Here is a 56,505-nt window from a genome sequence, read left to right as displayed (position 1 = left end):
AGCGGATGGAGGCCGCCTACGAGTTCTTCGCCCACTCCGTCGGCGCCGAGGACGGGCGTTTCGAACGGCGCTGAGGAAGCCTGGAAGGCGTCGGCCCCCGCCGGGGCGAACCCGGCGGGGGCCGACGTCGTCGTTGCGAGGCACTCAGAGGCGCGTCATCCGCAGTTGGCCGGCGGGGCGCTGGCGCTGTCCGCCGAGTTGCCACCGCTGATGCTCACGCACTTGCCCTTCGCGGGCAGGATCACCGGGCCCGCGTAGTACTTGAACTCCCCGCGCTCGGTCTTGCTCCCGCCGTCCTTCACCTGAAGGGTGGCCCAGACGGAGGTCGCCTTCCCGATGTCGGTGGTCTTCATGGTGACCACGCAGTTCGAGCCGGTCGAGGAGTTGTAGAGCTGGTAGACGGCTCCGCCGGTGAAGGGCACGGACCGCTGCACGTAGTAGCCCGCCCCGCAGGCCTGCTGCGGCGTGTAGGGGTTGGTCTGCGGCCGGGACTCCTCGGCCGGGGGCTTGGCCGTCGAGGGCTCGGCGGTCGGTTGGAGCGGCGGCCTGACGTTGCCGGGCTCGATGGGCTTCTCCGAAGGACGCTCCGTCTCGGGCTTCGTCTCGGGCTTCGCGGTCCTGGTCGGAGTCGACCGTACGGTCTTGGTCTCCTCGGGGGTGCGCGCCGTCCGGGTCGGCGTCGGCGTCGGCCTCGCGGCGTGGGTCGGCTGTGCGCTCGCGCTCGCCGCGGGCGTCGGGGTGGCCGTCGGCGCCGGTGAGGGGGAGGCCGTCTGGCTCGGCTCGGGGCTGCCGTTCGGCGACGGGGACGCCGTGGAGGTCCCGCTGGGAGAGGCCGTGGGAGCCCCGCTGGGGGACGCGGTCGCGGGCCCGCTGGGCGGGACGGTGGGAGTCACGGTCACGGTGACGGTCGGCGTCGGCGTGTGGGCCTGCGTCGGCTCGGCCGTCTGGCTCGGCTTGCCCGTCGGCTTCGCCGAGGTTTCCGCGGTCGGCGCCGTGCTCGGGGGCGCGGGGACGTTGGTCGGCGGAATCGGGGGCGTGGTCGGTACGGCGGGCGGCGGGGTGGTGAACGAGGTCAGCGTCGGCACCGGGGGCTCACCCGTCGGCTCCTCCGTGGTCAGCTGGAGCGGGGCGACGTCCGGGACGTTCGGGTCAGGCGTCGTGCCCCACGGCACGGTCACCCGGTCCGAGGGGTCGTCGGTGCCCTGCTGTCCCTGACCCCCCGTGCCGTTCGTCGGGTACGGCTGCCGCCCCTTGCCCTGGTCGACCAGTTCGAGGGGGTTCGCGACCTTCCCGTCGGCGGAGGCGCGCTCGACGTTGTTGAGCGAGGTGTAGTTCCCCGCGGCCCAGATGCCCGCTCCGGCCAGCACGGCGACCGTGCCGACGCAGGCGGCCAGCAGAAGTCCGCCGGGCTTCTTGCTCCCCGTGGTCGAGGCCGCGACCTGCAGCACGATGGGCGGCTGCGTCGAGGCCGAGGTGTCCTTGGGCAGCGGCGGCGCGCTCCATCCCGCGGACGCCGCAGGCTGCGAGGCGGCGGCGTCCTGCTGCTGGGGCACGGCCGGTGCGACGGCGTCCCCGGTGACTGCGCTCCCCGTGACGGCGCCTCCGGTGACGGCGCCCCCCGTGACGGCCGTGCCGGTGAGGGCGGGCCGGTCGCCGAGCAGTTGCAGCATGGCGGCCTTGGTGTCGGGACGCTGCTGCGGCTGCTTGTCGAGGCAGGAGATCAGGAGGGCGGTCAGCGCGGGCGCGAGCCCGGTGAGGTCGGGGGAGCCGTTGAGCACGGCCTGCGGGTCCCCGCCGAAGGGGGCGCGGCCGGTCGCGGCGTAGGCGATGGTCGCGGCCCAGGCGAACAGGTCCGCGGGCCTGCCGGGCGCCGGTGCCGGACCGCCGGTGAGGTTGGCGTGGACCAGCTCGGGGGCGTGGTAGTCGGGCTCGGGCCCGGTGACGCCGAGGGCGGTGTCGCGCACCCGCGGACCCTCCGCGCTCAGCACCACGGTGTCGGGGTTCAGCCCGCCGTGGGCGAGGCCCGCCAGGTGGATGGCGGTCAGGGCGGCGAGGGTGCCGGAGGCCAGCCGCTCCAGGGCGTCGGGGTCGAGCGGTCCGTCCGCGGTGACCGTCTCGCGCAGGGAGCGGCCCTCGACGTGCTCGTGGACGACGTAGGGGGAGTCGTCGAACCAGCCGACCTCGACAAGCTTGGCGGTGTGCGCGCCGGAGATCCGCTTGGCGGCGTGCAGCCGGTTGGTGATCCGCTCCCGCGTCTGGGGGTCGGCACCGGGAAGCGCGGGCAGCAGGCGGATGACCCGGGTGGTCTCCTGATCGGGAAGACGCCCCAGGTAGACGGTCTGACCGGAGGCGTCGCCGAGACGTCCGGTGAGGAGGTAGACACCAATCCGTTCCGGATCTTCAGGTGTCAATGGGTTGAAATCCCCCATCGGCCATCCTTCCAACTCAACTATCGATAAAGACTGCTATAGGTATATCTAGGGCTATCAAAGCAAATCTGATCAGTGAAGTTCACATGTTTCACAGCTCTTTCATGTCTGTTCTCCCGGATGCCCTGGCTGCCATCCCCGGCGCCGGCCTCGCGGCACGGCGAACCTGAACACCACGGCCAGCAGGACTCCCGCGAGACAGAGCAGGGCGACCCACAACGTGATCGAGACGCTCAGGGCGTCCTCGGGAGGCGTGCGCCGGATCGCGTCGGCGGGCAGCGGGGCGGGCTCCTGCGGCGCCAGGGCCACCTCGTCCGAGGCCATGATCGTCGAGACGGCCAGCAGCGGGTTGACCATCCCGGCGCCGCTGCCCGTCCCCGAGGCGCCGTCGGCGGTCCGCGCGATGCGCCAGCGCACCTGGTCCTTGTTCAGCTCCGGGTAGCGGGAGCGCACCAGAGCCGCGACACCCGACACGTAGGCCGCCGCGAAACTGGTGCCGTTCTCCTTCTCGACGTAGGACCGCCCCGGCCAGGTGCTGGTGATGTCACTGCCGGGCGCCAGCACGGTGACGGGGGTCATGGAGTTCGAGTAGTCGGCGACGCTCCCGTCGGAGTTGGCCGCGCCGACCGAGATGACCCCGGGATAGGCGGCCGGATAGGCGGGGGCCGGAGTGCCGTCCTCCTTGTTCACGTTGCCCGCCGCGGCGACCACGACCGCGTCCTTGGCCAGCGCGTACGCGACCGCGTTGCGCAGGTCGGGCTGGTCGCTCGCCTGGATGGAGACGTTGATCACGTCGGCGCCGAGCTGGGCCGCCTTGACGATGCCCAGGGCCAGCCTGCCCAGGTCGCCCTCGTCGCCCAGGGGCTGCTTGATGGAGATCAGCCTGGCCTCGGGCGCGACCCCCGCGAAGGGCACCCCCTTGAGCCTGGCCCCGCCGATGATGCCCGCGACCGCGGTGCCGTGACCGACGCAGTCGGCCTTGCCGGTTTCTGTGAGGTCGAACGCGGTCACCCGGGTCAGCTGGGGATGCGTGACGTCCACGCCGCTGTCGACGATCGCCACGGTCACCTTGGCGCCCCTGGACAGCCGCCACGCCTGCGGCAGGTTGAGCCGCCGCTGCCCCCACGGCTCCGCGATGCTCGTCGTGCCGCGCTTCGGCGCGCACCTGGTGGGCGCGGCCACGGCGGGAGCGGCGGTTACGGCCCCCGCGGTCACGATCGCGATGGCCGCGGCCGTCAGCCTTCGCGTGAATCCGTTCACCTTCTGTCCCCCAAGACCGGTGATACCGGGCAGAACCCTACTGAACCCGATCAAGCGCCGTCACGGTGTCCGGCGGTCCTAAGCTGACTGCCGTGACCGGACGAGGCGGGCGGGTGCCCGGGGTTCGGTGAGAGGGCGGGGAGCGGACATGGGAGAACACACGGCTGGGACCGCGGCCGGATACGCGTGGGGCGAGGCGACGGCGACGGGCGTCGGGTCGCACCCGGGGCAGGACCACGAGGAGGCGATCAGGGTCGTCTTCGGGGAGCTTTCCGCTCTGCCGTACCTCCCCGAGCTGCCCGGACGAGGCGTCGGCGCCGACATGATCGGGCGGTCCGCCTCGCTGCTGGTCGAGCTGGCCGTCGAGGTCCAGCCCTCGGGATGGCGCTTCGCCGACCGGCCGGGACGCGACGCCAGGCGGGCCCGTGACCACCTGCTGCGCGACCTCGACGCCCTTGAGGAGGCGGCCCAGGGGTACCGGGGGCCGTTCAAGATCCAGGTGGCCGGGCCGTGGACGCTGGCGGCGACCGTCGAGCTGCGCCACGGCGACAGGACGCTCGCCGACCCGGGGGCGGTGCGCGACCTGGCCGCCTCCTTCGCCGAGGGGCTCGCCGCGCACGTCGCCGACGTGCGCAAGAGGGTGCCGGGCGTCACGGAGATCGTGCTGCAGCTCGACGAGCCCGGCCTGCCGGGAGTGCTGGCGGGTACGGTCCCGACCGCGTCCGGCTTCGGGCGGCTGCCCGCCGTCGAGGCCCACGACGCCACCGAGCTGCTCGGCTCCGTGCTGCCCGGGGGAGTCTTCCCGATCGCCCACTGCTGCGCGCCCAGGGTGCCCTTCGGCGTCCTGCGCGAGGCGGGCCTTCGCGGCCTCTCGCTGGACGCCTCCCTGCTCAGGCGACGCGACGAGGACGCGATCGGCGAGACGATCGAGGCGGGGACCGCGCTCTTCCTCGGCGTCGTGCCCGGCACGGACGCGCCGCTGCCCGACATCGGGGTGATCGCCAGGCCCGCCGCGGAGCTGTGGAGCAGGCTCGGCTTCCCCGCCTCGACGCTGGCCTCGCAGGTCGTGCTCACCCCCGCGTGCGGGCTGGCCGGGGCCTCACCCGCCTACGCCAGGACCGCCCTGGCCACCTGCGCGCGGGCGGCCCGCGTGCTGCGGGAGGACCCGGGCGAGTGACCTCCCCGGCCGCGGGGCCGTACGGCGGTCGCGTGACCAGGGCGGGCTCGTCCGCGGAGCTTGTCCATGGGCGGGTAACGGCGCCGCGCACTGTCGGTGGTCGGCGATAGCGTTCTCCTCGTTTCCGGTTGACGAGGGGAGAGCCTGCGATGGGCGCTGAGGTCGAGGGTGTGCCGGTTGCGGCGCTTGAACGGCACGCGGAGCTGGCCGAGCTGGCCGACGAGGCCAACTGGCGTTACTACGTGCTCGACTCACCGACCGCGAGCGACGCCCAGTACGACGCGTGGATGCGCGAGCTGCGCGCCCTTGAGGAGGAGCATCCGGCCCTGCGCACGCCGGACTCCCCGACGCAGAAGGTCGGCGCGCCGATCTCCAGCGACTTCACGGCGGTCGCCCACCTGCAGCGGATGGAGAGCCTGGACAACGCCTTCAACGCCGACGACCTGCTCTCCTGGCAGGTCAGGGCGGAACGGCTCGCCGAGCGCGAGACCGCGCCCTACCTGTGCGAGCTGAAGATCGACGGCCTGGCCATCGCGCTGGTCTACGAGAAGGGCCGCCTGGTGCGGGCCGCGACCAGGGGCGACGGCCGCGTCGGCGACGACGTCACGGCGAACGTGCGCACGATCGCCGACGTCCCCCAGCGGCTCACCGGCCCGGACGTGCCCGACCTCGTCGAGGTCAGGGGCGAGGTCTACATGCCCGTCGAGGGCTTCAGGAAGCTCAACGAGCAGCTGGTCGAGGCGGGCAAGCCCCCCTTCGCCAACCCCCGCAACTCCGCGGCGGGCTCGCTGCGGCAGAAGGACCCCAGGATCACCGCGCAGCGACCACTGCACATGATCGTCCACGGTGTCGGCAAATGGGAGGGCGAGCCCCTGCCCCCGACCCAGTCGGCGGTCTACGAGCGGCTCAGGGCGCTGGGCCTGCCGGTCAGCGACCTCTACAAGGTCGTGGACGACCTCGACGGCATCAACGCCTTCATCGAGTTCTACCGCGAGCACCGCCACGACCCGGTCTACGAGATCGACGGCGTCGTGGTGAAGATCGACCGCATCGAGATCCAGCGCAACCTGGGCTCGACCAGCAGGGCGCCCCGCTGGGCCATCGCCTACAAATACCCCCCGGAGGAGGTCAACACCAAGCTCCTGGACATCCAGGTCGGGGTCGGCCGCACGGGCCGGGTCACGCCGTACGGCGTCATGGAGCCGATCGTGGTCGCGGGCTCGACGGTCGAGCGGGCGACCCTGCACAACGGCTCCGAGGTCGCGCGCAAGGGCGTGCGCATCGGCGACACCGTGGTGCTGCGCAAGGCGGGCGACGTCATCCCGGAGATCGTCGGCCCCGTCGCCGACCTGCGCGACGGCACCGAACGCGAGTTCACGATGCCGACGCACTGCCCGGAGTGCGGCACGGAGCTGGCCTACGAGAAGGAGGGCGACGCCGACCTGCGCTGCCCCAACACCAGGGCGTGCCCGGCCCAGCTGCGTGAGCGCATCTTCTTCGCCGCCGGGCGCAGGGCCTTCGACATCGAGGGGCTCGGCTACGTCGCGGCGACCGCGCTCACCCAGCCGCTGCCGCCCCAGGAGCCGCCGGTGCGCACCGAGGCCGACCTGTTCGACCTGACCGTCGAGCGGCTGCTGCCGATCAGGTCCGTCGTCCGCGATCCCGACACCGGCCTTCCCAAGACCGACCCGGAGACCGGTGAGCCCAGGGTCGTCACCTTCTTCGCCAACCAGAGCGGCGAGCCGAGCAAGAACGCCGAGAAGATGCTGGAGGAGCTGGAGCGGGCGAAGGACCAGCCCGTCTGGCGGGTGCTGGTCGCGCTCTCGATCCGGCACGTCGGCCCGCCCACCGCGCAGGCCGTCGCCGCCGAGTTCCGTTCGATCGACGCGATCGAGCGGGCGACCGAGGAGGAGCTGGCCGCCGTCGAGGGGGTCGGCCCCCGGGTGGCGGCGGCGATCCACGACTGGTTCCAGGTCGACTGGCACAAGGAGATCGTGACCCGCTGGAGGCAGGCCGGGGTCCGCATGGAGGACGAGCCTCCCGCCGACCTGCTTCCGCGGACGCTCGAAGGCCTGACGTTCGTGGTGACCGGGACGCTGGCGGCCTTCACCCGTGACGAGGCGGGCGCGGCCCTTTCAGCCAGGGGCGGAAAGGTGTCCGGTTCGGTGTCTAAAAAGACCTCTTTCGTGGTCGTTGGGGAGAACGCAGGCTCCAAATATGACAAGGCCGTCAAGCTCAAAGTGCCGATTCTCGACGAGGATGGCTTGCGGGTCCTGCTGGAGGAGGGGCCGGAGGCGGCTGCCGCGGTGGCGGTGACGCCGGAGGAGTGACCACGGGGGCGAGAGGCCGACCAGGGGAAACGACGAGCGGGGGGCCGTTCCGTGACGGGTGCTTCGAATGGCCGGTGACGGAACGTGCGCAATTGGTTCCGCGAAGTGGCCCAGAGGCCGTACTCTCCCATAGTGAACTAATGGGGGTTTTGTTACTCATGGCCGACCCAAATGACACACGCGACACAGGTCCGCGTGCGGGCTCACCGCTGTGGGCCTATCTCACCACCGTCATCACGCTCGGGTTCACGGCTCTCCTGCTGGCCCAGTGGCTGACCGGCCCCGCGCAACTGGCGGGGCTCGCGCGCAGCCCGATGTTCTGGATGCTGGCCGTCCTGGTCGTCCTGGGCGAACTGCGGCCGGTGATGCTGTCGTCGTCGATGACGGTCGGGGGCACCTACCCGTCGACGATGTTCACCTTCGCGGCCCTGCTCCACTACGGGCTGCCGGTGGCGGTGCTGACGCAGGCGGTCGCCATCGTCGTCAACAGCGCCGTCACCCGTAAGGCGTGGCACCGGGTCATGTTCAACATCGCCCAGACGACACTGGCCCTCACGGCCGCGGGGGCCGTGCTCGCCGTGCTCTGCCGCCACGCGGCCCCGGCGATCTCCTGGGTGCCCGACGGGCGTGACCTGCTCGCGATCGCCCTGGCCGGGCTCGCCTACTTCTCGGTCAGGGCGCTGCTGGTCTCCGGCGCGGTCGCGCTGCACGAACGGCGCTCCCTGCACCGGGTGATCAAGACAACGATCGGCCACCAGAGCCTGGTCTACGCGGGCCTGCTCGGCCTGTCCCCGCTGGTCGTGGTCGTGATGAACGACTCCCCGGCGCTGGTGCCGCTCTTCCTCGCGCCGATGGCCGCCGTCTACTTCACCGCGACCCTTTCCGTACGGCGCGACCACCAGGCCACCCACGACGGGCTGACCGGCCTGCCCAACCGCAAGATGCTCGTCGGCCGCAGCGAGGAGGCCATCGCCGAGGCGAGGGCCGGGGAGAAGGTCGGGCTCTTCCTGCTGGACCTCGACCGGTTCAAGGAGGTCAACGACACCCTCGGCCACCCGGTCGGCGACCGGCTGCTGCAGATCGTGGCGCACCGGCTCACCCACAGCGTACGGCCGGGCGACGTGGTGACCAGGCTCGGCGGCGACGAGTTCGCGGTGCTGCTGCCCTCGATCAGGGACGCGGCGGCGGCCAGGGAGGTGGCCGCGCGGCTGCGGGTCGCCCTCACCGAACCGGTCAGGCTGGAGGGCATGACCTTCGACCTGGACGCCTCGGTCGGCATCGCCCTCTACCCCGACCACGCCCCCGACTTCGAGATGCTGATGCAGCGTTCCGACGTGGCGATGTACCTCGCGAAGGAGGCGCGCACCGGCGTCGAGGTCTACGTCGCGGAGAAGGACCGCAACAGCCCCGAGCGGCTCAACCTCATGGGCGACCTGCGCAGGGCCATCGACCGCCGTGAACTGCGTCTTCACTACCAGCCCAAGCTGGAGCTGGCCAGCGGCCAGGTGCGCGGGGTCGAGGCGCTGCTGCGGTGGCGCCACCCCGAGCGCGGGATGATCTCGCCGGGGGAGTTCGTGCCGATGGCGGAGCAGTCCTACCTCATCCGGCACCTCACCCAGTACGTCATCGACGAGGCGCTCGAACAGGCCGCGCACTGGTGGCGGATCGGGCTCAACGAGCAGATCTCCGTCAACGTCTCCGCCCGTGACCTGCTCGACTCGACCCTTCCCGACCTGCTGGGGGCCGGGCTCGCGCAGTACCACCTGCCGCCGGAGGCGATCCAGCTGGAGGTGACCGAGCGCGTCCTGATGACCGACCAGGCCTACACCGCCGACGCCGTCCGCGCCCTGAACGCGCTCGGGGTGCAGCTCGCACTGGACGACTTCGGCACCGGCTACTCCTCACTGGTGCGCCTGCAGCGCCTGCCGGTCTCCGAGGTCAAGATCGACGCCTCGTTCGTCAGGAGGCTCGGCGAGTCCGTGGACGACGAGCGGATCGTCCGCTCCATCATCGACCTGGTCCGCTCGCTGGGGCTGCGCTCGGTCGCCGAGGGCGTCGAGTCGGACGAGGTGGCCGCCCGCCTGGCCGAAATGGGCTGCGAACTGGCCCAGGGACGGCTCTTCACCGAGCCCATGTCCGCCGCCGACGCGACCGTCTGGCTGAGCGAGCACCGGGACAGGGCCGTGCCCGACCTCGGATTCCTGCGCGGAAGCGAGGTTCTCGACCCCCAGACGGCCTGATCCCCGGCGAAGGCCGGCACGCGCGCTCCCGGGCGGTTCGGTGACGGCCGCCCGGTGACGCGGGGGCCCGTGGAGACGCCGGAAGGGAGGGCGCGCGTTATTGGGTCAGGTACGTCAGGTCACGAGCCCTAGGATGACAGTGTCCAATTGCCATTCACGAAACGGGTTCAACGACTCATGTCCGCCATAACCCGCGACGAGGTCGCTCACCTCGCCAGGCTGTCCCGGCTGGCGCTGGCCGACGAGGAACTCGACCACTTCGCCGCGCAGCTCGATGTGATCATCGGTGCGGTCGCCCGCGTCGCCGAGGTGGCGGCCGACGACATCCCGCCGTCCTCGCACGCGCTTCCGCTCACCAACGTCTACCGCCCAGACGAGGTACGGCCCGGCCTGACGCCGCAGGAGGCGCTGGCCGCCGCCCCGGCCGTCGAGGACGACCGCTTCCGTGTTCCGCGCATCCTCGGGGAGGAAGCATGAGCCTCGTCCACACCTCAGCCGCCGAACTCGGCGCGCTGGTCGCCGGCGGCGAGGTCTCGGCCGTCGAGGTCGCCCAGGCCCACCTCGACCGGATCGCCGAGGTGGAGCCGAAGGTCAACGCCTTCCTGCACGTCGACGCGGAGACGACGCTCGCGCAGGCCCGCGCCGTCGACGCCCGCCGGGCCGCCGGGGAGCGGCTCGGCCCGCTCGCGGGTGTGCCGATCGCGCACAAGGACGTCTTCACGACCACGGACATGCCGACGACGGCCGGTTCCAAGATCCTTGAGGGGTACCGCCCGCCGTACGACGCGACCGTGACCAGGCGGCTGCGTGAGGCGGGCCTGGTGATCCTCGGCAAGACCAACCTCGACGAGTTCGCGATGGGCTCCTCCACGGAGAACTCGGCCTACGGGCCGACCCGTAACCCGTGGGACCTGTCGCGCATCCCGGGTGGTTCCTCGGGTGGTTCCTCGGCCGCGGTCGCCGCCTACGAGGCCCCGCTGTCCACCGGCACCGACACCGGTGGCTCGATCCGCCAGCCCGCGGCCGTCACCGGCATCGTCGGCATGAAGCCGACCTACGGTGGCTCGTCCCGTTACGGGCTGATCGCCTTCGCCAGCTCCCTGGACACTCCCGGCCCCTTCGCCCGTAACGTGCTGGACGCCGCGCTGCTGCACGAGGCCTTCTCCGGGCACGACCCGATGGACTCCACCTCCGTGGACGCTCCGGTGCCCTCCGTCGTCGAGGCGGCGCGCAACGGCGACGTCGCGGGGCTGCGCATCGGCGTGGTCAGGGAGTTCGGCGGCGACGGCTACCAGCCCGGGGTGCTCGCCCGCTTCCACGAGAGCGTCGAACTGCTCGAATCACTCGGCGCCAAGGTCGTCGAGGTCTCCTGCCCGTCGTTCACCACGGCGCTGCCGGCCTACTACCTGATCGCGCCGTCCGAGGCCTCCTCCAACCTGGCCCGCTTCGACGCCATGCGGTACGGCCTGCGCGTCGGTGACGACGGCACGCGCAGCGCCGAGGAGGTCATGGCGCTGACCAGGGCCGCCGGGTTCGGTCCCGAGGTCAAGCGGCGCATCATCCTGGGCACCTACGCCCTGTCCAGCGGCTACTACGACGCCTACTACGGCCAGGCGCAGAAGGTCCGCACGCTGATCGCCCGCGACTTCGAGGCGGCCTTCAACCAGGTGGACGTGCTGGTCTCGCCGACCACGCCGACCACGGCGTTCCCGATCGGCGAGCGCGCGGACGACCCCATGGCGATGTACCTCGCCGACCTGTGCACCATCCCGACCAACCTGGCGGGCAACGCGGCCATCTCGGTGCCGTGCGGCCTGGCGGACGAGGACGGGCTGCCCGTCGGCCTGCAGATCATGGCCCCGGTGCTCGGCGACGACCGCTGCTACCGGGTCGGCGCCGCGGTGGAGAGGGCGCTGGAGGGCCGTTGGGGCGGCAGCCTGCTGTCCAAGGCCCCGGTGCTCTAGGGCACGGGTAAGGCGAGAAAGGAAAACAGGGGGAAAGGCGGCATGATCACTCGGATCGAGATAGACGGGTTCAAGTCATTCTTGAACTTCGTCCTCGACGTGCCGCCCTTCCTGGTGCTGGTCGGCCCGAACTCCAGTGGCAAGTCGAACCTGTTCGACGCCCTGGACTTCGTGGCCGCCGAGGTCACCGGCCAGGGCGGTCTGCTGGGCGCCTCCAGGGGCCTGCCCGCCGAGCAGTTCCACCGGGTCGCGCGGGGGACGCCCGTGCCGGGGTTCGTCGTCTCCGTCGAGACCCTGGTCACCCCCGAGCCAGGAGCCCTGCTGCCGGTCAGGTTCGACGCGGGCGCGGAGATGGTCCTGAAGATCCCGAGGTCGAGCGGGGTCGTCGTCAGCCACGTGGCCAGCGACCTGCCGGAGGAACTCCTGGAGCTCATGGTCGAGGACCCCGAGCCCGAGGAGACGCCCCGCCGTACGGTCACCACGTGGCGGCGCTACGTGCCGGAACCGCGGGTCATGCGCGGGCGCTGGTCCGCCGAGGACCGCGGGCCGCTGGCCGCGGACGGCCGCAACCTCGCGGCGGTGCTCGGGCGGATGGCCGGTACGGCGGCGCTCGCCGACCTGACGGCCGACCTCGCGGGAATCGTGCCCGACGTGGTCGCGCTGGTGCCCAGGACCGAGCGGGAGGAGTGCTCCTTCGAACTGGTCGTCGACGGCCAGGGAAGCGTCCCGACGCCCCTGCTGTCCGACGGGACCCTGCGCGTCCTGGGTCTGCTGGCCGCCCTGCACGACCCCGACCACCCGGGCACCCTGCTGGTCGAGGAGATCGAGAACGGCGTGCACCCGACGCGGCTCGGCGAGCTGCTGCGGCGGGTCAGGCAGCGGATCACCCGGCCGGGGGGCGTGGAGCCGCACCGGCAGGTGATCCTCACCACCCAATCGCCGGTGGTGGTCGCCGAGACCTACCGGGCCGACCCGGACGCGCTGACCTTCCTGGACACCGCGGTCCGCGTCGATCCCGACAGGGACCGGGTCTCCCGGGTGACCGTGGCCAAGTCCGTCCAGCCGGACGGCGAGCCGGGCACGTTCGTCTCGCCACGGCAGGTCGGCAAATACCTCGGGACGGCGGCATGAGCCGTCCGCTGGTACCCGGCCTGATCGCCAGGGGAGAGGTCGAGGAGGGCTTCCTCGGCATCGTGATCTCCCGCCAGCTGCGTGAGCTGACCTGGATGTCCCCGCACACGGTGGACGTCGGGGCCACGGAGGTCGTCTCCTCCGGCAGGGAGGGCGTGGTCACGGCGCTTGAGGAGCTCGCCGCCGACTGCCACCTGCTGTTCACCCACGAGAGTGAGCGTGAGCGCGGCAAGGGCGACGGCGTCCGCTACCACTCGCACTACCTGGTGCCCGTCATCGGCCTGGGGGAGACGGAGCGGTGGCTGCTGGCCGACCGGGCGATGTGGGCCCGGCTTGAGGGCAGCGACCTCGGCCTGCTCCCCGCCCGTCCCCGTGACGCGGACAGGATCACCGACCCGGAGGCCGTGCTGGCCGCGACCGTTCCTCAGCGGGGCAAGCCGATCGGCGACTACCTCCAGTACGCAGGGCGCAACATGGACCTCGCCGTGCTGGCCCAGGTCCCCGGATACGCCGACTGGGTCGCCGAGACGAGGAACGCACTGAAAGGACTTGGTTACCTGTGAGCGGGAGGAGTCCCGGCACAGCGGGCGGAGCGGCGCGCAGGACGCGGGCGCTCCGCGGAGTGAACGAGGAGGGTGATCGACCGATGAGCGCGCGAGAGCCCGACGCAGCGGGCGGAGCGGCGCGCGAGGTGCGAGTCTCCCGCCCAGTCAACGAGGATTGGTGAACAACCGATGAGCACGGAAACGCTGATGCCGTACGACGAGGCGCTTGAGCGCTTCGAACCGGTGCTGGGCCTGGAGACGCACGTCGAGCTGGGCACGGCCTCGAAGATGTTCTGCGGTTGCCCGACCACGTTCGGCGCCCCGCCCAACACCCAGGTGTGCCCGGTCTGCCTGGCGCTGCCCGGGGCGCTGCCGACGGCCAACGCCGCCGCGATCGAGTCGACGATCCGCATCGGCCTTGCGCTCAACTGCTCCATCGCCGAGTGGTGCCGCTTCGCCCGGAAGAACTACTTCTATCCGGACATGCCGAAGAACTACCAGATCAGCCAGTACGACGAGCCGCTCTGCTTCGACGGCTACCTCGACGTCGAGGTGGACGGCAAGACCGTGCGGATCGAGATCGAGCGGGTCCACCTGGAGGAGGACACCGGCAAGTCCACCCACGTGGGCGGCGCCACCGGGCGCATCCACGGCGCCGACTACTCGATCGTCGACTACAACCGCGCGGGCATCCCGCTGGTCGAGATCGTCACCAAGCCGATCCCGGGCACCGACCGGCTCGCCCCCGAGGTCGCCCGCGCCTACGCCACCGAACTGCGCGAGGTCATGCGCGCGCTCGGCGTCTCCGACGTGCGCATGGAGGAGGGCTCCATGCGGTGCGACGTGAACGTCTCCCTCATGCCGCGTGGCGCGACCGAGTGGGGCACCCGTACCGAGACCAAGAACGTCAACTCGCTGCGCAGCGTCGAGCGTTCGGTCCGCGGTGAGATCTCCCGTCAGGCCGCGATCCTTGCCGACGGCGGCGTGATCATCCAGGAGACCCGGCACTTCCACGAGGACACCGGCACCACCACCTCGGGGCGTTCGAAGGAGGAGGCGCAGGACTACCGCTACTTCCCCGAGCCCGACCTGGTGCCGATCGCGCCGGACCCCGCGTGGGTCACCGAGCTGAAGGCCGCGCTGCCCGAGCTGCCGCGCGTACGGCGCCTGCGGCTCCAGCGGGAGTGGGGCGTGTCCGACCTGGACATGGAGTCCATGCACAACATCGACGCCATCGACCTGGTCGAGGCGACCGTCGCCTCCGGGGCCCCGCCCGCCGACGCCCGCAAGTGGTGGATGGGCGAGCTGGCCCGCAGGGCCAACGAGGCGGGCGTCCCGCTCGGTGAGCTGGCGATCACCCCCGACCAGATCGCCAGGGTGTGCGCGATGGTCGCCGGGGGAGCGCTGAACGACAAGCTGGCCCGCCAGGTGCTCGAAGGCGTGCTGAACGGCGAGGGTTCCCCCGACGAGGTGGTCGCCGCGCGCGGCCTGCAGATCGTCAACGACGAGGGTGAGCTTTCGGCGATCATCGACCAGGTGCTGGCGGACAACGCCGCCGCCGCGGAGAAGGTCCGCTCCGGCAAGATCGCCGCGGTCGGCGCCCTGGTCGGCGGCGTCATGAAGGCCAGCAGGGGCAAGGCGGACGCGGCCCGCGCCCGTGAACTCCTGCTGGAGAAGCTCGGCGTCTCCGAGTAGTCCCTGCCGGAGGCAGTCAGGTTTCGGCCGGCTTCGGCCGACGAAAGGCCCCACCGATTTGGTGGGGCCTTTTTGTTATCTGGAAATCACTTTCTCCCACTAAATGTGCATTGACTGGGGTTGTTAACTTCTTGCACAGTAATCACATTAATCTCCCCCTTCTCTCTGGTGCCGCACAGCCCGAGATCGGAGAATTCCATGAAGAGACAACTGGCGCTCCTCGCCGTGCTCTCGGCCGCCGTCTGCGGGACGTCGGCCGTCGTCACCCCGGCGCAGGCCGCCGTTTCCGCCGTCACGAGCGCCCGGGCGATCGACGCCATGGTGATCGCCAACGGCGTCCGGCTGAGATCGACCCCCGGCGGAAGCTGGGTGGTCGGCTACCTCTACTACGGGGATTACGGACAGATCCTCAGCGTCAGTTCGGGCACCTGGTGCCAGTTCAGACTCGGCGGAAGGTCGGCCTCGGGACTACCCGCGGGAACCGTCGGATGGGCCTCCTGCTCATACTTCGCCACCGAGGACGGAGTGCGTTTCTCGCGGACGGCCGTCGACGCGCTCGGCGCCTGACAGAGGCCGGTCCGCCGTACGGACTCATCTCCAGGCCCCGTACGGCGGGCCCGGCTCGGGGCGCGGAAAACCACTCCGACGGTGCCGGAAAAGGCGGGAAAGGGCCCTTGCGAAGCACGAACCATGCCGCAAACCCGCCATGCCGAGGTGATTTGTTACCCCTCACCAAGGGTGCCCGCGGACGGTTGTGGTTTAGGGTTGCCGGAAGCAGAGGTCACGAAGCAGGAGGAGCCTGAGGAAGTGCGGAACGGAGCGTCGACAGATCCGCCGACCGACCCGTTCGCGGCGGTGCCCCTGCCCTCGCATCCCGTTCCCCCGGGCGCCCGTGACCCCGCCCAGCCGCCGGGAAACAGGCCCAAGGGGCGTTCGAAGCTGCCCCCCGGCGTCTCCCCCGACATCTTCGGCCCCACCGGTTCGCCCGGCCTGCTCGGTCCTACCGGTTCTCCCGGCCCGCGCGGCGCCGGTGGACAGCAGGGCCCCATGAACCCCGGCGCACCGGGATCCCCCGGTTCGCCCGGCCTGCCGCCGCCCGCCCCCAAACCGGAGCCCTGGCGGATGGCGGCCCCCCAGGACAAGGCCGCCCCGTCGCGTCAGGAGCCCGCACCCGGTGACGCGGGACCTCCCCGGGGAGGGTCACCCCGCACCGAGAGGACACCCGCACGCCGTGGCGGACGCGGGCTGCTGCTGGCCCTGCTGCTCCTGCTGGTGCTCGGCTGCCTCGCCTACGGCATCCCCGCGATCGTCATGGCGGGCAAGATGCTGCCCGGCACCAACGTCCGGGGCGTCGACATCGGCGGGCTGACCGCCACCGAGGCCGCCGAACGGCTCAGGGACAAACTCGCCGCCCCCGCCACCAGCGCGATGACCCTGCGAGCCGCGGGCAAGGAGTACACCCTCGACCCCGAGGAGGCCGGGCTGGAGTTCGACGTCGTCGCGACGATCGACCAGGCGCCGAGCGACTTCCCCTCGCCGGGAGAGGTCTGGCGGGCCCTCACCGGGACCAACGACCTGAACCCCAAGATCTCCGTCGACCCCGAACTCATGAAGAACGCCGTCAAGGGACTGGCGAGAAGGATCGACCTCAAGGTCAGGGACGGCGAGGTCACCTTCAAGGGCACCCGGCCCGTGGTCGTGGCCCCCAGGGACGGCCGCAAGCTGGAACAGGAGGCGGCGGCGGACGTCATCGCGAAGGCCTTCCTCGGCTCGCCCGGAGCCGTCGACCTGCCCGTCTCGGTGATCAAGCCGAAGGCCACCCCCGAGGCGGTCGAACAGGCCAAGACCGCGGCGACCAAGGCGCTCTCCGGCCCGGTGACCCTGGTCCGCGGGGACAAACAGGTGCGAATGACGGTCGAGACCCTCGCCGCCCACCTGTCCTACGAGCCCGGCCCGGAAGGTGAGATGCGTCCCGTCTTCGACGCCAAGGGCGCCGTCGCCGACCTGGAGAACGGTCTCGTCGACCCCGGCCTGGCCCCCAGGGAGCCCACCTTCGAGATCGTCGGCGAAAAGCCGAAGCTGGTCCCCGGGCACAAGGGGCAGGGTGTCGACACCGGAAAGCTCGCCGACGACATGGCCGCCATGCTCGCCAAGGGCGGCGAACGGAGCGTCCAGGTCACGCTCACGACCGTCGAACCGAGACTCTCCGAGGCTCAGGCGCGTGCCCTCGGCATCAAGGAGAAGATCAGCGAGTTCACCACCCCGTACGTCTGCTGCCCGCCCAGGGTGACCAACATCAGGACCCTGGCCAAGATCATGGACGGCTACATCGTCAAACCCGGCGAGACCTTCTCCCTCAACGGCGTCATCGGCGAACGCGACACGGCCCGGGGGTTCGTCCCGGCGCCGATGATCCAGGGAGGCAGGCTGATCGACTCGGTCGGCGGGGGCATCTCCCAGTTCGTCACGACCATGTACAACGCGGTGTTCTTCGGCGGCCTCGAAGACGTCCAGCACGTGCCACACGAGTTCTACATCTCGCGCTACCCGGCGGGCCGTGAGTCCACGGTCTCCTGGCCGGAGCCCGACTTCCGCTGGCGGAACGACTCCAAGTACGGCGTGTTGGTGAAGACCTCCTACACCGCGAGCGGTGTCACGGTCGCCTTCTGGAGCACCAAGCGCTACGACATCGAGTCGATCTCCTCGGAACGTTACAATCTCACGCCGTTCAAGAGCGTGACCGAGAGCGGCCCGGGCTGCATCCCCATGGAAGGCCAGCAGGGCTTCACGATCGACGTCTGGCGGATCTTCAAACAAGACGGCGAAGAGATCAAACGCGTCAAGCAGACCACCGTCTACCGCCCCGAACTAAACCTGAAGTGCGTGGCGGGCGGAACACCCCAGACGGAGTGATTTGCGGCGCCGAAGGCGCCGCAAAGAGGCACAGCGCAATAATCGGGGCCATGAGAATCTGGGTCCCCTCGCAGGCCGCGGCTGATGTTCTTCGTGATCTCCCCGATGTGGAGTGCGTCGTCTACGACGGGACCGGGCCGACGCCCGAGGGGATCGGGGAGGTGGAGGTCTGGGTTCCGCCGTTGATTCCGCCCTCGCTGGTTCCCGAACTGCTCGGTCGGATGCACGGGCTGCGGTTGCTGCAGACGGTCACCGCCGGGGTCGACGCCTACCGGCCCCACCTGCCCGAGGGCGTGGTGCTGTGCAACGCGCGGGGTGTGCACGACGCGGGTACCGCGGAGTGGGTGGTCGGGGCCATGATCGCGGTGCTGCGGGAGTTCCCGGGGTTCGCCGCGGCCCAGGGGCGGGGGGAGTGGACCTACCACCACACCGGGGTGCTGGCCGACTCGACCGTGCTGGTCGTCGGGTACGGCTCGATCGGCCAGGCGCTCGAACGGCGGCTCGAAGGCTTCGAGGTGGACGTCGTGCGGGTCGCGCGGACGGCGCGGGAGGGCGTTCACGGGCAGGACGAGCTGCCCGAGCTGCTGCCGAAGGCGGATGTGGTCGTGCTGCTGGTGCCCGCGACCCCCGCGACCACGGGGCTGGTCGACGCGGCCTTCCTGGCGTCGATGCGGGACGGCGCCCTGCTGGTGAACGCGGCCAGGGGCGGGGTCGTCGACACCGACGCGCTCGTGGCCGAGCTCGAACGGGGCAGGCTGGTCGCCGCACTCGACGTGACCGACCCGGAGCCGCTTCCCGCCGGTCACCCGCTGTGGTCGGCACCCGGGGTCTTCATCACCCCGCACGTCGCGGGAAGCACCCCCGCCTCGGGGCGGCGCCTGCTGAGGTTGCTGCGCTCGCAGCTGCTGAGACACCTCGCCGGAGAGCAGCTTAAAAACGTGATCACCGGTTCGTACTGACCGGGAAAGGATTCCCGACCGTGGCTGCCTCGTGACCTGGGGTGCGTACGGTGAATTACTGCGAGTCCGATCGCTCGCGCGGTTATCGGATCGGTGACGACTCCGGCGTTGTCACCATCCGCGTCAGCCGGAGAGCACACACTGATCGTGTGCCGTCGTGGGACGCGGAGGACGAAGGACGACGCGTTCTCGACGGCAACGCGGGCACGGCAAACGGAGACCGCCGCGCACGCGAGACGAACCGAAACCGATGGGCAGACGACATTGATCCGCTGGCGTGACCCCCGGGTAGCGCTGACCGCCGCGGCCTTGACCGGCGTGGCGGGGCTGGTTGCCGCCTTTCTCAGTGGTGCTGCCGTTGTGATCGTCGGCGCGGTCGCGGGCGTTACGGCCGCGGCGTTCGCCGCGTTCTCGCTGTTCGCCGCCGCGCGCCGTCCGTCCGACCGGGCCAGCGCGCTGGCCTGGCGCTGGCTCGCCGCGGGCAGCGCCACCTGGCTGGTCGGCATCGCCGTACGGCCGCTGGCCGACGGGACTCCCTTCGTGGTGACGTTCGCCGATCTGGTCCTGCTCGCGGGCACCGCGATGCTCGCCGTCGGCACCGGTCTGTGCGCGGTCAGACAGGCGCGTGGTCAGGCGCTGTTACGGGACCTGGCCGACGCCTATGTCTGCGCGGCCTCGCTCTTCGTCATCGGCTGGGTGTCGTTGTTCGGCCCCGCCTACCGCGACGCGGGTGACGCGGGAACTTTCGCGGTCACCCTCGCCTCACCGTTGCTCTGCCTGGTCCTGGCCTGCGCGGTCGGCCCGGCCGTCGTGCCCGCCAGGCGTTCGGCCTGGCCGGTCGGGCTCGCGGCGCTGGCCGTACTCGCGGCGGTCACCGCCTCCGAGACCGTCACCGCGCTGGCCAGACTGACCGGTGACGAGCCGCCGCTGGGCCAGGTGTGGCTGGCGCCCGCGGCCTTCCTGCTGCTCGCCGCGGTCGCGTGGAGTGACCGCACGGCCCGCCCTGACATCACCGGCGAGGACCGGGACGAGGTGGCGGGCGACGCCATGGCGGAGGCCGTGGCGGAGCCGGGGGAGCAGCAGGAGGCCGAGTCCTCTGCGGCGGAGGGCGAGACGGAGGAACTGGTCGGGCAGACGGCCTCCTCGCTGCTGTCCGCCGCGCCGCTGGTCCTGGTCGTGGTCGCCGCCGTGGTCGTGCTCCTGCGGGTGCTCGGCGGTGGCGTCCAGGGGCCGGTGCCGGTCCTGGCGCTGGTCTCGGTCTCGGTCGTCGTCGTCCTGGTGCTGCGGCTGTTCGTCGTGCTGATGGAGACCGGCCGGATGCGGCGCCTGGTCGATCTCGGGGAACGTCAGCTGCACGACCTGGCGGAGAGCACCGGGGACGTGGTCCTGGTGTGCGACTACGAAGGCGTGGTGCGTGAGATCGGCGAGGGCGTCGAGACCACGTACGGCTACCGCCCCGAGGACATCGTGGGCAGGAGGATCTTCGACTACATCCACCCGGAGGACGTGCCCGCCATCCAGGTGGCGATGCGCGCGATGAGTCTGGACGAGGAGCCCGCCGAGAACGCGGGGACCTGCATGGTCGCCTGCCGGGTCAGGGCGTCGGACGGCACCTGGCGGCCGACGGAGTCGGTCGCGACCCGCCGGGTCCGCGGCGAGGAACTGCTGCTGGTGACCACCAGGGACGTCAGCGACCAGGAGGCCCTGCGCAACCAGGTCGCCCATCTGACCTTCCACGACGGTGTCACCGGGCTGCCGAACCGGGCCTACTTCGAGGAGCGAACCCGGGAGGTGCTGGCCCGTCCCGGCGCGGGCGCCGCGGCCGTGGTCTTCCTCGATCTGGACGGTTTCACCGCGGTCAACGACTCGGTCGGCCACGCCAGCGGCGACTACCTGCTCGGCCAGGCGGCCCGCAGGCTGCGCGCGGCCGTACGGGCCGACGACACGCTGGCGCGGTGGGGCGGGGACGAGTTCGCGGTGCTGCTCGAAGGGGCGACGGACGCCCAGACGGCGGTCGACCTGGCCGAGCGCCTGGTCCGCACGGTCTCCTCGGAGCCGTTCCGGGTGGCGGACCGCGACGTCGCGCTGACCGCGAGCGTGGGGGTCGCCTTCGCCGACGAGGACGTCTCCTCGGCCGATCTGATCCGTAACGCGGACGTGGCGATGGCCCGCGCGAAGGAGCTGGGCGGGCGCCGGGTCGAGGTGTTCGCCGCGCACATGCACACCGATGTGGTCAGGCGCCTCGAACTGGCCGCCGACCTGCAGCGGGCGCTGCTGGAGAACCAGTTCGCCATCGAGTACCAGCCGGTCGTCGACCTGGCCACCTCACGGGTCACCGCGGTCGAGGCTCTGGTGCGCTGGTGGCGGGGGAGCGCCTTCGTGCCACCCGAGCTCTTCCTCGGCCCGGCGGAGGACACCGGCCTGATCGTGCCGTTGAGTGAGTGGATCCTGCGTGAGGCCTGCCGGGAGGTCGCCTCCTGGCACGCCTCCTCGTGGAAGATCGGCCTGTCGCTGAACCTGTCGGCCCGCCAGATCATGGCGCCGCGCTTCGTGGAGAGCGTCGAGTCGGCCCTGTCGGAGAGCGGCCTGCCGCCCAGCGCGCTGACCCTGGAGGTCATCGAGGAGATGCTGGTCGAGGACGCCGAGGAGACCGTCAACCGACTCTCCGAGCTGCGTGAGCTGGGCGTACGGCTGGCCATCGACGACTTCGGCACCGGTTACGCCTCGCTCGCCCTGCTGCGGCAGCTCCCGGTCGACATGATCAAGATCGACCCGTCGTTCGTCTCGGGTCTCGGACGCGACGAGACGCTGACCCTGCTGACCCGCACGATCGTACGGCTCGGCCACGATCTCGGCCTGATCGTGGTCGCCGAGGGCATCGAGCGTCAGGAACAGCTCGAACTGCTGCGTGAGATGGGGTGCACCAGGGGGCAGGGCTTCCTGGTCGCGCGGCCGATGGCGGCGCGCGGGGTCGACTCGCTCATGCACACGGACATGCCGAGCATGCCGAGTGGCGTCTGACGGACCGGCCAGCTTTGAAGGCCGTTTTACCTGGTCAGCGACCGGGGGTGGGAAAGGCGCCGTCCAGGTTCCCGTATTTTTCCGTCTCGTATCGTGAGATCGCCGTCCCATGAATTTGACGTGGGCCCGGTACGTCGGCCATGGTGGACCCATGCATCACCGTGGGATTCTCGTAGTACTTCGCCGGCGCGCGGGCCGATAGCGAAGCACCTCGTCCTGCGCGCCGCCCCAGATCCGCCATCCCCGGCGGGATGGGGCATTTTTTATGCCGTTGTAGAGATCGACCCCATCAAACATGCTCAGCCACACAAGGAACGAGCCGATGACCGAACAGATGACAGGAGCCCAGGCCCTCGTGAGGGCACTGGAGAACGTCGGAGTCGACACTGTGTTCGGGATTCCGGGCGGCGCGATTCTTCCCGCCTACGATCCCCTATACGACTCTGTCAAGGTCCGGCACGTGCTCGTACGGCACGAGCAGGGCGCCGGACACGCCGCCCAGGGCTACGCCCAGGCCACGGGCAAGGTCGGGGTCTGCATGGCGACCAGCGGCCCGGGAGCGACCAACCTGGTCACGCCGATCGCCGACGCCTACATGGACTCGGTCCCGATCGTCGCGATCACCGGCCAGGTGACCAGCGCGGCCATCGGCACCGACGCCTTCCAGGAAGCCGACATCTCCGGCATCACCATGCCGATCACCAAGCACAACTTCCTGGTGACCGACCCGGCCGACATCGCCAGGACGATCGTCGAGGCCTTCCACATCGCGGGGACGGGCCGTCCCGGGCCGGTGCTCGTGGACATCTCCAAGGACGCGCTGACCAACAAGACCGTCTTCCAGTGGCCCCCGGTGATGCAGCTCCCCGGCTACCGCCCGGTGACCAGGCCGCACTCCAAGCAGATCCGCGAGGCGGCCAAGCTGATCGCCGAGTCCAAGCGTCCTGTCCTGTACGTGGGCGGCGGCGTGCACAAGGCAGGGGCGGCCGGGGAACTGCTGGAGTTCGCGGAGCTGACCGGCATCCCCGTGGTCACCACGCTGATGGCGCGCGGCACCTTCCCCGACAGCCACCGCCAGCACCTGGGCATGCCCGGCATGCACGGCTCGGTGCCCGCCGTCGGCGCGCTGCAGCGGGCCGACCTGCTCATCGGGCTCGGCGTCCGCTTCGACGACCGCGTCACCGGCAACCTGGACAGCTTCGCGCCGTACGCCAAGATCGTCCACGCCGACATCGACCCGGCGGAGATCTCCAAGAACCGGCACGCCGACGTCCCGATCGTCGGCGACTGCAAGGAGGTCATCACCGAGCTGATCAACGCGGTGCGCAACGAGAGCCGCAAGGGCGACTACAGCGAGTGGTGGAGCCAGCTCGACGCCTACCGGGAGACCTACCCGCTGGGCTACACCGAGTTCGAGGACGGCTCCATCGCCCCGCAGTACGTCATGCAGCGGCTGAGCGCGGTCGTCGGCCCCGACGCGATCTACACCGCGGGCGTCGGCCAGCACCAGATGTGGGCCTCCCAGTTCATCGGCTACGAGAGCCCCGGCTCCTTCATCAACTCCGGCGGCGCGGGCACGATGGGCTTCGCGGTCCCCGCCGCGATGGGGGCGAAGATGGGCAGGCCGGACACCACGGTGTGGGCCATCGACGGTGACGGCTGCTTCCAGATGACCAACCAGGAACTGGCCACCTGCGCCATCGAGGGCGTGCCGATCAAGGTCGCGATCATCAACAACGGCAACCTCGGCATGGTCAGGCAGTGGCAGACGCTCTTCTACAACCAGCGCTACTCCAACACCAACCTGCAGACGGTCCGCCGCATCCCCGACTTCGTGAAGCTCGCCGAGGCCTACGGCTGCGTCGGCCTGCGCTGTGAGCGCCCGGAGGACGTGGACGAGGTCATCAAGAAGGCCATGGAGATCAACGACGTGCCCGTCGTGATCGACTTCGTCGTCCACGAGGACGCCATGGTCTGGCCGATGGTCGCGGCCGGGACCAGCAACGACGACATCAAGTTCGCCCGTGACATGGCGCCCGTCTGGGACAGCGAGGACTAGCGGTGGGCGAGCGGACCGACAGGCACAGCGGTGTTCCGGCGGACGGCCGGGCGAAGGGAATGGCATGAGCAGGCACACGCTCTCCGTGCTGGTCGAGAACAAGCCGGGCGTGCTCGCGCGCGTCGCGGCGTTGTTCAGCCGTCGCGGTTTCAACATAGACTCGCTGGCGGTCGGGCCGACCGAGCACGAGGACATCTCCCGGATGACCATCGTGGTCAACGTCGAAGACCTCCCGCTTGAGCAGGTCACCAAGCAGCTCAACAAGCTGATCAACGTGCTCAAGATCGTGGAGCTCGACCCGGCTCAGGCCGTGCACCGTGAACTCACCCTGATCAAGGTGCGGGCCGACGCCGAGAACCGTTCGAGCGTGCTTGAGTTGGTCAACCTCTTCCGGGCGCGCTGCGTGGACGTGGCTCCGGACGCCGTGACGATCGAGGTCACCGGCACTCCGGACAAGCTGCAGGCTTTCATCAAGCTGCTGGAGCCGTACGGCATCAAGGAGCTTGTCCAGTCGGGCATGGTGGCCATCGGCCGCGGTGCCCGTTCCATCACCGACCGTTCTCTCCGGGCCCTGGACCGGAGCGCGTAGACCGTACGAGCCGTACGGGAAAACCCGAAAGGTTAAGAGAGTGACTGAGATCTTCTACGACGACCAGGCCGACCTGTCGATCATCCAGGGCCGGCACGTGGCCGTCCTGGGCTACGGCAGCCAGGGCCACGCCCACGCGCTCTCCCTGCGCGACTCCGGCGTGGATGTCCGGGTCGGCCTGCCCGAGGGCTCCAAGAGCCGCGAGAAGGCCGAGGCCGACGGCCTGCGCGTCGTGTCGCCCTCGGAGGCCGTCGAAGAGGCCGACCTGACCATGATCCTCGCGCCGGACCACATCCAGCGCCACCTCTACGCCGAGCACGTGGCCCCGAACCTCGTCGAGGGCGACGCGCTGTTCTTCGGCCACGGCCTGAACATCCGCTACGGCCTCATCGAGGCGCCGGAGGGCGTCGACGTGGCCATGGTCGCCCCCAAGGGCCCGGGTCACCTCGTCCGCCGCCAGTACACCGCCGGGCGCGGTGTGCCCTGCCTCGTCGCCGTCGAGAAGGACGCCAGCGGCAACGCCTGGGACCTGGCCCTGTCCTACGCCAAGGGCATCGGCGGCACCCGCGCGGGCGCGCTGAAGACGACCTTCACCGAGGAGACCGAGACCGACCTGTTCGGTGAGCAGGCCGTCCTGTGCGGTGGCGTCTCCGAGCTGATCAAGGCCGGGTTCGAGACCCTGATCGAGGCCGGCTACCAGCCCGAGGTCGCCTACTTCGAGTGCCTGCACGAGATGAAGCTGATCGTCGACCTCATGTACGAGGGCGGCATCCACAAGATGTACTGGTCGGTCTCCGACACCGCCGAGTACGGCGGCTACTCCCGTGGCCCGCGCGTGGTCACCAAGGAGACCAAGGAGGAGATGCGCCGCATCCTCGCCGAGATCCAGTCGGGCGAGTTCGCCAAGGAGCTCGTCGAGGAGTTCGACAGCGGCCAGAAGAAGTTCACCGCCTACCGCGAGGAGCTGGCCGAGCACCCGATCGAGAAGACCGGCGCCAAGCTGCGTCCGATGATGAGCTGGCTCAAGTAGCGGGGCCCGTCAGAGCGGTCGCCGTACGGCCCGCGTCCCCGCGACGGTTCACGTCACGGGGGCGCGGGCCGTACGCGTCTCCCGCCGGGGTCAGTGCCTGGCGAAGTCCTGTGTCCAGTAGACACGGCCGCGCGGGCTGGTGGCCACGCCGATCCCGATGTGGGTGTAGGAGCAGGTCATGATGTTGCGCCGGTGACCCGGGCTGTTCATCCAGGCCTTGACCACCTCGGCCGGGGTCCGCTGGCCCCAGGCCATGTTCTCCGCCCACGCCGACAGCGGGCTGAACCCGGACGCCTTGATCCGGTCGGTCATGGTCCTGCCGTCCTTGGACGTGTGGTTGAAGTAGTTGTTGGCCGCCATGTCGGCGGAATGCCCCTGGGCGGCCGAACGCAGCCGGGAGTCGTCCCTGAGGGCCGGGCAGCCTCCGGCCCGTCGTTCGGCGTTGGTCAGCCGGAGCACCTCCTGGACGGCCTTGGGGACACCGCACGACAGGGCGGCGTTCTTCGAACGGCCGGTGTTGCCCTGGTCGTCGGTGACGACGGCGTAGTAGACACCGGAGACGCACGGCGCCGTCACGGTGACCCGTCCGTTGACACCCCGCAGGGAGGCGCTCCTGACGGTGGGGTCGGTGCCGGTCCTCTCCTGCATGATCCGGATGCGGACCAGGGCGCTGCCGGTGCAGCCGACCCGGATGGCGGAGGCCTGGATCTTTCCCGCGGAGGACACGGCCGGGGCGGCGGCGTAGACACGGCACTCGGCCTGCCGTACCTGCGGCGCCGTCACGGCCTCGGCACTCTGGGCGGTGGCGCTCGGCGCGCCGCGCGCCACCAGGCCCCCGGCACAGGCGAGTATCCCCAGAGGTCTGCGCATGGTGGTTCCTCCAGATCGTTGGGCGCTGGATGGGTTCCGCATTCTGCCGGGGGCGTGCCGTCCGTGTCACCACGTCGCGGCCGACGATCACGGTCTCCGGCCCGCGCGACGATCCGGAAACGTTTCCGCCCTCCGGGAGCGTCACCCGGGAGACCGTGCGCTTGAATGTGGCCATGGTCACGCCGGCACCCGTCCCCGCACCCCTGATCGTTCCCCGTGCGGTGCGCGTCGGCTACGGTGTCGGCTCGGTCTGCACTGGAACGTTCTCCACGGTCCCCGGGCTGCTGCTGCTGTTCTACATGACCAACGTGCTGGCGGTTCCCGCGTGGGCCGCCGGGCTCGTGGTCTTCCTGCCCAAGCTGTGGGACATGGTCCTCGACCCCTGGGTGGGGCGCCGCTCCGACCACACGGTCTCCAGGTTCGGCGCGCGCCGTCCCTGGATGCTGCTGGGCGCGCTCACCCTTCCGGTGACGTTCGCGCTGATGTTCGCCGGACCGCCGCTCACCGGTCTGCCCGCCGCGCTGTACGTCGCGGTCTGCTATCTGGCCACCGCGACCGCCTACGCCTTCTACGAGGTGCCCTACAAGGCGATGGCCGCGGAGATGACCGACGACTACCACGAGCGTTCCGCGCTGCTGCAGTGGAAGATGGTCTTCGTCGGGGGAGCGATCCTGCTGTCGGGCTCCGTCGCTCCGGCGGTCGCGGGCGACGAGGTCTCCGGCTACCGGCTGATGGGCCTGCTCGTCGCGGCCGTGCTGCTGGCCTCCATGCTCGCCTCCTTCTTCGGTACGGCCCGCGTTCCCGCCCCCGAGGCCCTCCGGGCTCCCAGGATCCCCGGGGCGCGCGGAGCGGGACCGTCGATCAGGGCCCAGTTCGCCGAGGCCAGGTCGAGCGGGGCGTTCATGCCGCTGCTCGCGCTGGGCTGCGCGCAGATGTTCGCCGCAGGGGTGCTGCTCGCGGGCGCGCCGTACTTCGCCACCTACATCCTGGGCGATCCGGGGGCCGTCACCACGCTCTTCATGTGCGTCGTCGGGCCGTTGCTGGTCACGATGCCGTTGTGGGTGCGGCTGTCCCGGCGCTACGACAAACGGGGCGCGATGGCCCTGGGGTCGGCGCTGTTCGCGGCGGGCGCGGCGGGAACGGCCCTCTCGGGAAGCCTGGGGCCCGTCTACGCGCATCTGTGCCTGCTCGTCGTCGGTGTCGGCTACGCCGGGCTGCAGCTGCTGCAGGTCTCGATGCTGGCCGACGTCGTGGCCCACGACACGATGGTGACCGGCGGGCGCCGCGCCGGGTCGTTCACCGGACTCTGGGCGGCGTGCGAGACCGTGGTCTTCGCGCTGGGCGCGCTCGTGCTCGGCTGGCTGCTCGGCGCGGCGGGCTTCGTCGAGTCGGGCCCGGCGAACCCGGTCGCGCAGCCGGAGGCCGCGGTCGCGGTCACCCTGTACGGCGGGACCCTGCTGCCCGCCCTCTTCGCCGGGATCAGCCTGCTGCTGGCCAGGCGCTACCCCCTGACCGCGCGGACGCTCGCGGCAGGAGGGGTCACCCCAGCTGGGGAGTGATCACCAGGAAGACGCAGTCGCCGAAGGACACGACGTCTCCGGGGCGGACCTTCGCCGGGCCGACCAGCCGCCAGTCGTTGAGCCGGGTGCCGTTGAGCGAGCCGAGGTCGACGACGATCCAGCCCTCCCCGTCGCGGCGCAGTTCGGCGTGGATCCGGGAGACGGTCAGGTCGGCCAGGACCAGGTCGCAGGCGGAACCCCGGCCGACCACGTAGCGGGTGCGGTTGTCCCCGGGCAGCGCGAGCCTGGGCAGCCTCGGGCGCCGCCAGGCGGACTCCACCCGTTTGGTGAAGTCGGAGGCCGAGGCGACGATCTCGGTGACCATCCGGCGGAAGCGGCCGCGTTGCGGCAGATCGGCGACCAGGTTCTCCAGCTCGCCCTGACTCTGGGCGCGCAGGGCCATGTCCACCCGGCCGAGGAACGTGTCGTGCGAGAGGTGACCCTCGACGGCGCGGTCACGAAGCTCGTTGATCGCACGATCGCGGTCCCCGTCGGAGGCGCGGGCCGGGGGATGCGTCGAGCTCATCCCCCGAGTATCCGCCCCAACGGTGGAACCTGTCCAGAATATGCGGATCTCTTGCGACAGCCATACTCGGTATGCATACTCGGTATCCATGGCGATCAAGCAAGGACTCCTCGCTCTGCTGAGCCGGGGACCCCGCTACGGCTATCAGTTGCGGGCCGAGTTCGAGGCGTCGACGGGGGCGACCTGGCCGCTCAACATCGGCCAGGTCTACACGACGCTCTCCCGCCTGGAGCGTGACGGTCTGGTGACATCCGGCGAGCAGGACGAGCAGGGCCGGGTCGTCTACACGATCACCGAGGCCGGTCTGACCGAGATGGCGCGATGGTTCAGCACCCCCGTCGCCCAGTCGGACCGGCCTCGGGACGAACTCGTCATCAAGCTCGCCATGGCGGTCGCCGCCGGCGCCGACGTACGGCCTGTCATCCAGGCCCAGCGCGTGGCGACCATGCGCACGCTGCAGGAGCTGACCCGGGCGAAACGGGCGAACGCGGAGAGTCCGGCGCAACGGCTGGTCATCGACTCGATGATCTTCCAGGCGGAGGCCGAACAGCGCTGGCTCGACCACTGCGAGGCCGTGCTCACGGCCTCCATCCAGACGCAGGAGAGACATCGATGAGCACAGAACCGGTCCTACGGCTCGCGGACGTGACCCGCGTCCACGGCGAGGGGCCGCAGGCCGTACGGGCGTTACGGGAGGTGAGCCTGGACGTGGCGGCGGGGGAGCTGATCGCGGTGATGGGGCCCTCCGGCTCCGGCAAGTCCACACTGCTCAACCTCGCGGGCGGCCTCGACACCCCGACCTCGGGCGAGGTGGCCGTCGAGGGCACGTCGCTGACGGGCATGCGGGCCGCGGATCTCGCCGGGCTCCGCCGCCGCCACGTCGGCTACGTCTTCCAGGACCTGAACCTGATCCCCTCGCTGACCGCCGTGGAGAACGTCATGCTCCCGCGTGAGCTGGACGGCGTCAGGGCGGCCCAGGCCCGGCGGGAGGCGAGGGAGGTACTGGCCGAGGTCGGCCTCGCCGACGTCGCCGACCGCTTCCCCGACGAGATCTCCGGCGGCCAGCGCCAGCGGGTCGCCATCGCCCGCGCGCTGGCCGGCCAACGGAGGCTGATCCTGGCCGACGAGCCGACCGGCGCCCTCGACACCCCGACCGGCGACGAGGTCCTCCAGCTCCTGCGCACCCGCTGCGACGCGGGAGCGGCGGTCCTCCTCGTCACCCACGAGCCCCGCTACGCGGCCTGGGCCGACCGGGTGGTCTTCCTGCGCGACGGGGAGATCGCCGACATGACCTCCGCCCCCATGGAGAGCGCCCGATGAGCGCCCTGTTCGCCGCGCTGCGGATCTCCCGCAGGGACATCTGGCGCGCCAAGGCGCGCAGCGCGCTCATCGTGGTCATGATCGGCCTCCCGGTCCTGGCCGTCACCGCGGCCCTCACCCTCTTCGCCACCCGTGAGCTGACGCTCCAGGAGCAGGTCCCCATGCTCCTGGGCGCGGCCGACGCCAGGCTGGTCGACACGGAGCAGGGCCGGCCGATCCGGCAGGACACGACAGGCGAGGCCTGGGAACCGCGCGATGACCGCAGGGCCGAGCCGAGGTCCCGGGCACAGATCCAGGCCCTGCTCGGTCAGGGGGCACGGGTCATCCCGGTCCGCTCGACCTACGACGAGTACTCGACGGACGGCAGGTACACCTCCGCCACCGTCGTCGAGCTGGACCTGCGGGACCCGATGACGAAGGGCATGTTCCCCCTGCTCCAGGGACGCTACCCGCAGAACGCCGACGAGGTCGTGGTCACCGCCTCCATGAAGGGCCCCGTCGGGACGACGATCCACTACACCCGCCGCGACGTGGTGAAACACGTGGTGGGCAGGGTGGCCGAGCAGCGGACCGAGTACGGCGGATCGCTCATCGGACCCCCCGGCTCGCTGTTCCCCGCCGGAGATCCCAACACGAGGGACGTCTGGCTGGCCGACCTTCCCGCCCCGCTCACCTGGGAGGGGACACTCCGCGTCAATCAGGCCGGGATCGCCGTGACGTCACCGGCGGTGCTCGCGGATCCTCCCTCGGCGGGGAACGGCCCGGGACAGCCCCTCGACTACCGGCGGGGAGTGGCGCAGACCACCTCGGCGATGGCCACGGCGGCCTCGGGGATCACGCTGGCCGTGATCGAGGTCGTCCTGCTCGCGGGCCCGGCCTTCGCCGTCGGCATCCGCCGCCGTCGCAGGGAGCTCGCGCTCCTGTCCGCCCAGGGCGCCTCGGCCCGGCACCTCAAGCTGGTCGTGCTGGCCGACGGACTGACCCTGGGACTGGTCGCCGCCGTGCTCGGCTCGGTCCTCGGTGTCGGCACCGCCAGGGTGATCGCGGCCGTCATGGGGATCTGGCCCGCCGGTGAGCTGGGGCCGTTCGAGGTGCCCGTCGGGCAGCTCGTGCCGGTCGCCGTGCTCGGTCTGGTCAGCGGGATCGCGGCGGCCGTGGTGCCCGCCGTGCAGGCGGCCGGGACGGACGCGGTCACGGTGCTCGCGGGCAGGCGTCCCACGGCGCGCGACCGGGCGGGCCGCCCGCTGACAGGCCTGGTGCTGCTCGTGGCGGGGGCCGCGGCGATGCTCTACGGGACGGTCAGCGCCGAGGCGTCGATCTATCTCGGCGGGGTGCTGGGCCTGCTCGGCCTGGTCATGGTGACGCCCTGGCTGGTCAGGCGGATCGGCGGACTGGCCGGAGGGCTCCCGCTGCCCCTGCGGCTGGCCGTCAGGGACGCAGCAAGGAACCGGGGCCGTACGGCTCCCGCCGTCGTGGCGGTGCTGGCCGCCGCCGCGGCGTTCTGCACGGTCGCCGTCGGGATCACCAGCAGCGCCGCGACGGGGGCACAGAAGCTCTGGGACGGCTTCCCCCCGGGCACGACGGCGATCTACGGAAACGAGGTCCCCAAGGAGACCTGGGATCGGATCCGGCTGCTCGTCGCCGAGACCTTTCCCGGGGCGACGCCGCTTGAGACGTACGAGGTGCTCGACGACGAGGGCCGCACGCGGGACCTCGACATGGAGCGGCGCTCCTGCCGGAAGTGCTTCTTCCACTCGGGGCCGCTGCGCTCCCTGCCCGTCGGGGGTCCCGACCTGCTGCGGTTCCTGCTGGGCCGTACCGACCGGGCGGCGGAGGCCGCGCTGGCCGAGGGCAGGGCGGTGGTCTTCGCTCCGGGCGCGGTCAGGAACGGCGAGGTCCGCCTGAACGCCACAGGGCTCACGGCGAGGACGGAAAACGCCGAGGTGGTCATGCCCGCGGTCGGGGTCACCTTCCAGGGGCCCGCCCCGGTGCTCGGGGTGGTGCCCGCGGCGGCGGTGACCAAGGCGGGCTACGTCTCCGGCTTCAACGGGCTCATCGTCCGCCCGGGCGACGGCCGTCCTGATCCGGAGCGGGAGCGACGGTTCAGGGAGTCGGTGCGCGCGATCACCCCCGATGTCGGGGTCACCCTGAGAAAGGAGGCCGAGCCCGCCAGGACCGACTCCACCCTGTGGGTCATGGGGGCGCTGGCCTCGCTCGTGGTGCTCGGCGGTACGCTCGCCGCCTCGGGCCTCGCCGCCGCCGACGCCCGGCCCGACCTGGACACGCTCTCGGCGGTCGGGGCCCGGCCCCGCACCCGCCGGGCGGTCGCGGCGGGGCAGGCGGTGTTCGTCGCGGGCCTCGGGGTGCCCCTCGGCCTGCTGGTCGGCCTGCTGCCCGGGTTCGCCATGGCGAGCCAGTCGGTCGTGCAGCGCAACGACTACCGGGAGGTCGGGTTCAACGGGGTCGCCTACCCCAAGCTTGAGATGGTCCTCAGCGTCCCGTGGCTTCCCCTCGTCGCCGTCGGGGTCGGACTGCCGCTGCTGGCGGGACTGATCGCCCTGGCCTTGCCAGGACCGGGGTCACGCTGACCCGGCGGCTGGGTTAGTCAGGCGGACAGGTGGCGGCCCGTTCAGGGGCGGGCCGCCACCTGTCCGGTTCAGTCGGTGGTGCCCGCGCAGACCACGTGGGCGCCGATCTCGATCATCCGCTGTTCGCTGCGGGCGTCGGCGACCCTGGCCATCAGGATCGGCGCCTCGCTGGCGGCCAGCTGCGGCAGCCGGGCGCGCACCCCGCGGTGGATGTCCCTGACCACGTCCTCGGCCGCCGACATGTGCACCTTGACGTGCAGCATGATCCCGGGGGCCCCCGAGGAGGTCTTGGCCTCGGAGATCCACACGTGGTGCACGAGCGGGTAGTCGGCGAGCACGTAGGAGATCGCGAAGCGCAGCGCGGGCAGGATCGGGTGTGTGCAGCGCCCGTAACCGGGGTCGACCATCTGCATCGGCCCCGACAGGTGGGGACGCGGCGCGGGGATCCACGGTTGGGCGGCGGGCGCGGGCGGCACGGGGGCCGGGCTGGTGCGCCGGCCCGCCGCGGGAGTCACTGTGGGAGCGACTGTGGGAGCCACCGGGGTCGCCGGAGCCACGGGGACGACCGGAGGCACGGAGGCACGCGGGACCGTGGCCATCGCTCCGGTCGCGTAGGCCGTCGGGGCCGCGCTCGACAGCGCGGGCGTCGGGCCGGTGCGGGTGGAGAGCAGGTGGCGCTGGAGATCCTCGATCGGTACGGCCGCCGCCGCCGGGCCCGCGGCGTCGATCACGATCTCGCGCACGCCGGTGGCACGCTGGATGTCGAGGATGGTGTCGGCGTCGCACGCCGACAGAGCGTGGTTGCCGCGGTGGCGCGCGTAGGTGCTCTGCGAGGTGTAGCCGAGCAGGACCCGTTCGCCGGTCTGGGTCGTGCCGAGCACGACGGAGCGATCAGGGCGCACGGCCACGAGGAGCCCGTATTCGGCCAGCGCCGTCAGCAGCCGGTGCGGGCTGCCGTGTTGCGAGAGTACGTCGCCGAGAGCGGGGTTCCCGATGCTCATACACGGAACCTTAGGTAGAGAACCACGGCTTATCAGGGTAATCGCGAAGTTTTATCTAGATCAAGACCAAGATGAATTTTGTAGGCATAGAAGGTGTACGAAGTGGGTAACCGTCTCGGATCGCGGGACACTCGTGAACGCGTTCACAAGCCTCGATAGACTACGAGAGGTCCGTCCGCAGCCTCCACGTCTCCAAAGGATCCAGCCCGTGAACAAGCCCGTCGTACTGGTCGCAGAGGAACTCTCCGAGGCAGGTCTCGCCGTCCTGGGAGCCGACTTCGAGGTCCGCCACACCGACGGCGCCGACCGCGCCAAGTTCCTGCCCGCCCTCGCCGACGTGGACGCGCTCATCGTGCGCAGCGCCACCCAGGTGGACGCGGAGGCGATCGCCGCCGCGCCCAAGCTCCGCGTCGTCGCCCGCGCGGGCGTCGGACTCGACAACGTCGACGTTGAGGCCGCGACCAAGGCAGGCGTCATGGTCGTCAACGCCCCCACCTCCAACATCACCAGCGCCGCCGAGCACACCGTCGCGCTGATCCTCGCCTCGGCCCGCAACGTCGCCCAGGCCCACGCCGCGCTCAAGGGCGGCGAGTGGAAGCGTTCGAAGTACACCGGCGTCGAGCTGGACGAGAAGGTCGTCGGCATCCTCGGTCTCGGCAAGATCGGCCAGCTGGTCGCCCAGCGCCTGCAGCCGTTCGGCGTCGAGCTGATCGCCTACGACCCCTACCTGCAGCCCGCCCGCGCCGCACAGATGGGCGTCAGGCTGGCCTCCCTCGAAGAGGTCCTGCGCGAGTCCGACTTCATCACCGTGCACCTGCCCAAGTCCAAGGAGACCGTCGGGCTCATCGGTGACCGCGAGCTGCACCAGGTCAAGCCGTCGGTTCGCCTGATCAACGTCGCGCGCGGCGGCATCATCGACGAGGGCGCCCTCTACTCCGCGATCAAGGAAGGCCGCGTCGCGGGCGCGGGCATCGACGTGTTCCCCAAGGAGCCCGTCACCGACAGCCCGCTGTTCGAGCTGGACCAGGTCGTCGTCACCCCGCACCTGGGCGCCTCGACCCACGAGGCCCAGGAGAAGGCCGGCACCCAGGTCGCGCGCAGCGTGAAGCTGGCCCTGGCCGGCGAGTTCGTGCCGGACGCCGTCAACGTCCAGGGCGGCGCCGTCGCCGAGGACGTCAAGCCGGGTCTGCCCCTGGCGGAGAAGCTCGGCCGCGTCTTCACCGCCCTCGCCGGTGAGGTCGCCACCAGGCTCGACGTCGAGGTGCGCGGTGAGATCGCCTCCCAGGACGTCCGCGTGCTGGAGCTGGCCGCCCTCAAGGGCGTCTTCACCGACGTGATCGAGGACTCCGTCACCTACGTCAACGCCCCGCTCCTGGCCAAGGACCGCGGCGTCACCGTCGAGCTGGTGACCAGCGCGGAGAGCCCCGACTGGCGCAACGTGGTGACCGTCCGCGGCGTCCTGGCCGACGGCCGCGCCGTCTCGGTCTCCGGCACGCTCTCCGGCCCGCGGCAGGTCACGAAGATCGTCGAGGTCAACGGCTACCAGATGGAGATCGAGCCGACCGACCACCTGTCGTTCTTCACCTACGACGACCGCCCCGGCGTCGTCGGCGTCGTCGGCCGCATCCTCGGCGACCACGGCATCAACATCGCCTCCATGCAGGTCGCCAGGGACGCCAAGGGCGGCAAGGCCCTCATCGCGCTGACCGTCGACTCCGCCATCCCGGCCGAGGTGATCGACCAGATCGGCGGCGAGATCGGCGCCGACAGCGGCCGCTCGGTCGACCTGGCCGACTGATCCCGGAGCACGGCTCCCACGGCCGCCGTCCCCGTTCGCGGGGCGGCGGCCGTCTGCTTTTCCGGCCGAGCCTCGTCTCAATATATGAGAAGCCTGCACGAGGGGTGAGACAGATTGCGGAGGGCCGGTTATTATGGCTGGTAATGCGCCAGGTTCTCGTACTTATTACCTGCCGCGGCGAGGCCTGACACAGGGGCGGGCCGGCAACTCGCCGCGGTGTGATGGCGTTCGTCGGCCCCGGTTTCCCGTCGATCCGTGATCCGGATCCGCGATCCGATGAGGGCCCGTGACCAGGGTCCAGGCTCCCCTTCCTCCTTCAGCCAGCTCTGTGCGAACGAGACGAGAAGCGTCATGTACGACATGTATCCCTGGAACCGTCCCGAGGACAACGAGAACGAGGCCGCCCAGGCCCTGCAGACCGCGCTGGACCGCCGCGACAACGGCGGAGTGCCCCCGCACTCCTCCTGAGCCGGGTCCCTCCGGGGCCACGGGCGGTGCGGCGCCCGGGACCGGGAGAGGCGTGGGTCAGCGGGCGAGGGCCGTACCGGCCTGGGTCGACTGCCTGATCGCCGTGTCCAGCTCGGCCCGCTCGTCGGCGAGTTCGACCCCCTTGGGGTCCGGCCGTACGGCTCCCGCGAAGCTGGCGCGGCGCCAGGCCTGCAGCTTCTCCACCTTGACCACGTCGCCGCTGCGCGGGGCGTGGACCATGTAACCGGGCTTGGTGATCATGCCGACGTGACCGAGGTTGTGGAAGAAGACCAGGTCACCGGGCTTGAGGTTCTTCCAGGAGATCTTCCTGGCGAACGCGGAGTACTGCTGGGTCGTCGTGCGGGGCAGCCGGATGCCCGCGGCGCCGTACGCGCGGAGCATCAGGCCCGAGCAGTCGAAGCCGCCCCTGCCCGTGCCACCCCAGACGTACGGTGTGCCGCGCTTGGACATCGCCCAGTTCAGCGCCTTCTTCCAGGCCGGGACCTTCCGCGCGGTCCCGGAGAATCCGGCCGGGGCGGGTTCGACGGCGGGAGCGGTGAGCGGGGTCCGGGAGCTCTCCGCGGTGGGGGCCGGGTGCGCGAGGGCGAATCCGGCGGCGGCGAGCGCGAGGAGAGGAGTGGGGGAGGTGGTGGTGAGGGAGGAGTCCGCCAGTGCGACGGCGGGTGTCGCGAGGATGGTCGAGCCGGTGACGATCAGGGTCAGGACACGGGGGTAGGTCTTGCCGTTCAGGACCGTTCCTTCCATAGGGCCGGCCGGGTGAGCTGTCGGGCTCGGGCGTGGAGGTCGCCCTACGGCGCGTGGTGGCGCCGACTCGCCCCGAGGGGCCTCGTGGAAAACGCCGGAAACGTGCTCCGCCAGACGGAGTGCGGCTCGGACGCCCCGTGGACCCCGGAAGTGGTTCCCCGGCTCCGCGCGGACCGAAAGAGGGGGATGGCCTGCGCGAATTAGGCGACGATACGAATGGCCAGGACCTTAACGAAACGGTCAAAAGATCGCAAATAGGACAAACTTTTCAGGGCCTTCCGGGGCGGGAAGTGTCCGAGGGGTGAGATCGGTGGTTCGATTATCGAGACAGAGCAGATAGGGTGCCCGTTATGGATTCGCGCAATGTTCGTCTGGCCGTCATCCCTGGAGACGGGATCGGGACCGAGGTCGTCACCGAGGGCCTGAAGGTCCTCGAAGCCGTCGGAACGAAGGTGGAGACCACCACCTACGACCTGGGTGCCGGCCGGTACCACAGAACCGGTGAGGTCCTTCCCGAGGCGGTCCTCGACGAACTGCGCGGCTACGACGCGATCCTGCTCGGCGCGGTCGGCGACCCCAGTGTGCCGCCGGGCATCCTGGAGCGCGAGTTGCTGCTCAAGCTCCGCTTCGAGCTCGACCACTACGTCAACCTGCGTCCGGTCAAGCTCTTCCCCGGCGTCGCGACCCCGCTGGGCGGCTCCCGCCCCGAGGACATCGACATGGTCGTCATCCGCGAGGGCACCGAGGGCCTCTACGCGGGCGCCGGTGGTGTGCTGCGCCGCGGCACGCCGTACGAGATCGCCACGCAGGAGTCGCTGAACACCGCCTACGGTGTCGAGCGCGTCGTCCGCTACGCCTTCGAGAAGGCGCTCAGCAGGCCGCGCAAGAAGCTGTCGCTGATCCACAAGACCAACGTCCTCACCTTCGCCGGTGACCTGTGGTCCCGTACCGTCGACCGGGTCAGCCTTGAGTACCCCGACGTCGCCACCGACTACTACCACGTCGACGCGGCCTCGATGTTCTTCGTCACCCAGCCGGAGCGGTTCGACGTGATCGTCACCGACAACCTCTTCGGCGACATCATCACCGACCTCGGCGCCGCCGTCGCCGGTGGCATCGGCCTCGCGGCCAGCGGGAACGTCAACCCCGACCGCACCGCGCCCAGCATGTTCGAGCCGGTCCACGGCAGCGCCCCGGACATCGCGGGCCAGGGCAAGGCCGACCCGACCGCCACGATCCTGTCGGTCGCCATGCTCCTGGACCACCTCGGCCTGACCGAGGAGGCGGCCAAGGTCGAGCAGGCCGTGGCCGAGGACCTGGTCGAGCGCCAGACCGGGTGGGCGAGCCGTACCACCCACGAGATCGGCGACGACATCACCGCCCGAGTAGCCGGCTGACAAGCCGCCCGCACGACCCCAGACGCGCCCGGTGGCTCAGCAGAGCCGCCGGGCGCGTCTTTTTTGTTCGTCTCACCGAGCAGGCTGCCGGATTTTGGCATATATGCAGTAGTTTTCCGGTGCCTGCTCCGTCCCAGAATGGACCGTAGGTGCACTCCGCCACGAAGAGAAGGACCGCCGCCATGACCACCGCTCAGAAGCTGACCTTCGACGTGCAGCTCTCCGACCACGCTCGCTCCACGGCCGAGCGCGAGCAGGTACTGGCGAATCCCGGATTCGGTCAGACCTTCACCGACCACATGATCTCCATCGACTACACCGAGGGGGAGGGCTGGCACGACGCGCGGCTCACGCCGTACGGCCCGCTCAGCCTCGACCCGGCGACGTCGGTCTTCCACTACGCCCAGGAACTCTTCGAGGGGCTGAAGGCCTACCGGCAGGAGAACGGCTCGATCGCCTGCTTCAGGCCGTACGCCAACGCCGCCCGCTTCAACCAGTCGGCGCTGCGCATGGCCATGCCCGAACTGCCGCAGGAGGCCTTCGTCGAGTCGATCGAACTGCTCGTGCAGACCGACCGCGAATGGGTGCCGACCACCCAGGGCCACAGCCTCTACCTGCGCCCCTTCATGATCGCCACCCAGCCCGCGCTCGGCGTCAACTACCCCTCGCGGACCTACCGCTACATGGTGATCGCCTCTCCCGCGGCGGCCTACTTCGGCGCGGCCAAGGCCGTCTCGGTCTGGCTGTCCACCGAGTACACCCGCGCGGCCCCCGGCGGCACCGGCTTCGCCAAGTGCGGCGGCAACTACGCCGCGGCCTTCGTCGCGCAGCGCCAGGCCGTCGAGCAGGGCTGTGACCAGGTCGTCTGGCTCGACGCCAACGAGCACCGCTACGTCGAGGAGATGGGCGGGATGAACCTGTTCTTCGTCTACGGCGACCGGCTGCTCACCCCCGCCCTGACCGGCACCCTCCTGCCCGGCATCACCCGTGACTCGATCCTCTCCCTGGCCGCCGAACTCGGTCTGACGGCCGAGGAGGGCCGCCTGTCGATCGAGGAGTGGCAGGCGGGCTGCGAGTCCGGCGACCTCACCGAGGTCTTCGCCTGCGGCACCGCCGCCGTGGTGAGCCCGGTCGGCTCGGTCAAGGGCGCCGACCGCGCCTGGACCGTCGGCGACGGCACCCAGGGCCCGGTCACCGCCAAGGTCCGCGAAGCCCTGGTCGGCATCCAGTACGGCTCCCGCCCCGACACCCACGGCTGGGTGCACAAGATCTGCTGATCTCGCGGACCTGAGGCCGCCGGCGACCGGGAGCGTCAGCGACGCCACCCGGCCGCCGGCGGCCTGAAGCCATGAACTCCCCCGGCCGCGCCGTCGGGCCATGTGGCGTGCGCGCGTGAGCGGCCGTCCCACGGCCGGATCCGGGAAAGTCGCCTTCGGGTGGCCGTTCCCGCTGGTCAGAGCCATCTCCGTGAACGGTTTCCGGGCGCGTCGGCGGGACGGGCGTTCCAGATCCTGAGATCAATGTGTCAAGTGGTGGTTGGGTGTGGCAGACTCCAAGACACCATGTTCTACGGTCTGCTCATTATCGGCAGGCGCGCTGGCTGAAAAAGGACACCGCCAGCGCGCAGACCTCTCACGTCCGTGAGGGGTTTTTTTGTTTCTCAGAGCCGAGAGAGCGCGCGGCGAATCACATCGAAACCCCGCGAAGGAGACTGATATGGCCGACGACCGCTTCCACGTGTACGACACGACACTCCGTGACGGTGCCCAGCAGGAGGGCCTCAACCTCACGGTCGTGGACAAGCTGGCCATCGCCCGCCACCTGGACAGCCTGGGCGTCGGCTTCATCGAAGGCGGTTGGCCGGGAGCCAACCCCAAGGACACAGAGTTCTTCAGACGGGCTCGAACAGAGCTCGATCTGAAGCACGCGCAGCTAGCCGCGTTCGGCGCGACCCGCCGAGCAGGTGTCAAGGCCGCCGACGACCCGTTGGTCGCCGCGCTGCGCGAATCCGGCGCGCCGGTCGTGACCCTTGTCGCCAAGAGTCACGACCGGCACGTGGAGCTGGCCCTTCGCACGACTCTCCAGGAGAACCTCGCGATGATCCGCGACACGGTCTCTCACCTTCGTGCGGAGGGCCAGCGAGTCTTCCTCGACGCCGAGCACTTCTTCGACGGCTACAAGTCCAACCCAGCCTACGCGCTCGAAGTCCTGCGCACCGCCGCCGAGGCGGGGGCCTCGGTCATCGCCCTGTGCGACACCAACGGCGGCATGCTCCCCGACGAACTCGCCGAGGTCGTCGCCGCCGCCGTCGCGACCACGGCCAGGATCGGCATCCACTGCCACGACGACACCGGCTGCGCGGTGGCCAACACCCTGGCCGCGGTGAAGGCGGGCGCCACCCACGTACAGGGCTGCGCCAACGGCTACGGTGAGCGCTCGGGCAACGCCAACCTGTTCACCGTGGTCGCCAACCTCCAGCTCAAGCGGGGCTTCGACCTCGTCCCGAAGGAGGCGCTGGCCGACATGACCCGCATCGCGCACGCCATCACCGAGGTCACCAACGTCACCCCGAACTCCCACGCCCCCTACGTGGGTGTCTCCGCCTTCGCTCACAAGGCCGGGCTGCACGCCAGCGCCATCAAGGTCGACCCCAACCTCTACCAGCACATCGACCCCTCCCTGGTCGGCAACGACATGCGCATGCTCGTCTCCGACATGGCGGGCCGCGCCTCCGTCGAGCTCAAGGGGCGCGAACTCGGCTACGACCTGTCGCCGGACACCTCGCGCGTCCTCGTCGAACGGGTCAAGGAGCTTGAGTCGAAGGGCTACACCTTCGAGGCGGCCGACGCCTCCTTCGAGCTGCTGCTGCGCGACACCGTCGCCGGTGACCGCAAGCGGCGCCACTTCGAGGTCGAGTCGTGGCGGGTGATCGTCGAGCGGACCCGCGACGGCGAACTGGTCAGCGAGGCCACGGTCAAGCTGCACGCCAAGGGCGAGCGGATCGTCTCGACCGGTGAGGGCAACGGCCCGGTCAACGCCCTGGACAAGGCCGTACGGCTCGGCCTGGAGAAGCTCTACCCCGAGCTCGCGGCCGTCGAGCTGATCGACTTCAAGGTGCGCATCCTTGAGGGCACCCACGGCACGGACGCCGTGACCAGGGTCCTCATCACGTCGAGCGACGATACCGGTGAGTGGGCGACCGTCGGCGTCGACGAGAACATCATCGAGGCCTCCTGGCAGGCCCTTGAGCAGGCGGTCACCTACGGCCTGCTCAGGGCGGGCCACATCGCCGACTGACCTCACAACCGAGGGGTACGGCCTGGGCCGTACCCCTCGCCGGACGGGCGGAGAGCGAGGTCAGGACAGGTTGGCGCCCGAGACCTTGAAGCTGACCTGACCTTCGGAGGTCTGCAGCCGCACCCTGCCGCCCGAGCAGGAGACCTCGGGGGAGGCGGTTCCCGGCACCACGACGGTGAGCAGCGCGCCCTCCGTGGCGGGGGACAGGACCGCGGGAGCGGCCTGCTTGTTCAGATAGGTGGGAGAGACCCAGCCCTGGAAGGGGTTCTGCTGGCCGGAGACCACCCGCTGCCCGCCGACCGGCTTGCAGGAGGGCATGGACAGCTGGACCAGCGTCGCCTTCCAGCCGGACTTGTCCTTGACCACGACCCGGCCGCCGCCGTTGGAGACCAGGGACATTTCACGGGCGAAGTGCCAGACGTTGCTCACCTTGGAGCCCCGGGGCACGGTGTCCAGCACCGCCATCACGTCATCGCCGTGGTTGACCAGCACCGACCGGGTCCTCGGCACGCCGTAGGCCCTGTCGGTCAGCCGGTAACTCTGCCTGTCCTGCCCGACCGAGGACTTGCTCAGGGCGCTGGCCGTCTTGGGACGGAACCGGGCACCGACCACGGCGGGGGTGTTGTGCGCCTCCGGCGACATCGTCCAGCGCCGGTAGGGGGTCTTCTCGTAGGAGTCGAAGCCCACGTCGACCAGGACGTCACGGCCCTGCGCGTAGTAGGTCACACCCAGGTGGTCCTCATGGCCGTGGAACCTCAGGGCCGGGCCGAACCGGATCGAGTAGAACGCCGACTCCGGCTTGCCCCAGGCGGTGCGCCCGTAGACATAGCCGTTGCCGAAGACCCGGACCGTCTTCTTGGGGTGGTCGTAACCCGAGGGCTGTACGTCTGCGCCACCGTCGCCGATCGGGACCATGAACCCGTTCGGCTGCGTCGAGTGGGCGATGAAGTCCTCAAGAGACTCCCACCGGGAGCGGATCTCGCCGGGAACCTTCCTGCCGCACTCCTCGATGCGCTCCATCGCGAGCTTGAGCCGGTCGTAGACGTAGATCGCGTACCGGGGGGCCTGCTCACGCAGTACCCCCTGGGAGTCGATGTCGAGCTTGACGGTCGTGGTCAGCCGCCGGAGCGCCAGGTTCGACCACGTCGTGTTCTTGAAGCGGCAGCCGATGCCGAACAGCGCGATGTCCTGGTCCATCCCATGGTTGTGCCCCTTCTCGTACAGGGCCGGGTTGGAGAGCATCTTGGCGTGCTCGGCCAGGCTCTTCGACAGCCAGGACTCGTTGACGTGCCTGCTCAGGCACGTCAGGGCCGGGGCGCGCAGGGCGATCGGGTGCTCCTGCCAGGCGTACGGGCTGGCCTTCGGCCCCCCGCCCCTGGGGTTGTCCGCCACCCAGTCCTTGGCGATCTCGGTGGCCCGGGCCAGATAGGCCTTCTCCCCGGTCGTCTCGTAGTCGGCGACCAGGCGGCCCATCCAGCGCAGCGAGTGGAAGACCATGCTCCAGGACCGGTTGCGGTACGGGTCGGTACGCCAGTTGACGTCCTTGCCCACCTTCACCGGCGGCAGCCCGACGAACTCGACCTTGCCCGCCATGATGTCCGCCGAGGTCGGCGTCGCCGGCAGCCAGTCTCCCTGGCACTCGGCCGTCCGCTTGACCGTTTCGGCGGCCTGCGCCGTACCGTTCGTCACGCCGCAGGCCAGGGCCAGGACGAACGAGACGGCCAGCGCTGTGTTCCTCTGCGCCGTCCGGCGGCGCCGCGAGGGTCGGGAGCCTTCGAGCCGGAGCTTTTCCTCATCTCTCCGTCGTCGTGCTCCCGCGTTCCTCAGTCCAAGCACCGACGGCGCCCAAACCAAAACCCTCACCCCTAACCGACGGCGCTCGAACCAGAACTCTCGACCCCGGCGATGAGGGGGCCAAGGTCGGCTCCTCACTCCAAGCACGGACGGCGCCAGGCCACGCCGTTCACCAGAGAAGGGGGCGCTGGACGGCTCTGTCCGCGGGGGTGTCCAGGTCGGGTCAGTTTAGCGGTGAGTCATCGGGGAAAAGCGGGCCCTCTGGTTTCTTTGTGGCTTCTGTGACCTTTTGGGGGTGAGGGGCGCCTGAGGTGCCCCCGGCGGAGCCGTTCTCGTGCCGGTCAGGGGGTGGCGCGGGCGATCTCGGTGCTCACCCAGATGTTCGAGTGGGGGAGGGGCTCACCGGCCCTGACCGCGTCGATCCACTCCGCGGTGGTCGCCACGGCGGCGAAGTTGGAGGCCATCACCACCAGCACGTGGTTGTGCAGCTCCTCGGCCGTCGCGGTGCCCGCGTTGTTGGACAGCGGGAGGGCGCCGGTCGCGTCGGACAGGAACTCCACCTTCAGGCCCAGGTGGGCGGCGTCCCGGGCGGTCGACTCGTCGCAGTTCTGGGTCATGTAGCCGGTGATGGTCACCGTGTCGATCTCCTGAGCGGCCAGCCACTCGGCCAGATCCGTCCCGGCGAAGGACGACGCCAGCGTCTTGTCCACCAGGTGGTCGTACGGCCTGCTCCCGACCTCCTCGCGCAGCTCCCAGGAGGGGCTGCCCTTCGCGAACAGCGGGGACTCGGCCGGAGCGGTGTGCCTGACGATCACCACGGGAACACCGTGCTCGCGCGCCACGTCCATGGTGGCCACGATGTTGGCGAGACTCTCCTGCCGAGGGGGGAAGGCGATCGGTAGATTGCCGGTGAAGTACTCGTTCTGGACGTCGATGACGACTAGTGCTCGCTTCATGACTCCAGCTTGACGGGGCGGACGGTGGCCGCGTGATAGTTCTCTCAGCCATCGACCACAAAAATCCGGCCCTGCCTATTCGCGGCGCCTGCGGCGCCGCGGGCTTGGGCGCTTCGAGCCAACGCTTTCCCTCGTCGCTCATCCGCTTCGCTCCTTCGCTCCTCAGTCCAAGCGTCGGCGCGCCCAAGCCGGACACTCTTCATGCACGGCGCCGGTAAGGCCCAAGCCAGGGGCCTCAAGGGGGAGTCCTTGGGTCAGGCTGGGGGGCCGAAGGCTTGGCGGTAGGTGGTGGGGGAGACGCCTACCTGGCGGCGGAAGTGGGGGCGTAGGGCCACCGCGGAGGCGAAGCCGGATCTGCGGGCCACCCGTTCGACCGGTTCGCCGGTGGTTTCGAGCAGGCGTTGCGCGTGCAGGACCCGCTGGTGGAGCAGCCACTGGGTGGGGGTGGTTCCGGTGGCCTGGCGGAAGCGCCGGTCGAAGGTGCGGCGGCTCATCATGGCCCGGGAGGACAGGGCGTCCACGGTCAGCTCCTGGTCGAGGTTGCGCAGAGCCCACTCCAGGATCTCGCCCAGCGGGTCGCCGGTCTCGGGAACCGGAACGGGATGGTCGATGTACTGCGCCTGCCCACCGGCCCTGTGCGGCGGCATCACCATGGACCTGGCGATGTCGTTGGCCACCTGGTGGCCGTAGGCCCTGCGGACGAGATGGAGACACAGGTCGATGCCGCCCGCGCTTCCCGCCGAGGTCAGCAGGTCACCCTCGTCCACGTACAGCACGTCGGGCTTGACCTCGATGCTCGGATACCTGGAGGCGAGCAGCGGGGCGTAACGCCAGTGGGTCGCGGCGGGCCGTCCGTCCAGCAGGCCGGCCGCTGCCAGCACGAACGTGCCCAGGCACAGTCCGACGACGGTCGCGCCCCTGCGGTGGGCCGTACGCAGCGCCTCAAGGGACTCGGCGGCGGGCGGCCGGTCGAGCGGGTGCCGCCAGGTCGGCACGATCACCAGGTCGGCCTCGTCCACGGCGTCCAAGCCGTACGGAGCCGACAACGCGATGCCCGCGTCCGTCCGCACCGGGCCGCCCTCGGCGGAGACCGCCCGCACGTCGAACTCCGGCGAGCCGGTACGTCGTTCGCCGAAGACCGCGATCGGCACGGAGGCCTCGAAGAGCGGGATCTCGTCGAACATCACCACGGCGATCGTCCTGAACCCCATGGCGGAATCCTATCGATGGTTGTCTCTCCGGCCACTCGCAGGTCATCGGCGGTCACGGCAGGCTGAATCGCATGAAATACGCCGAAATCGTGGTCCCCGAGACCCCGGCCACCCGCGCGGCCATCGAGGTGGCGACCGCCTACTGTTCGCCCGCGCTGCTGAACCACTCCGTGCGGGCCTACCTGTGGGCCGCGGCGTACGCCGCGATGAACGACATCGCCTTCGACGCCGAACTGCTCTACGTCTCCTCGATGCTCCACGACATCGGGCTGGTCAGGGAGTTCGACAGCCACACGGTGCCGTTCGAGGAGGCGGGGGGTCACCTCGCGTGGGTCTTCTGCGCGGCGGCCGGATGGCCGGTGGAACGGCGGGTGCGCGCCTGCGAGGTGATCGTGCGCCACATGTGGGCCGAGGTGGACGTCGAGAAGGACCCGGAGGGCCACCTGCTCGAACTGTCCACCGGCCTGGACATCTCGGGAAGACGGTCGGAGGCCTTCCCCGAGGAGCTGAGGGCCGAGATCCTCGAACGTCACCCCCGCCTCGGGATCGCCGGGGAGTTCGCCGCGTGCTTCGAGGACCAGGCGAAGCGCAAACCCACCAGCCTGGCCGGCCACTTCGTCCGCAACGGCTTCGCCGCCCGGGTCGCGTCGAACGTCCTGGACCGCTGACGCGCGGCGGCGCCCACAGTGCCCGCGAAGGGCCGTGCTCCGCCGCGCTCACGAGGCGGTGGTCAGGAACCGTTCCTGGGGCCGGTGCTCTGGACGACCTCGAAGGACCACAGGGTGGAACCGGTCGCGGCGGGCCCGCCGTGGCCATGACCGTGGCCCTGGCCGTGGCCCTGGCCGTGTCCCTGGCCGTGTCCCTGATGGGGGGCCGCCGCATGGCCGTGACCCTGCTGACCCTGCTGACCCTGTGCCGCGGCCTCGGTCGAGGCCTGGGCGTGGCCTCGCTGGAAGGCCTGGCTCTGCGTCCAGCGTTCGAAGTCCTCCTCGGACCTCCAGCGGGTGTAGACGAGGTACTGGTCGGTGCCCTCCAGCGGGCGGAGCAGCTCGAACCACTCGAAGCCGTCGGAGGACTCGACCATCCCGGCCCGTCCGGAGAAACGCTGTTCCAGCTCCTCGCGCCGCTCGGCGGGAACGGTCAGCACATTGATCTTCACAACGCTCATCGAAACTCCTTAAGGGGAGACCCGGTCCTTCTGGGTCGGAGGAAACGCGGCGCGACGTTGCAGGATTCGATAATGTGTTCGGTGGCGGCGATAACCAAGCCGCTATCCGCACGATCGGCTCCACCCTCGCCGTCGGGCCGGCGGAGAGGTGAAACGCCTGCGGAGCAGGTGTAAGACCCCAACGAAGATCCTTTTCGGGCGGGCAACCGGCGGTGAAACAGGAAACCCTGCGGGCGACCGCGGGAATCTCCTCCCCTCGGGGAGGGGAGGAGGCCAAGAACCCATCCTGCCCCACGATGGTCAGTGCCGGGCCGGTACCAGGGCCTGTTTTGTGGATCTTCACTACGGCGAAGATCCACAAAACAGGCCCTAACGCCTCTCCAGGTTCACCCTGGTGACGGCCGGTACGTGCGCCAGTTCCAGGGCTTGGCGCATGTGGGGGATGGCGCGGCGGCCGAGCTGCTCGCGCAGCGCGCTCATCGGCGCGTCCTCGTCGGCGACGACGCGCAGCCGTACGGCGGGATGGGCCTTCGTGCCGACCATCGCGGCGCTGGCGCTCAGGACCGCCGGGTGGGCGCCGACCTCGCCGGCGACCGCGTCGGCGACGGTCGAGCCGCGCACGTCGGTGGTCCCGCCGGAACCGCTCTGCAGGCGGAAGTCGCCCAGCCGGTCACGCCGTCCCTGCACGAGGAGCCAGCGCAGCCCGAGCAGGGCCAGCACGACCGCCGCCAGGGCGATCACCCACCACAGCCACGGTGAGTACGTGGCGAAGGTGGCCCGTACCGGGTCGTTGACCAGCGGTTCGTCCCCGGGCGCCACCGCCCTGGGCAGGGTGCGCGCGCCCCGGGCCAGCGTGTAGCCACCGAGAAGCAACAGCAGCACCCCCATGATCAACAGGCCGACCCTGTTGCCCCGCCCGGTCTTCCTGTTCACGACGCTCACTCTCCTCGTAGGCGTACACGCACCGGGTAGTCCTTCAGCGGGCCGAGGGCGGCGATCCGTGTGGTCACGGCCCGCTGTACGGCCTCGGCGAGCCCGGCAGGCTCGCGCAGCGGGCTGTGGGCCGTCACCTCGGCGGTCCTGCCCCGCAGCCTGACGCGGGCACGGTCGATCCCGGGCACCTGTTCCGCGGCGTGGGTCAGCGCGCGGGTGAAACCCCTTGGCTGCATGCCGATGATCAGTTCGGGGTCGCCCGTCCTGACCGGGATGAGCCTGGGCCGTCCCGGTATGAGCGCCAGCAGCACCAGCAGCAGGCCGAGCAGGGCGACCACCCCGGCGCCGAACAGCACCCTGGAGTCGTCCCACCTGGTCGTGGACGCCCAGGAGAGCATCCGGTCGTACGGTGTCCAGCGCAGCGGGCGGCCGAGCAACGCGGAGATCACCTCCGCGGCCACGACGACGCCCAGCGCCGTCATCAGCACGGCGGTGATGACGGCGGGGACCACCCGGCGCGGACGGAAGGCCCTGACGGCCGCCCTGTCCGCGGCGTGGTTCCTCGGAACCCGCGCGGGCGGAGCGGTCTCCTCCGTGACCTCCGCGCCGGGTGCGGTGGATGCCCCGGGGGCGGGACCCGTCCCGGGGACAGGAACCGGGACGGGCCTTTCCCCCGAGGTGGGGACCTGTGACCCGGGAATGGGGACGGTGTCGTCCTCCGCCTCCCGGGAGGGACTCCAGGAGGAGCCCGACGAAGGGTCCGAGGGAGGGACGGTCATCCTTCCTCCTCCCACACGGTCTGCCGGGGCGGGCCCTGCTCCTCGGGAGAGGGGACCACCCCGGTCACGTCGAGGTCGATCTGGCCGACGGACAGCCCGGTCAGCGTGTGGACGCGTTCGCCGACGTGCCGCCGGATCTCCTCGGCCGTCTCCAGCAGCGGGGCCGGATAGTCGACGGAGACCTCAAGCTCCAGCAGGGCGAGCCCTCCGTCGACGGTGGAGTGGGTGTGTCTCCCGAAGGTCAGCGGCCCCCGCTCGCGAACCTCCCGCACCCGTTCCACCTCCTTGGCCGCGCAGACCGCGATGCGGGTGACGACCCGCTCCGGGATCTCCGTCCTGCCGCGCAGCTCCGCCGGTACGGCGGGCCGTGCGGCGGCCGGAGCGGTCATCGCCGTCTCGCCGACAGCCGGGACACGTCGATCTCGCCGCCCTCGACGATGCGGCCGATGAGGAATCCGACGGCGCCGAGCACGAGCACGAGCAGGAAGGCGCCGAGGCCGCCGAACGCCGCCGCGAAACCCAGGGCGATGCCGGTGGTCAGCCCGGCCACCGACCAGATTGGGAACTGGTTCATTGAACACCTCCGATATGCACGTTCACGGCGCGGTCGCCGACCAGGGGCGCGAGCGCGAGCCGTACCTCGTCGGCGATCTCCGGCAGCGGCCGTGTCGTCCGGGCGACTATGGAGACCTCGACCTCGTCCTCACGAAGGGCGACGCCGGAGACGCGCTCCCCCGGCAGGTAGGTCGCCACGGTCCCGAAGGGGCCGCCGGACAGGTCCGCCACGTCGGGGCAGTGCCGTACGGCGTCGGCTATCTCACGCGCGAGTTCGGTCACTGGACGCGGGGTTCCTGATCGGGCTGGTCGGCCTTCTCCCCGTCCTTGTCGCCGGGCAGGTGGACGTCGTCGACCTTGATGTTGACCTCGGTCACCTCAAGCCCGGTCATGCGTTCGACGCCGGTGATCACGTTGCGGCGCACGGAGGCCGCCAGGTCGGGGATGGCCACGCCGTACTCGACGACCAGGTCGAGATCGACCGCCGCCTGCCGTTCGCCCACCTCGACGGACACACCCTGGGTGGCGGTGCTCTTGTCACCGCCGACGATGCCGCGTACGGCGCCCAGCGCCCGTGCCGTTCCGGCGCCCATGTTGTAGACGCCGTTCACCTCTCTGGCCGACAGGCCCGCGATCTTCGCGACGACCCCGCTGTCGATGCTGGTGGTCCCCTTGGGGGTCACCAGGCCTCCCTGGCTCGCGGCGACGTCGGTCCGAGCCTGCGGCGCGGGGTTGCCCTCGCCCCTCGGCCTGTTCACCGTGTTGGCTTCGGTCACGTCGATTCCCTCCCCCGAGGGGAAGACGCTCGGCTTCCCCGGAAGTTACCTATGCCTCTCATACCCCCCACATGGGCACTAACCAGCACATACTTCTTCTTAGAAAAATCCTTTATATGAGCATTTAGGGTTTTTGTTGATCTTTTTGGAATCGAGTGCTTTATGCGTGCTTTGGGGGAGTGATGGGGGTGAAGAGAGGTACGGACGGTCCGGCGGGACGCGGGGTCCGACTAGCCTTGTCGTGTGCGTATAGCGAGGTTCTCCACAGGTGAGGGTGTCGGGTTCGGCGTGGTCGAGGGCGGGCCAGGCGAGGAGTTCATCTCCGCGATCTCCGGGCACCCGTTCGGCCCGATCCAGTTCACCGGTGAGCGTCACTCGCTCTCGCGGGTCAGGCTGGTCGCGCCGATGCTGCCCAGCAAGGTCGTCGCGATCGGCAAGAACTACGCCGACCACGCCAAGGAGATGGGTGGCGAGGTCCCCGACGAGCCGCTGGTCTTCCTCAAGCCCTCGACCTCGGTGATCGGGCCGGGAGAGTCCATCTCCTACCCGACCGGGCTGAGCAGCAGGGTCGACTACGAGGGCGAGCTCGCGGTGGTCATCGGCAGGCTCTGCCGTGAGGTCCCCGCGGAGCGCGCCCATGAGGTGATCTTCGGCTACACGTGCGCCAACGACGTCACCGCCCGTGACCTGCAGAAGAAGGACGTGCAGTTCACCCGGGCCAAGGGGTTCGACACCTTCTGCCCGCTCGGCCCGTGGATCCAGACCGAACTCGACGTGACCGACGTCGGCATCACGACGACGGTGAACGGCCAGGTCAGGCAGAGCTCTCGCACCTCCAAGCTCATCTATGACATCCCCACGCTGATCGCCCACGTCAGCGCGGTCATGACCCTCATCCCCGGCGACGTGATCCTGACCGGGACACCGGAAGGGGTCGGCCCGCTCGACGTCGGCGACGAGGTCAGCGTCGCCATCGAAGGAATCGGCACTCTCACCAACCGGGTGGTCTCCCGTGATTAGGGTTCGTTTCGCCCCGTCCCCCACCGGCATGTTCCACGTCGGCGGCGCGCGTTCCGCGCTGTTCAACTGGGCGCTGGCCGAGCAGTCGGGCGGCAGGTTCGTGCTGCGCATCGAGGACACCGACGCGGCCCGCAACCGCCCCGAGTGGACCGAGGGCATCATCTCCGCGCTGGCCTGGATCGGCATCAACGAGGAGAGCCCCCTCTTCGAGGGGCCCTACTTCCAGTCGTCCTACGCCGAGCAGCACAAGGAGGCCGTGGCCAAGCTGGCCGCCGACGGCCGCGCCTACTACTGCACCTGCACCCGCGAGGACGTCAAGGCCCGCACCGGCTCCGAGCACCAGGGCTACGACGGCTTCTGCCGCGACCGCGGCCTGACCGAGGGCGCCGTACGGTTCCGCACCCCCGACGAGGGCGTCACCGTGGTCGAGGACCTCGTCCGCGGCACGGTCGAGTTCCCCAACAACGCGATGGAGGACTTCGTCATCGCGCGCGGTGACGGCTCTCCGCTGTTCGTCCTGGCCAACGTGGTCGACGACGTCGAGATGCGCATCAGTCACGTGGTCCGCGCCGAGGAGCACCTGTCCAACACCCCCAAGCAGCAGCTGCTCTGGCAGGCGCTCGGCCTCACCCCGCCCGTGTGGGCGCACGTGCCGGTCATCGTCAACGAGAAGCGCCAGAAGCTGTCCAAGCGCCGCGACAAGGTGGCCCTGGAGTCCTACCGCGACGAGGGCTACCTGCCGGAGGCGATGGTCAACTACCTGATGCTGCTCGGCTGGGGGACCGGCGAGGACCGGGAGATCATGCCCTGGTCGGAGATGGTGCCGAGGTTCAGGCTGGAGGACGTCAACCCGTCCTCGGCCTTCTTCGACGAGAAGAAGCTGCGGGCCTTCAACGGCGAGTACATCAGGGCGCTGTCCCCTGAGGAGTTCGTCGCCCGCTGTGAGCCGTGGCTCGAACCCGGCTGGGACCGCGAGACCTTCGCCAAGATCGCCGAACTGGCCCAGACCCGCATCTCGGTCCTGTCGGAGATCAGGGACAACGTCGACTTCCTCTTCCTGGACGAGCCCGTCTTCGACCAGGCCTCGTGGGACAAGGCCATGAAGACCTCCGCCAAGGAGATCCTCACCGGCTACCTCGCCCGCCTGGAGACGGTCGCGATGGACCCCGACTCGCTCAAGACCGCGCTTGAGGAGGTCGGCGCGGAGCACGGCCTCAAGCTGGGCAAGGCCCAGGCCCCGGTCCGGGTGGCGATCACCGGCAGGACCGTCGGACTGCCGTTGTTCGAGTCGATCGAGGCCCTCGGCCGGGAGCGGTCCGCGGCCCGGATCCGCGCCGCGCTCGCCAGGCTCGAAGCCTGAGGCTCGAAGAGGAGACCGGGACGAGGACGAGCGTGAGGGCGATGGCGGCACCCGCCGCCATCGCCAGCCAGACCCCGGTCACCCCCAGCAGGGGCCCCAGGAAGTAGGCGCAGGAGAGCTGGACCGCGAAACCCGTGAGGGTCGCGGCCAGCAGCCTGCCGCCTCGCCCGCTCGCCTGGAACGCCCCGCCGACGGCGATCAGGCCGCCGAACGGGACAAGATACAGCGGCATCCAGCGCAGGAAGCCGACGGCCGCGTCGGTAACGTCGGGATCGTCGGTGAACAGACCGGTCACACCCCGCGCGGAGAGAGCCAGCACGACGCCGACGACCAGACCCGTCAGCAGTCCGTACGGCAGGGCGGGGCCCGCCTCGCCCGAGCGGGCCGTCTGGATGGTGCTCGCCTGGCGGAGCGCGTAGAACGCCATCACCCCGGCCAACATGATCTTCAGGCCGATGCCGTAGCCCGCCAGATCGGCCACCCCGAAGCCGCCGACCACCCCGACCATGGTCATGCCGACGAGCGCCCTGGCCAGGAAGTCCCCCGACAGGGGAAGCCCGGCCCGGAGGATCTCGGCGGCGTCGCGGCGGTTCGGGCCCTGCCGCGCGTCGCGGGGCGTGCGTCGTAGGAGGATGGTCAGGGAGAGCGCGAGCGTCACCGCGCGGGCCAGTACCGTCGCCCAGGCGGCCCCCTGGACACCCAGGCCGAACGAGTAGATGAACAGCGGGTCGAGGGCGATCACCAGAACGTTGCACAGCAACGCGACACGCATGGGGGTGGTCGTGTCGCCCCGCCCCTTGAAGATTCCGTCTGTGAGCGACTGGGCGTAGAAGACGGGAATCCCGGCCAGCGAGACCAGGAAGAATTCGGCGGTCAGCGCGGCCGTCGCCGGATCGTCGGTGAAGAGCGCCGCCAGCGGCTCCCGCGCCAGGACCCCGGGCACCGTGACCGCCAGGCTGACGACCGCCCACAGCAGCCACGCCGTACGGACCACGGGCGTGAGCGGTCCGGACCCGTCGCGCCTGCCGACCACGATGGTCGTCCCGGTCCCGACCGCCAGGACGACGCCCAGGGCGAGGTGTTCCACGGTGGTCGCGATCGTCACCGCGGCCACGGCCGGGCCGCCGAGGCCCGAGACCCAGAACAGGTCGATCAGGCCGACCGCGACCACGGCGGTCAGCAACTCCACGTAGACGGGCAGGGCCAGGCGGATCAATGACATCACTGTACCTCTTTTCGAGCTATATCGTTTAGAGGTATAGCGATACGATGCACCCGTGGCAAACGGTGATCTGTCCCTGTCGATCCTCGGCCTCCTGGGGGAGGGGCCGATGCACGGCTACGAGCTCAAGGGCCGCATCCTGGAGATGAGCGGTCACCTACGGCCCGTCAGCGACGGAGCCCTCTATCCGGCGATCGCCCGCCTGGAGAGGGCCGGGCTCGTGGCACGACACGAGGAGGAGGGGACGGCGGCGGCCCGCAGGCAGGTCCTCACCCTGACCGAGGAGGGTCGGGCGGAGCTGTGGCGCAGGCTCTCCGAGCCCGCCGATCTCGACATCAGCGACCAGACCCGCTTCTTCGGGCTGCTGGCCTTCCTGGCCCAGCTCCCCGACCCCGCAGCCCAGGCGAGGGTGTTGCGCCGCCGTCTCGACTTCCTGGAGACCCCGGCCGGGTTCTTCTACCGGGACGGCAGGCCTCTACGCGCCGAGGAGGTCGCCGACCCCTTCAGGCGGGGCATGCTGCTGGTCGCCAGGGCCACCTCCGCCGCCGAACGACAGTGGCTGAGAGAGGCCCTGGCGACCCTGGAGGGCCCTGACGTCCGGTCGGTCAGTGGGGCGTGCGGTCCGGAACGGTGATGGGGAAGAAGGGGCTGACCCCGTACTCCTGAAGCCACAACGCGGCAGAGGCGCCCGTCCGAGCCGGATCGAGAGACCCGGCCCAGACTCGATCCAACCCCCACGTCGCATGTGAGGGGTTCGTCTTGTGCTTCCCCGGTGCCGCGTGTGAGGGATGTCGGCTTGGGCGCGTCGGTGTCTGGACTGAGGAGCGAAGGAGCGCAGCGGATGAGCGACGAGGGAAGACACCGACCCGAGGCGCCCAAGCCCGCGCCGCCGCAGGCGGAGCAAAGAGACATGGCTTGGGTGCGTCGGTGCTTGGACTGAGGAGCGAAGGAGCGCAGCGGATGAGTGACGAGGGAAAGCACCGACTCGAAAGCGCCCAAGCCCGCGGCGCCGAAGGCGTCGCAAAGAGACACAGCCCGCGGCGCCGCAGGCGGCGCAAAGGTTAACGCAGTCCGCGACGCTCCAGCAGCGGCTCGATCCGTGGGTCGTGTCCCCGGAAGGCCCGGAAGGCGTCCATGACGTCCATGGAGCCGCCGACGGACAGCAGGGCCGACCTGAAGTGGTCACCGTTCTCGCGCCTGAGGCCGTCGTTCTCCTTGAACCACTCGACGCTCTCGGCGTCCAGCACCTCGCTCCAGATGTAGGAGTAGTAGCCGGCGCTGTAGCCGCCCACACCGCTGGAGAAGATGTGCGCGAAGTAGTTGGTCCGGTAGCGGGGGCGGACGAGCTCGAAGGCGATTCCAGCGCTTTGCAGGGCATGCGCCTCGAAGGCCTCGGGGTCCTCGACGGTCTGGCCGGGCGCCAGCTTGTGCCAGGCCCAGTCGAGCAGCGCGGCGGCGAGATACTCCACGGTCGCGAAGCCCTGGTTGAACTTCTCCGCGGCCTTCATCTTCTCCAGCAGTTCGGCGGGCACCGGTTCGCCGGTCTCGTGGTGCCTGGCGAAGTTGGCGAGGACGGAGGGCCAGGTCGCCCACATCTCGTTGACCTGGGAGGGGTACTCAACGAAGTCCCTGGGCACCTCGGTGCCGGAGACCCGGGGGAAGCGGACGTCGGAGAACAGTCCGTGCAGGGCGTGGCCGAACTCGTGGAAGGCGGTGGTGACCTCGTCGAAGGTCAGCAGCGTCGGGCCCTGCGTAGGCTTGGTGATGTTGAGGTTGTTCATCACCACCGGCAGGTGGCCGAACAGGTGCGACTGGTCGACGAGGTTGTTCATCCACGCGCCGCCCCGCTTGGTCGGCCGCGCGTACGGGTCGAAGAGGAACAGGCCGAGCTGTGAGCCGTCGGTGTCGAACACCTCGAAGGTCCGCACGTCCGGGTGGTACCCGGCGAGGTCGTCCCGCTCGGTGAAGGTGATCCCGTACAGCTCGCCGGCGGCGTGGAAGACGCCGTCGCGAAGCACCCGGTCCAGTTCGAAGTAGGGGCGCAGTTCGGCGCCGTCGAAGTCGTAGCGCGACTTGCGCACCTTCTCCGCGTAGAACGACCAGTCCCACGGCTCGATGGGGAATCCGGCCTCCTGCGCCAGCGCCTCGGCCTCCCGGCGGGCGTTGGCCACCGCGGGGCCGACGAGCTTGCCGAGCATCTCCTCGACGGCCTCGGTGGTCTTGGCCGTCTGGTCGGCCACGGAGTAGGCGGCGTGGTCGGAGTAGCCGAGCAGGGCGGCGCGTTCCGCGCGCAGGGTGGCCAGCCGTACGGCCAGGCCGAAGTTCTCCGGCGCCCGGTTCACCGAGAGCTCGTAGAGCCTTCTGCGGGTGTTCCGGTCGGTCAGTTCGGCCAGGGCGGGCTGGTTGGTGAAGTTGAGCAGCGGCAGGACGTACTCGCCGTCCTTCTCGATCGCCTTGATCGCGCTCTCGGAGAGCCCGTCGAGTTCGGCGGGGTCGCCGACGACGAGGGCGGAGGCGGTCGAGGCCTTGAGCAGGTTCTGGGAGAAGGAGGTGGCGAGCCGGGTCAGTTCCTCGTTGAGCTCACGCAGCCGCAGCTGCTCGGGCTCGGACAGGTCGGCGCCCGCCCTGACGAAGTCCACCCGGTACTTCTCCAGCAGCCACGCCTCCTGGGGGTCGTCGGTGGTGACCTGCTTGATCCGCGCGTAGAGGGCGCGGTTCAGCCGGATGGCGTCGTCGTGCTTGGTCAGCTTGGGGAAGATCTCGGTCTCGATCTCCCGGATGCGGTCGGTGGCGTCCGAGGCGGCGACGCTGGAGAAGACGATCGTCGTCCTGTACAGGATCTGCCCGGAGCGTTCGAGGGCCTCGACGGTGTTGGCGAACGTTGCGGGCTCGGGGTTGGCGGTGATCGCCTCGACCTCCCGGAGCTGTTCCGCCATGCCGTGTTCGAAGGCGGGCAGGTAGTGCTCCTCCCGGATCCGCGCGAAGTCCGGCAGCCGGTACGGCAGCGCGCTGGGAGCGAAGAAGGGGTTCTCAGCCAAGGTAAGGGCTCCTCACGTGAGACCGGATCGGACCGGATCGGATCGTCTGCAGCAGCGTCGCACAGCCCCCTGCCGGGGGACAGCGGAGGCACCGGGGAGGCCTCCCGCGACCGGGGCGGCCAATCGTTTTGGCCTTGACCCCCAACCTGGGCTATTCTTTCGGAGTCGCCAGCGAGCCCCGCAAGGGGGTCAAGGGCGGTGGGGTATGGTGTAATTGGCAACACGACTGATTCTGGTTCAGTTATTCTAGGTTCGAGTCCTGGTACCCCAGCTGCGTCTCCCTTCAGGAGACGCCGCGGATTCCGTCTCAATGGGATCCGACGACAGTGTCACGGTCCCGTCGTCTAGTGGCCTAGGACGCCGCCCTCTCAAGGCGGTAACGCCGGTTCGAATCCGGTCGGGACTACCACTGTCAGCATCGCAAGGCTCCGTCGTCTAGTGGCCTAGGACGCCGCCCTCTCAAGGCGGTAGCGCCGGTTCGAATCCGGTCGGGGCTACCCAGGTGAACCCTCGGAAGCGCAGGCTTCCGAGGGTTTTCTGCTTTTCAGGAAAAGCGGTCCGCGGAAATACGCGTCCGCGGGTGATCGTTCCCACCGGGAGAATCGTCTTCGGGTGGAAAAAAGACCGCGGTGGGGCCCCCCCCGGGGGGCCCCCCCCGGGGGGGGGGGGGGGGGTTTGGGGGGGGGGGGGCTGGCCCGCGTTGGGGGCGTGCCGCCCCGGGGGGGGGGGGGGGGGGTGGCGGTCGGCGACCCGGGCGCCACC

The 56,505-nt window shown here is 70.3% G+C and carries 46 protein-coding genes, 3 tRNA genes and 1 riboswitch (1 of these 50 only partly in view); of the genes, 31 read left to right on the top strand and 18 right to left on the bottom strand.

Features of this window, described 5'->3' with window-relative positions; genetic code table 11:
* Window positions 1–74, top strand: the 3' portion of a protein-coding gene (locus ACIBVQ_RS36190; RefSeq protein ID WP_352010211.1) for a YbaB/EbfC family nucleoid-associated protein. 343 nt of this gene lie to the left of the window's left edge; the window shows 74 of its 417 coding nt (coding positions 344–417); the start codon falls outside the window, past its left edge; the stop codon is at window positions 72–74.
* An 81-nt stretch (window positions 75–155) separates the two neighbouring features.
* Here ACIBVQ_RS36190 and ACIBVQ_RS36185 read toward each other — a convergent pair whose 3' ends face one another.
* Both ACIBVQ_RS36185 and mycP read right to left on the bottom strand, forming a co-directional pair.
* Entirely contained in the window at window positions 156–2,429 is a 2,274-nt protein-coding gene (locus ACIBVQ_RS36185) for a serine/threonine protein kinase (RefSeq protein WP_399183157.1), read from the bottom strand.
* A gap of 102 nt (window positions 2,430–2,531) precedes the next feature.
* A complete protein-coding gene (gene mycP / locus ACIBVQ_RS36180; RefSeq protein WP_362909463.1) occupies window positions 2,532–3,689 on the bottom strand; it encodes a type VII secretion-associated serine protease mycosin in 1,158 nt (385 codons plus the stop codon).
* Window positions 3,690–3,837: 148 nt separating this feature from the next.
* On the opposite strand from mycP, the gene ACIBVQ_RS36175 reads away from it, so the two are divergent.
* The 15 genes from ACIBVQ_RS36175 (at window position 3,838) to ilvC (ending at window position 25,342) form a co-directional block, all read left to right on the top strand.
* A complete protein-coding gene (locus tag ACIBVQ_RS36175) occupies window positions 3,838–4,866 on the top strand; it encodes a methionine synthase (RefSeq protein ID WP_399183155.1) in 1,029 nt (342 codons plus the stop codon).
* A gap of 149 nt (window positions 4,867–5,015) precedes the next feature.
* Complete coding sequence (gene ligA, locus ACIBVQ_RS36170) at window positions 5,016–7,196, top strand: NAD-dependent DNA ligase LigA (protein WP_362909459.1); 2,181 nt, start codon at window positions 5,016–5,018, stop codon at window positions 7,194–7,196.
* A 158-nt stretch (window positions 7,197–7,354) separates the two neighbouring features.
* Window positions 7,355–9,436 (top strand): putative bifunctional diguanylate cyclase/phosphodiesterase, encoded by a 2,082-nt coding sequence (locus ACIBVQ_RS36165; RefSeq protein WP_399183153.1) that lies wholly within the window; start codon window positions 7,355–7,357, stop codon window positions 9,434–9,436.
* 177 nt (window positions 9,437–9,613) lie between these two features.
* Window positions 9,614–9,913 carry an Asp-tRNA(Asn)/Glu-tRNA(Gln) amidotransferase subunit GatC gene (gene gatC, locus ACIBVQ_RS36160; protein ID WP_352010217.1) on the top strand — a complete coding sequence of 100 codons (300 nt, stop codon included), beginning with the start codon at window positions 9,614–9,616 and terminating at the stop codon, window positions 9,911–9,913.
* Window positions 9,910–11,400, top strand: a complete 1,491-nt coding sequence (gatA, locus tag ACIBVQ_RS36155) for an Asp-tRNA(Asn)/Glu-tRNA(Gln) amidotransferase subunit GatA (RefSeq protein ID WP_352010218.1) — start codon at window positions 9,910–9,912, stop codon at window positions 11,398–11,400. Before gatC ends, gatA begins: the two co-directional genes overlap by 4 nt.
* A gap of 42 nt (window positions 11,401–11,442) precedes the next feature.
* A complete protein-coding gene (locus ACIBVQ_RS36150; protein ID WP_362774204.1) occupies window positions 11,443–12,531 on the top strand; it encodes an AAA family ATPase in 1,089 nt (362 codons plus the stop codon).
* Entirely contained in the window at window positions 12,528–13,094 is a 567-nt protein-coding gene (locus ACIBVQ_RS36145) for a hypothetical protein (RefSeq protein ID WP_352010220.1), read from the top strand. The genes ACIBVQ_RS36150 and ACIBVQ_RS36145 overlap by 4 nt, the downstream gene beginning before the upstream one ends.
* A gap of 171 nt (window positions 13,095–13,265) precedes the next feature.
* Window positions 13,266–14,771 (top strand): Asp-tRNA(Asn)/Glu-tRNA(Gln) amidotransferase subunit GatB, encoded by a 1,506-nt coding sequence (gene gatB, locus ACIBVQ_RS36140; protein ID WP_399183150.1) that lies wholly within the window; start codon window positions 13,266–13,268, stop codon window positions 14,769–14,771.
* A gap of 198 nt (window positions 14,772–14,969) precedes the next feature.
* Window positions 14,970–15,338, top strand: a complete 369-nt coding sequence (locus ACIBVQ_RS36135; RefSeq protein WP_399183148.1) for an SH3 domain-containing protein — start codon at window positions 14,970–14,972, stop codon at window positions 15,336–15,338.
* Between the two features lie 240 nt (window positions 15,339–15,578).
* On the top strand, window positions 15,579–17,684 hold the full coding sequence (locus tag ACIBVQ_RS36130; RefSeq protein ID WP_399183146.1) for a VanW family protein: 2,106 nt from the start codon (window positions 15,579–15,581) through the stop codon (window positions 17,682–17,684).
* A 50-nt stretch (window positions 17,685–17,734) separates the two neighbouring features.
* Complete coding sequence (locus ACIBVQ_RS36125; RefSeq protein ID WP_352010224.1) at window positions 17,735–18,643, top strand: 2-hydroxyacid dehydrogenase; 909 nt, start codon at window positions 17,735–17,737, stop codon at window positions 18,641–18,643.
* Window positions 18,644–19,003: 360 nt separating this feature from the next.
* Window positions 19,004–21,664 carry a putative bifunctional diguanylate cyclase/phosphodiesterase gene (locus tag ACIBVQ_RS36120; protein WP_399183144.1) on the top strand — a complete coding sequence of 887 codons (2,661 nt, stop codon included), beginning with the start codon at window positions 19,004–19,006 and terminating at the stop codon, window positions 21,662–21,664.
* A 295-nt stretch (window positions 21,665–21,959) separates the two neighbouring features.
* The gene (locus ACIBVQ_RS36115; protein WP_399183142.1) at window positions 21,960–23,723 is read left to right on the top strand and encodes an acetolactate synthase large subunit; all 1,764 of its coding nucleotides are present in this window, start codon (window positions 21,960–21,962) and stop codon (window positions 23,721–23,723) included.
* A gap of 64 nt (window positions 23,724–23,787) precedes the next feature.
* Complete coding sequence (ilvN, locus tag ACIBVQ_RS36110; protein ID WP_184720112.1) at window positions 23,788–24,312, top strand: acetolactate synthase small subunit; 525 nt, start codon at window positions 23,788–23,790, stop codon at window positions 24,310–24,312.
* 49 nt (window positions 24,313–24,361) lie between these two features.
* Complete coding sequence (gene ilvC / locus ACIBVQ_RS36105) at window positions 24,362–25,342, top strand: ketol-acid reductoisomerase (RefSeq protein WP_352010725.1); 981 nt, start codon at window positions 24,362–24,364, stop codon at window positions 25,340–25,342.
* Window positions 25,343–25,432: 90 nt separating this feature from the next.
* Here ilvC and ACIBVQ_RS36100 read toward each other — a convergent pair whose 3' ends face one another.
* Complete coding sequence (locus ACIBVQ_RS36100) at window positions 25,433–26,212, bottom strand: CAP domain-containing protein (RefSeq protein ID WP_399183139.1); 780 nt, start codon at window positions 26,210–26,212, stop codon at window positions 25,433–25,435.
* Between the two features lie 173 nt (window positions 26,213–26,385).
* Between ACIBVQ_RS36100 and ACIBVQ_RS36095 the strand changes: the two genes are divergently transcribed.
* Window positions 26,386–27,771, top strand: coding sequence for an MFS transporter (locus ACIBVQ_RS36095; protein ID WP_399183136.1), 1,386 nt, complete (start codon window positions 26,386–26,388; stop codon window positions 27,769–27,771).
* Here the strand turns inward: ACIBVQ_RS36095 and ACIBVQ_RS36090 are convergent.
* Window positions 27,752–28,297, bottom strand: coding sequence for a DUF1707 and FHA domain-containing protein (locus ACIBVQ_RS36090; protein ID WP_352010229.1), 546 nt, complete (start codon window positions 28,295–28,297; stop codon window positions 27,752–27,754). The two genes, ACIBVQ_RS36095 and ACIBVQ_RS36090, sit on opposite strands and share 20 nt — an antisense overlap.
* A gap of 88 nt (window positions 28,298–28,385) precedes the next feature.
* On the opposite strand from ACIBVQ_RS36090, the gene ACIBVQ_RS36085 reads away from it, so the two are divergent.
* Genes ACIBVQ_RS36085 through ACIBVQ_RS36075 form a run of 3 tightly spaced genes read left to right on the top strand, consistent with a single transcriptional unit; the run spans window position 28,386 to window position 32,205 of the window.
* On the top strand, window positions 28,386–28,913 hold the full coding sequence (locus ACIBVQ_RS36085) for a PadR family transcriptional regulator (protein WP_399183134.1): 528 nt from the start codon (window positions 28,386–28,388) through the stop codon (window positions 28,911–28,913).
* A complete protein-coding gene (locus ACIBVQ_RS36080) occupies window positions 28,910–29,617 on the top strand; it encodes an ABC transporter ATP-binding protein (protein WP_362774174.1) in 708 nt (235 codons plus the stop codon). The genes ACIBVQ_RS36085 and ACIBVQ_RS36080 overlap by 4 nt, the downstream gene beginning before the upstream one ends.
* Window positions 29,614–32,205, top strand: a complete 2,592-nt coding sequence (locus ACIBVQ_RS36075) for an ABC transporter permease (RefSeq protein WP_399183132.1) — start codon at window positions 29,614–29,616, stop codon at window positions 32,203–32,205. The genes ACIBVQ_RS36080 and ACIBVQ_RS36075 overlap by 4 nt, the downstream gene beginning before the upstream one ends.
* 68 nt (window positions 32,206–32,273) lie before the next feature.
* Here ACIBVQ_RS36075 and ACIBVQ_RS36070 read toward each other — a convergent pair whose 3' ends face one another.
* Window positions 32,274–33,206, bottom strand: coding sequence for a hypothetical protein (locus ACIBVQ_RS36070; RefSeq protein ID WP_386187349.1), 933 nt, complete (start codon window positions 33,204–33,206; stop codon window positions 32,274–32,276).
* A 208-nt stretch (window positions 33,207–33,414) separates the two neighbouring features.
* On the opposite strand from ACIBVQ_RS36070, the gene serA reads away from it, so the two are divergent.
* The gene (serA, locus tag ACIBVQ_RS36065) at window positions 33,415–35,004 is read left to right on the top strand and encodes a phosphoglycerate dehydrogenase (protein ID WP_352010246.1); all 1,590 of its coding nucleotides are present in this window, start codon (window positions 33,415–33,417) and stop codon (window positions 35,002–35,004) included.
* 525 nt (window positions 35,005–35,529) lie between these two features.
* On the opposite strand, the gene ACIBVQ_RS36060 is transcribed toward serA, so the two are convergent.
* The gene (locus ACIBVQ_RS36060) at window positions 35,530–36,237 is read right to left on the bottom strand and encodes a C40 family peptidase (protein ID WP_399183129.1); all 708 of its coding nucleotides are present in this window, start codon (window positions 36,235–36,237) and stop codon (window positions 35,530–35,532) included.
* Window positions 36,225–36,439, bottom strand: a riboswitch (cyclic di-AMP (ydaO/yuaA leader). It overlaps the preceding gene by 13 nt.
* 148 nt (window positions 36,440–36,587) lie before the next feature.
* On the opposite strand from ACIBVQ_RS36060, the gene ACIBVQ_RS36055 reads away from it, so the two are divergent.
* From ACIBVQ_RS36055 to cimA, 3 genes are all read left to right on the top strand, one after another.
* Window positions 36,588–37,634, top strand: a complete 1,047-nt coding sequence (locus ACIBVQ_RS36055; RefSeq protein WP_352010248.1) for a 3-isopropylmalate dehydrogenase — start codon at window positions 36,588–36,590, stop codon at window positions 37,632–37,634.
* Between the two features lie 182 nt (window positions 37,635–37,816).
* Window positions 37,817–38,911 carry a branched-chain amino acid aminotransferase gene (locus ACIBVQ_RS36050; RefSeq protein ID WP_352010249.1) on the top strand — a complete coding sequence of 365 codons (1,095 nt, stop codon included), beginning with the start codon at window positions 37,817–37,819 and terminating at the stop codon, window positions 38,909–38,911.
* 439 nt (window positions 38,912–39,350) lie between these two features.
* Entirely contained in the window at window positions 39,351–40,931 is a 1,581-nt protein-coding gene (gene cimA, locus ACIBVQ_RS36045; RefSeq protein WP_399183126.1) for a citramalate synthase, read from the top strand.
* Between the two features lie 60 nt (window positions 40,932–40,991).
* On the opposite strand, the gene ACIBVQ_RS36040 is transcribed toward cimA, so the two are convergent.
* From ACIBVQ_RS36040 to ACIBVQ_RS36030, 3 genes are all read right to left on the bottom strand, one after another.
* The gene (locus ACIBVQ_RS36040) at window positions 40,992–42,620 is read right to left on the bottom strand and encodes a heparinase II/III family protein (RefSeq protein ID WP_386187336.1); all 1,629 of its coding nucleotides are present in this window, start codon (window positions 42,618–42,620) and stop codon (window positions 40,992–40,994) included.
* 446 nt (window positions 42,621–43,066) lie between these two features.
* Window positions 43,067–43,681, bottom strand: a complete 615-nt coding sequence (locus ACIBVQ_RS36035; protein WP_362909428.1) for a cysteine hydrolase family protein — start codon at window positions 43,679–43,681, stop codon at window positions 43,067–43,069.
* A gap of 254 nt (window positions 43,682–43,935) precedes the next feature.
* Window positions 43,936–44,892: a GlxA family transcriptional regulator gene (locus ACIBVQ_RS36030; protein WP_399183124.1), complete on the bottom strand. Its 957-nt coding sequence runs from the start codon at window positions 44,890–44,892 to the stop codon at window positions 43,936–43,938.
* Window positions 44,893–44,963: 71 nt separating this feature from the next.
* Between ACIBVQ_RS36030 and ACIBVQ_RS36025 the strand changes: the two genes are divergently transcribed.
* Window positions 44,964–45,560, top strand: coding sequence for an HD domain-containing protein (locus ACIBVQ_RS36025; protein WP_352010254.1), 597 nt, complete (start codon window positions 44,964–44,966; stop codon window positions 45,558–45,560).
* A 62-nt stretch (window positions 45,561–45,622) separates the two neighbouring features.
* Here ACIBVQ_RS36025 and ACIBVQ_RS36020 read toward each other — a convergent pair whose 3' ends face one another.
* From ACIBVQ_RS36020 to ACIBVQ_RS35990, 7 genes are all read right to left on the bottom strand, one after another.
* On the bottom strand, window positions 45,623–46,060 hold the full coding sequence (locus tag ACIBVQ_RS36020; protein ID WP_399183122.1) for an antibiotic biosynthesis monooxygenase family protein: 438 nt from the start codon (window positions 46,058–46,060) through the stop codon (window positions 45,623–45,625).
* A 369-nt stretch (window positions 46,061–46,429) separates the two neighbouring features.
* On the bottom strand, window positions 46,430–46,993 hold the full coding sequence (locus tag ACIBVQ_RS36015) for a hypothetical protein (protein WP_399183120.1): 564 nt from the start codon (window positions 46,991–46,993) through the stop codon (window positions 46,430–46,432).
* A gap of 5 nt (window positions 46,994–46,998) precedes the next feature.
* A complete protein-coding gene (locus ACIBVQ_RS36010) occupies window positions 46,999–47,772 on the bottom strand; it encodes a DUF6286 domain-containing protein (RefSeq protein WP_352010257.1) in 774 nt (257 codons plus the stop codon).
* Window positions 47,769–48,161 carry an Asp23/Gls24 family envelope stress response protein gene (locus ACIBVQ_RS36005; protein WP_399183117.1) on the bottom strand — a complete coding sequence of 131 codons (393 nt, stop codon included), beginning with the start codon at window positions 48,159–48,161 and terminating at the stop codon, window positions 47,769–47,771. Before ACIBVQ_RS36005 ends, ACIBVQ_RS36010 begins: the two co-directional genes overlap by 4 nt.
* The gene (locus tag ACIBVQ_RS36000) at window positions 48,158–48,346 is read right to left on the bottom strand and encodes a hypothetical protein (protein WP_352010259.1); all 189 of its coding nucleotides are present in this window, start codon (window positions 48,344–48,346) and stop codon (window positions 48,158–48,160) included. Before ACIBVQ_RS36000 ends, ACIBVQ_RS36005 begins: the two co-directional genes overlap by 4 nt.
* Window positions 48,343–48,609 carry a hypothetical protein gene (locus ACIBVQ_RS35995; protein ID WP_352010260.1) on the bottom strand — a complete coding sequence of 89 codons (267 nt, stop codon included), beginning with the start codon at window positions 48,607–48,609 and terminating at the stop codon, window positions 48,343–48,345. The genes ACIBVQ_RS36000 and ACIBVQ_RS35995 overlap by 4 nt, the downstream gene beginning before the upstream one ends.
* On the bottom strand, window positions 48,606–49,103 hold the full coding sequence (locus ACIBVQ_RS35990) for an Asp23/Gls24 family envelope stress response protein (protein WP_386187315.1): 498 nt from the start codon (window positions 49,101–49,103) through the stop codon (window positions 48,606–48,608). Before ACIBVQ_RS35990 ends, ACIBVQ_RS35995 begins: the two co-directional genes overlap by 4 nt.
* Before the next feature lie 243 nt (window positions 49,104–49,346).
* Here ACIBVQ_RS35990 and ACIBVQ_RS35985 point away from each other — a divergent pair, with 243 nt between their 5' ends.
* Window positions 49,347–50,123, top strand: coding sequence for a fumarylacetoacetate hydrolase family protein (locus tag ACIBVQ_RS35985; protein WP_352010261.1), 777 nt, complete (start codon window positions 49,347–49,349; stop codon window positions 50,121–50,123).
* Between the two features lie 28 nt (window positions 50,124–50,151).
* Window positions 50,152–51,483, top strand: a complete 1,332-nt coding sequence (gene gltX, locus ACIBVQ_RS35980; protein ID WP_399183196.1) for a glutamate--tRNA ligase — start codon at window positions 50,152–50,154, stop codon at window positions 51,481–51,483.
* Here the strand turns inward: gltX and ACIBVQ_RS35975 are convergent.
* Complete coding sequence (locus ACIBVQ_RS35975; protein ID WP_399183113.1) at window positions 51,377–52,705, bottom strand: MATE family efflux transporter; 1,329 nt, start codon at window positions 52,703–52,705, stop codon at window positions 51,377–51,379. The genes gltX and ACIBVQ_RS35975 overlap by 107 nt on opposite strands.
* Before the next feature lie 55 nt (window positions 52,706–52,760).
* Here ACIBVQ_RS35975 and ACIBVQ_RS35970 point away from each other — a divergent pair, with 55 nt between their 5' ends.
* Window positions 52,761–53,339, top strand: a complete 579-nt coding sequence (locus ACIBVQ_RS35970) for a PadR family transcriptional regulator (RefSeq protein WP_399183111.1) — start codon at window positions 52,761–52,763, stop codon at window positions 53,337–53,339.
* 427 nt (window positions 53,340–53,766) lie between these two features.
* Here ACIBVQ_RS35970 and ACIBVQ_RS35965 read toward each other — a convergent pair whose 3' ends face one another.
* Entirely contained in the window at window positions 53,767–55,743 is a 1,977-nt protein-coding gene (locus ACIBVQ_RS35965; protein WP_362909416.1) for a M3 family metallopeptidase, read from the bottom strand.
* Window positions 55,744–55,942: 199 nt separating this feature from the next.
* On the opposite strand from ACIBVQ_RS35965, the gene ACIBVQ_RS35960 reads away from it, so the two are divergent.
* The 3 genes from ACIBVQ_RS35960 to ACIBVQ_RS35950 all read left to right on the top strand — a co-directional run bounded on the left by ACIBVQ_RS35960 (window position 55,943) and on the right by ACIBVQ_RS35950 (window position 56,240).
* Window positions 55,943–56,014: transfer RNA gene (locus ACIBVQ_RS35960), tRNA-Gln, on the top strand.
* Window positions 56,015–56,076: 62 nt separating this feature from the next.
* A tRNA-Glu gene (locus ACIBVQ_RS35955) sits at window positions 56,077–56,152 on the top strand.
* Window positions 56,153–56,167: 15 nt separating this feature from the next.
* Window positions 56,168–56,240, top strand: a tRNA-Glu gene (locus ACIBVQ_RS35950).
* Window positions 56,241–56,505: the final 265 nt, after the last annotated feature.

The sequence above is a fragment of the Streptosporangium sp. NPDC049376 genome (assembly GCF_044466505.1).
Lineage (GTDB): Bacteria > Actinomycetota > Actinomycetes > Streptosporangiales > Streptosporangiaceae > Streptosporangium.
This window is presented reverse-complemented; position numbering and strand designations above follow the sequence as displayed.

What these genes read in the sequence shown, in the direction of transcription:
- ACIBVQ_RS36090 (WP_352010229.1), bottom strand. Translation starts at nt 28,297, where the DNA reads ATGAGCTCGACGCATCCCCCGGCCCGCGCCTCCGACGGGGACCGCGAT.
- ACIBVQ_RS36070 (WP_386187349.1), bottom strand. Translation starts at nt 33,206, where the DNA reads ATGAGCATCGGGAACCCCGCTCTCGGCGACGTACTCTCGCAACACGGC.
- ACIBVQ_RS36030 (WP_399183124.1), bottom strand. Translation starts at nt 44,892, where the DNA reads ATGGGGTTCAGGACGATCGCCGTGGTGATGTTCGACGAGATCCCGCTC.
- gatB (WP_399183150.1), top strand. Translation starts at nt 13,266, where the DNA reads ATGAGCACGGAAACGCTGATGCCGTACGACGAGGCGCTTGAGCGCTTC.
- ACIBVQ_RS36080 (WP_362774174.1), top strand. Translation starts at nt 28,910, where the DNA reads ATGAGCACAGAACCGGTCCTACGGCTCGCGGACGTGACCCGCGTCCAC.
- ACIBVQ_RS36145 (WP_352010220.1), top strand. Translation starts at nt 12,528, where the DNA reads ATGAGCCGTCCGCTGGTACCCGGCCTGATCGCCAGGGGAGAGGTCGAG.
- ACIBVQ_RS36135 (WP_399183148.1), top strand. Translation starts at nt 14,970, where the DNA reads ATGAAGAGACAACTGGCGCTCCTCGCCGTGCTCTCGGCCGCCGTCTGC.
- ACIBVQ_RS36060 (WP_399183129.1), bottom strand. Translation starts at nt 36,237, where the DNA reads ATGGAAGGAACGGTCCTGAACGGCAAGACCTACCCCCGTGTCCTGACC.
- ligA (WP_362909459.1), top strand. Translation starts at nt 5,016, where the DNA reads ATGGGCGCTGAGGTCGAGGGTGTGCCGGTTGCGGCGCTTGAACGGCAC.
- ACIBVQ_RS36100 (WP_399183139.1), bottom strand. Translation starts at nt 26,212, where the DNA reads ATGCGCAGACCTCTGGGGATACTCGCCTGTGCCGGGGGCCTGGTGGCG.
- ACIBVQ_RS36005 (WP_399183117.1), bottom strand. Translation starts at nt 48,161, where the DNA reads ATGACCGCTCCGGCCGCCGCACGGCCCGCCGTACCGGCGGAGCTGCGC.
- ACIBVQ_RS36010 (WP_352010257.1), bottom strand. Translation starts at nt 47,772, where the DNA reads ATGACCGTCCCTCCCTCGGACCCTTCGTCGGGCTCCTCCTGGAGTCCC.
- ACIBVQ_RS36050 (WP_352010249.1), top strand. Translation starts at nt 37,817, where the DNA reads ATGACCACCGCTCAGAAGCTGACCTTCGACGTGCAGCTCTCCGACCAC.
- ACIBVQ_RS36150 (WP_362774204.1), top strand. Translation starts at nt 11,443, where the DNA reads ATGATCACTCGGATCGAGATAGACGGGTTCAAGTCATTCTTGAACTTC.
- ACIBVQ_RS36115 (WP_399183142.1), top strand. Translation starts at nt 21,960, where the DNA reads ATGCTCAGCCACACAAGGAACGAGCCGATGACCGAACAGATGACAGGA.
- ACIBVQ_RS36020 (WP_399183122.1), bottom strand. Translation starts at nt 46,060, where the DNA reads ATGAGCGTTGTGAAGATCAATGTGCTGACCGTTCCCGCCGAGCGGCGC.
- ACIBVQ_RS36035 (WP_362909428.1), bottom strand. Translation starts at nt 43,681, where the DNA reads ATGAAGCGAGCACTAGTCGTCATCGACGTCCAGAACGAGTACTTCACC.
- ACIBVQ_RS36095 (WP_399183136.1), top strand. Translation starts at nt 26,386, where the DNA reads ATGGTCACGCCGGCACCCGTCCCCGCACCCCTGATCGTTCCCCGTGCG.
- ACIBVQ_RS36075 (WP_399183132.1), top strand. Translation starts at nt 29,614, where the DNA reads ATGAGCGCCCTGTTCGCCGCGCTGCGGATCTCCCGCAGGGACATCTGG.
- ACIBVQ_RS36085 (WP_399183134.1), top strand. Translation starts at nt 28,386, where the DNA reads ATGGCGATCAAGCAAGGACTCCTCGCTCTGCTGAGCCGGGGACCCCGC.
- ACIBVQ_RS36025 (WP_352010254.1), top strand. Translation starts at nt 44,964, where the DNA reads ATGAAATACGCCGAAATCGTGGTCCCCGAGACCCCGGCCACCCGCGCG.
- ACIBVQ_RS36175 (WP_399183155.1), top strand. Translation starts at nt 3,838, where the DNA reads ATGGGAGAACACACGGCTGGGACCGCGGCCGGATACGCGTGGGGCGAG.
- gatC (WP_352010217.1), top strand. Translation starts at nt 9,614, where the DNA reads ATGTCCGCCATAACCCGCGACGAGGTCGCTCACCTCGCCAGGCTGTCC.
- ACIBVQ_RS36055 (WP_352010248.1), top strand. Translation starts at nt 36,588, where the DNA reads ATGGATTCGCGCAATGTTCGTCTGGCCGTCATCCCTGGAGACGGGATC.
- gltX (WP_399183196.1), top strand. Translation starts at nt 50,152, where the DNA reads ATGTTCCACGTCGGCGGCGCGCGTTCCGCGCTGTTCAACTGGGCGCTG.
- ilvN (WP_184720112.1), top strand. Translation starts at nt 23,788, where the DNA reads ATGAGCAGGCACACGCTCTCCGTGCTGGTCGAGAACAAGCCGGGCGTG.
- ACIBVQ_RS36000 (WP_352010259.1), bottom strand. Translation starts at nt 48,346, where the DNA reads ATGAACCAGTTCCCAATCTGGTCGGTGGCCGGGCTGACCACCGGCATC.
- ACIBVQ_RS36165 (WP_399183153.1), top strand. Translation starts at nt 7,355, where the DNA reads ATGGCCGACCCAAATGACACACGCGACACAGGTCCGCGTGCGGGCTCA.
- ACIBVQ_RS36185 (WP_399183157.1), bottom strand. Translation starts at nt 2,429, where the DNA reads ATGGGGGATTTCAACCCATTGACACCTGAAGATCCGGAACGGATTGGT.
- ACIBVQ_RS36125 (WP_352010224.1), top strand. Translation starts at nt 17,735, where the DNA reads ATGAGAATCTGGGTCCCCTCGCAGGCCGCGGCTGATGTTCTTCGTGAT.
- gatA (WP_352010218.1), top strand. Translation starts at nt 9,910, where the DNA reads ATGAGCCTCGTCCACACCTCAGCCGCCGAACTCGGCGCGCTGGTCGCC.
- ACIBVQ_RS35975 (WP_399183113.1), bottom strand. Translation starts at nt 52,705, where the DNA reads ATGTCATTGATCCGCCTGGCCCTGCCCGTCTACGTGGAGTTGCTGACC.
- cimA (WP_399183126.1), top strand. Translation starts at nt 39,351, where the DNA reads ATGGCCGACGACCGCTTCCACGTGTACGACACGACACTCCGTGACGGT.